General features: G+C 35.9%; 64 protein-coding genes and 1 other RNA gene (1 of these 65 only partly in view). 55 read left to right on the top strand and 10 right to left on the bottom strand.

Annotated features, from left to right (window positions below; all coding sequences use genetic code 11):
* On the bottom strand, positions 1-453 hold the 5' portion of the coding sequence (locus KM149_RS10155; protein ID WP_050331604.1) for a threonine/serine exporter family protein. 309 nt of this gene lie to the left of the window's left edge; 453 of the gene's 762 nt are visible here — the first part of the coding sequence; the start codon lies at positions 451-453; its stop codon lies beyond the left edge, outside the window.
* A 359-nt stretch (positions 454-812) separates the two neighbouring features.
* Positions 813-1,883 (bottom strand): GGDEF domain-containing protein GdpS, encoded by a 1,071-nt coding sequence (gene gdpS / locus KM149_RS10150; RefSeq protein WP_241415370.1) that lies wholly within the window; start codon positions 1,881-1,883, stop codon positions 813-815.
* Between the two features lie 672 nt (positions 1,884-2,555).
* Here gdpS and KM149_RS10145 point away from each other — a divergent pair.
* A complete protein-coding gene (locus tag KM149_RS10145) occupies positions 2,556-3,605 on the top strand; it encodes a glycosyltransferase family 4 protein (protein ID WP_050331602.1) in 1,050 nt (349 codons plus the stop codon).
* Positions 3,606-3,871: 266 nt separating this feature from the next.
* Here the strand turns inward: KM149_RS10145 and KM149_RS10140 are convergent, their stop codons facing one another.
* Positions 3,872-4,507 (bottom strand): YigZ family protein, encoded by a 636-nt coding sequence (locus KM149_RS10140; protein WP_165545053.1) that lies wholly within the window; start codon positions 4,505-4,507, stop codon positions 3,872-3,874.
* 553 nt (positions 4,508-5,060) lie between these two features.
* Between KM149_RS10140 and fakB1 the strand changes: the two genes are divergently transcribed.
* The 21 genes from fakB1 to KM149_RS10035 all read left to right on the top strand — a co-directional run bounded on the left by fakB1 (position 5,061) and on the right by KM149_RS10035 (position 29,543).
* Positions 5,061-5,945, top strand: coding sequence for a fatty acid kinase binding subunit FakB1 (fakB1, locus tag KM149_RS10135; RefSeq protein WP_103356549.1), 885 nt, complete (start codon positions 5,061-5,063; stop codon positions 5,943-5,945).
* Between the two features lie 248 nt (positions 5,946-6,193).
* The gene (locus KM149_RS10130; RefSeq protein WP_241415369.1) at positions 6,194-7,483 is read left to right on the top strand and encodes a DEAD/DEAH box helicase family protein; all 1,290 of its coding nucleotides are present in this window, start codon (positions 6,194-6,196) and stop codon (positions 7,481-7,483) included.
* A 14-nt stretch (positions 7,484-7,497) separates the two neighbouring features.
* Positions 7,498-8,151, top strand: a complete 654-nt coding sequence (locus KM149_RS10125) for a ComF family protein (protein ID WP_169925599.1) — start codon at positions 7,498-7,500, stop codon at positions 8,149-8,151.
* A 64-nt stretch (positions 8,152-8,215) separates the two neighbouring features.
* Entirely contained in the window at positions 8,216-8,776 is a 561-nt protein-coding gene (hpf, locus tag KM149_RS10120) for a ribosome hibernation-promoting factor, HPF/YfiA family (RefSeq protein WP_016424517.1), read from the top strand.
* A 279-nt stretch (positions 8,777-9,055) separates the two neighbouring features.
* A complete protein-coding gene (secA, locus tag KM149_RS10115) occupies positions 9,056-11,584 on the top strand; it encodes a preprotein translocase subunit SecA (RefSeq protein ID WP_241415368.1) in 2,529 nt (842 codons plus the stop codon).
* A 29-nt stretch (positions 11,585-11,613) separates the two neighbouring features.
* A protein-coding gene (gene prfB / locus KM149_RS10110) for a peptide chain release factor 2 (RefSeq protein ID WP_372448654.1) occupies positions 11,614-12,718 on the top strand; the annotation gives its coding sequence in 2 pieces (ribosomal slippage) (positions 11,614-11,676 and positions 11,678-12,718; 1,104 coding nt in all).
* 298 nt (positions 12,719-13,016) lie between these two features.
* Positions 13,017-13,658, top strand: coding sequence for a YfbR-like 5'-deoxynucleotidase (locus tag KM149_RS10105; RefSeq protein ID WP_016424521.1), 642 nt, complete (start codon positions 13,017-13,019; stop codon positions 13,656-13,658).
* Positions 13,659-13,663: 5 nt separating this feature from the next.
* On the top strand, positions 13,664-13,909 hold the full coding sequence (locus KM149_RS10100; RefSeq protein ID WP_182280484.1) for a CsbA family protein: 246 nt from the start codon (positions 13,664-13,666) through the stop codon (positions 13,907-13,909).
* 226 nt (positions 13,910-14,135) lie between these two features.
* Positions 14,136-16,118, top strand: coding sequence for an excinuclease ABC subunit UvrB (gene uvrB / locus KM149_RS10095; protein ID WP_050331596.1), 1,983 nt, complete (start codon positions 14,136-14,138; stop codon positions 16,116-16,118).
* Between the two features lie 5 nt (positions 16,119-16,123).
* Complete coding sequence (gene uvrA / locus KM149_RS10090; RefSeq protein WP_241415367.1) at positions 16,124-18,967, top strand: excinuclease ABC subunit UvrA; 2,844 nt, start codon at positions 16,124-16,126, stop codon at positions 18,965-18,967.
* 3 nt (positions 18,968-18,970) lie between these two features.
* Positions 18,971-19,345, top strand: a complete 375-nt coding sequence (locus KM149_RS10085; RefSeq protein ID WP_050331594.1) for an SHOCT-like domain-containing protein — start codon at positions 18,971-18,973, stop codon at positions 19,343-19,345.
* A 447-nt stretch (positions 19,346-19,792) separates the two neighbouring features.
* Positions 19,793-20,734, top strand: a complete 942-nt coding sequence (gene hprK, locus KM149_RS10080; RefSeq protein WP_050331593.1) for an HPr(Ser) kinase/phosphatase — start codon at positions 19,793-19,795, stop codon at positions 20,732-20,734.
* Positions 20,734-21,570 carry a prolipoprotein diacylglyceryl transferase gene (gene lgt, locus KM149_RS10075; RefSeq protein WP_241415599.1) on the top strand — a complete coding sequence of 279 codons (837 nt, stop codon included), beginning with the start codon at positions 20,734-20,736 and terminating at the stop codon, positions 21,568-21,570. Before hprK ends, lgt begins: the two co-directional genes overlap by 1 nt.
* A complete protein-coding gene (locus KM149_RS10070; protein ID WP_165545046.1) occupies positions 21,571-22,053 on the top strand; it encodes an acyltransferase in 483 nt (160 codons plus the stop codon).
* A gap of 17 nt (positions 22,054-22,070) precedes the next feature.
* Positions 22,071-23,510 (top strand): tetratricopeptide repeat protein, encoded by a 1,440-nt coding sequence (locus tag KM149_RS10065; protein ID WP_182280487.1) that lies wholly within the window; start codon positions 22,071-22,073, stop codon positions 23,508-23,510.
* A 63-nt stretch (positions 23,511-23,573) separates the two neighbouring features.
* Positions 23,574-24,512, top strand: coding sequence for a thioredoxin-disulfide reductase (gene trxB / locus KM149_RS10060; RefSeq protein ID WP_050345948.1), 939 nt, complete (start codon positions 23,574-23,576; stop codon positions 24,510-24,512).
* Between the two features lie 389 nt (positions 24,513-24,901).
* Positions 24,902-25,810, top strand: coding sequence for an RNase adapter RapZ (rapZ, locus tag KM149_RS10055; RefSeq protein ID WP_016424531.1), 909 nt, complete (start codon positions 24,902-24,904; stop codon positions 25,808-25,810).
* 1 nt (position 25,811) lies between these two features.
* On the top strand, positions 25,812-26,807 hold the full coding sequence (locus KM149_RS10050) for a gluconeogenesis factor YvcK family protein (protein ID WP_050331588.1): 996 nt from the start codon (positions 25,812-25,814) through the stop codon (positions 26,805-26,807).
* Between the two features lie 46 nt (positions 26,808-26,853).
* Entirely contained in the window at positions 26,854-27,798 is a 945-nt protein-coding gene (gene whiA, locus KM149_RS10045) for a DNA-binding protein WhiA (RefSeq protein ID WP_050331587.1), read from the top strand.
* A 513-nt stretch (positions 27,799-28,311) separates the two neighbouring features.
* Positions 28,312-28,893 carry an ATP-dependent Clp endopeptidase proteolytic subunit ClpP gene (clpP, locus tag KM149_RS10040; RefSeq protein WP_016424534.1) on the top strand — a complete coding sequence of 194 codons (582 nt, stop codon included), beginning with the start codon at positions 28,312-28,314 and terminating at the stop codon, positions 28,891-28,893.
* Between the two features lie 161 nt (positions 28,894-29,054).
* Positions 29,055-29,543 carry a GNAT family N-acetyltransferase gene (locus tag KM149_RS10035; protein ID WP_241415366.1) on the top strand — a complete coding sequence of 163 codons (489 nt, stop codon included), beginning with the start codon at positions 29,055-29,057 and terminating at the stop codon, positions 29,541-29,543.
* 149 nt (positions 29,544-29,692) lie between these two features.
* On the opposite strand, the gene KM149_RS10030 is transcribed toward KM149_RS10035, so the two are convergent.
* Positions 29,693-30,595 (bottom strand): TIGR01777 family oxidoreductase, encoded by a 903-nt coding sequence (locus KM149_RS10030; RefSeq protein WP_241415365.1) that lies wholly within the window; start codon positions 30,593-30,595, stop codon positions 29,693-29,695.
* A 664-nt stretch (positions 30,596-31,259) separates the two neighbouring features.
* On the opposite strand from KM149_RS10030, the gene KM149_RS10025 reads away from it, so the two are divergent.
* On the top strand, positions 31,260-31,937 hold the full coding sequence (locus KM149_RS10025) for a prolipoprotein diacylglyceryl transferase (protein WP_182280490.1): 678 nt from the start codon (positions 31,260-31,262) through the stop codon (positions 31,935-31,937).
* 234 nt (positions 31,938-32,171) lie between these two features.
* Here the strand turns inward: KM149_RS10025 and KM149_RS10020 are convergent, their stop codons facing one another.
* Positions 32,172-32,393, bottom strand: a complete 222-nt coding sequence (locus tag KM149_RS10020) for a hypothetical protein (protein ID WP_214972080.1) — start codon at positions 32,391-32,393, stop codon at positions 32,172-32,174.
* A 311-nt stretch (positions 32,394-32,704) separates the two neighbouring features.
* Here KM149_RS10020 and KM149_RS10015 point away from each other — a divergent pair, with 311 nt between their 5' ends.
* From KM149_RS10015 to ssrA, 12 genes are all read left to right on the top strand, one after another.
* Positions 32,705-33,718: a sugar-binding transcriptional regulator gene (locus KM149_RS10015; protein WP_372448659.1), complete on the top strand. Its 1,014-nt coding sequence runs from the start codon at positions 32,705-32,707 to the stop codon at positions 33,716-33,718.
* 77 nt (positions 33,719-33,795) lie between these two features.
* Positions 33,796-34,803 (top strand): type I glyceraldehyde-3-phosphate dehydrogenase, encoded by a 1,008-nt coding sequence (gene gap, locus KM149_RS10010; RefSeq protein ID WP_050331583.1) that lies wholly within the window; start codon positions 33,796-33,798, stop codon positions 34,801-34,803.
* Between the two features lie 132 nt (positions 34,804-34,935).
* Entirely contained in the window at positions 34,936-36,126 is a 1,191-nt protein-coding gene (locus KM149_RS10005) for a phosphoglycerate kinase (protein WP_050345940.1), read from the top strand.
* Positions 36,127-36,180: 54 nt separating this feature from the next.
* A complete protein-coding gene (tpiA, locus tag KM149_RS10000; RefSeq protein WP_241415364.1) occupies positions 36,181-36,942 on the top strand; it encodes a triose-phosphate isomerase in 762 nt (253 codons plus the stop codon).
* Between the two features lie 2 nt (positions 36,943-36,944).
* On the top strand, positions 36,945-38,465 hold the full coding sequence (gene gpmI, locus KM149_RS09995; RefSeq protein ID WP_241415363.1) for a 2,3-bisphosphoglycerate-independent phosphoglycerate mutase: 1,521 nt from the start codon (positions 36,945-36,947) through the stop codon (positions 38,463-38,465).
* A gap of 128 nt (positions 38,466-38,593) precedes the next feature.
* Complete coding sequence (gene eno, locus KM149_RS09990) at positions 38,594-39,898, top strand: surface-displayed alpha-enolase (RefSeq protein WP_060830257.1); 1,305 nt, start codon at positions 38,594-38,596, stop codon at positions 39,896-39,898.
* A gap of 209 nt (positions 39,899-40,107) precedes the next feature.
* Complete coding sequence (locus KM149_RS09985) at positions 40,108-40,575, top strand: hypothetical protein (protein WP_103356539.1); 468 nt, start codon at positions 40,108-40,110, stop codon at positions 40,573-40,575.
* Positions 40,576-40,643: 68 nt separating this feature from the next.
* Entirely contained in the window at positions 40,644-40,877 is a 234-nt protein-coding gene (gene secG / locus KM149_RS09980) for a preprotein translocase subunit SecG (RefSeq protein WP_016424546.1), read from the top strand.
* A 97-nt stretch (positions 40,878-40,974) separates the two neighbouring features.
* A complete protein-coding gene (locus KM149_RS09975) occupies positions 40,975-41,715 on the top strand; it encodes an alpha/beta hydrolase (RefSeq protein ID WP_050331578.1) in 741 nt (246 codons plus the stop codon).
* Between the two features lie 83 nt (positions 41,716-41,798).
* Positions 41,799-44,153 (top strand): ribonuclease R, encoded by a 2,355-nt coding sequence (gene rnr, locus KM149_RS09970; protein WP_241415362.1) that lies wholly within the window; start codon positions 41,799-41,801, stop codon positions 44,151-44,153.
* A gap of 15 nt (positions 44,154-44,168) precedes the next feature.
* The gene (gene smpB, locus KM149_RS09965) at positions 44,169-44,633 is read left to right on the top strand and encodes an SsrA-binding protein SmpB (protein WP_016424549.1); all 465 of its coding nucleotides are present in this window, start codon (positions 44,169-44,171) and stop codon (positions 44,631-44,633) included.
* 73 nt (positions 44,634-44,706) lie between these two features.
* Positions 44,707-45,066: a transfer-messenger RNA gene (gene ssrA, locus KM149_RS09960) on the top strand.
* Between the two features lie 161 nt (positions 45,067-45,227).
* Here the strand turns inward: ssrA and KM149_RS09955 are convergent.
* Genes KM149_RS09955 through KM149_RS09940 form a run of 4 tightly spaced genes read right to left on the bottom strand, consistent with a single transcriptional unit; the run spans position 45,228 to position 48,228 of the window.
* The gene (locus KM149_RS09955; protein ID WP_241415361.1) at positions 45,228-46,283 is read right to left on the bottom strand and encodes a tyrosine-type recombinase/integrase; all 1,056 of its coding nucleotides are present in this window, start codon (positions 46,281-46,283) and stop codon (positions 45,228-45,230) included.
* Between the two features lie 60 nt (positions 46,284-46,343).
* Positions 46,344-47,414, bottom strand: coding sequence for a DUF4352 domain-containing protein (locus KM149_RS09950; RefSeq protein WP_241415360.1), 1,071 nt, complete (start codon positions 47,412-47,414; stop codon positions 46,344-46,346).
* Positions 47,415-47,427: 13 nt separating this feature from the next.
* Positions 47,428-47,892: an ImmA/IrrE family metallo-endopeptidase gene (locus KM149_RS09945; protein WP_241415359.1), complete on the bottom strand. Its 465-nt coding sequence runs from the start codon at positions 47,890-47,892 to the stop codon at positions 47,428-47,430.
* Between the two features lie 12 nt (positions 47,893-47,904).
* On the bottom strand, positions 47,905-48,228 hold the full coding sequence (locus KM149_RS09940; RefSeq protein WP_241415358.1) for a helix-turn-helix domain-containing protein: 324 nt from the start codon (positions 48,226-48,228) through the stop codon (positions 47,905-47,907).
* Positions 48,229-48,391: 163 nt separating this feature from the next.
* On the opposite strand from KM149_RS09940, the gene KM149_RS09935 reads away from it, so the two are divergent.
* From KM149_RS09935 to KM149_RS09885, 11 genes are all read left to right on the top strand, one after another.
* Positions 48,392-48,637, top strand: coding sequence for a helix-turn-helix domain-containing protein (locus tag KM149_RS09935; protein WP_241415357.1), 246 nt, complete (start codon positions 48,392-48,394; stop codon positions 48,635-48,637).
* Between the two features lie 144 nt (positions 48,638-48,781).
* Positions 48,782-49,501 carry a BRO family protein gene (locus tag KM149_RS09930; protein ID WP_241415356.1) on the top strand — a complete coding sequence of 240 codons (720 nt, stop codon included), beginning with the start codon at positions 48,782-48,784 and terminating at the stop codon, positions 49,499-49,501.
* On the top strand, positions 49,498-49,827 hold the full coding sequence (locus tag KM149_RS09925) for a DUF771 domain-containing protein (RefSeq protein WP_214896128.1): 330 nt from the start codon (positions 49,498-49,500) through the stop codon (positions 49,825-49,827). Before KM149_RS09930 ends, KM149_RS09925 begins: the two co-directional genes overlap by 4 nt.
* Positions 49,824-50,012: a hypothetical protein gene (locus KM149_RS09920; RefSeq protein ID WP_241415355.1), complete on the top strand. Its 189-nt coding sequence runs from the start codon at positions 49,824-49,826 to the stop codon at positions 50,010-50,012. Before KM149_RS09925 ends, KM149_RS09920 begins: the two co-directional genes overlap by 4 nt.
* A gap of 69 nt (positions 50,013-50,081) precedes the next feature.
* The gene (locus KM149_RS09915; RefSeq protein ID WP_182364516.1) at positions 50,082-50,342 is read left to right on the top strand and encodes a DUF1108 family protein; all 261 of its coding nucleotides are present in this window, start codon (positions 50,082-50,084) and stop codon (positions 50,340-50,342) included.
* A 12-nt stretch (positions 50,343-50,354) separates the two neighbouring features.
* Entirely contained in the window at positions 50,355-50,564 is a 210-nt protein-coding gene (locus KM149_RS09910; protein WP_241415354.1) for a hypothetical protein, read from the top strand.
* Positions 50,557-51,036, top strand: coding sequence for a siphovirus Gp157 family protein (locus KM149_RS09905; RefSeq protein ID WP_165545017.1), 480 nt, complete (start codon positions 50,557-50,559; stop codon positions 51,034-51,036). The genes KM149_RS09910 and KM149_RS09905 overlap by 8 nt, the downstream gene beginning before the upstream one ends.
* Positions 51,036-51,803 carry an ATP-binding protein gene (locus tag KM149_RS09900; protein ID WP_216342187.1) on the top strand — a complete coding sequence of 256 codons (768 nt, stop codon included), beginning with the start codon at positions 51,036-51,038 and terminating at the stop codon, positions 51,801-51,803. Before KM149_RS09905 ends, KM149_RS09900 begins: the two co-directional genes overlap by 1 nt.
* A 20-nt stretch (positions 51,804-51,823) precedes the next feature.
* Positions 51,824-52,378 (top strand): single-stranded DNA-binding protein, encoded by a 555-nt coding sequence (locus KM149_RS09895; protein WP_241415353.1) that lies wholly within the window; start codon positions 51,824-51,826, stop codon positions 52,376-52,378.
* Positions 52,356-52,553, top strand: a complete 198-nt coding sequence (locus KM149_RS09890; protein ID WP_241415352.1) for a hypothetical protein — start codon at positions 52,356-52,358, stop codon at positions 52,551-52,553. Before KM149_RS09895 ends, KM149_RS09890 begins: the two co-directional genes overlap by 23 nt.
* A gap of 8 nt (positions 52,554-52,561) precedes the next feature.
* Positions 52,562-53,236, top strand: a complete 675-nt coding sequence (locus KM149_RS09885) for a putative HNHc nuclease (protein WP_241415598.1) — start codon at positions 52,562-52,564, stop codon at positions 53,234-53,236.
* Positions 53,237-53,342: 106 nt separating this feature from the next.
* On the opposite strand, the gene KM149_RS09880 is transcribed toward KM149_RS09885, so the two are convergent.
* On the bottom strand, positions 53,343-53,993 hold the full coding sequence (locus KM149_RS09880; protein WP_241415351.1) for a hypothetical protein: 651 nt from the start codon (positions 53,991-53,993) through the stop codon (positions 53,343-53,345).
* A gap of 62 nt (positions 53,994-54,055) precedes the next feature.
* Here KM149_RS09880 and KM149_RS09875 point away from each other — a divergent pair, with 62 nt between their 5' ends.
* The 9 genes from KM149_RS09875 to KM149_RS09835 are packed head-to-tail and all read left to right on the top strand — an operon-like array spanning position 54,056 to position 57,497.
* Entirely contained in the window at positions 54,056-54,769 is a 714-nt protein-coding gene (locus KM149_RS09875) for a helix-turn-helix domain-containing protein (RefSeq protein ID WP_241415350.1), read from the top strand.
* A 19-nt stretch (positions 54,770-54,788) separates the two neighbouring features.
* Entirely contained in the window at positions 54,789-55,550 is a 762-nt protein-coding gene (locus KM149_RS09870) for an ATP-binding protein (RefSeq protein WP_425356280.1), read from the top strand.
* Positions 55,544-55,714 carry a hypothetical protein gene (locus KM149_RS09865; protein ID WP_019166767.1) on the top strand — a complete coding sequence of 57 codons (171 nt, stop codon included), beginning with the start codon at positions 55,544-55,546 and terminating at the stop codon, positions 55,712-55,714. The genes KM149_RS09870 and KM149_RS09865 overlap by 7 nt, the downstream gene beginning before the upstream one ends.
* Entirely contained in the window at positions 55,715-56,128 is a 414-nt protein-coding gene (locus KM149_RS09860) for a RusA family crossover junction endodeoxyribonuclease (protein ID WP_165562146.1), read from the top strand.
* Between the two features lie 4 nt (positions 56,129-56,132).
* Positions 56,133-56,435: a hypothetical protein gene (locus KM149_RS09855; RefSeq protein WP_241415348.1), complete on the top strand. Its 303-nt coding sequence runs from the start codon at positions 56,133-56,135 to the stop codon at positions 56,433-56,435.
* Complete coding sequence (locus KM149_RS09850; protein WP_214973981.1) at positions 56,425-56,586, top strand: hypothetical protein; 162 nt, start codon at positions 56,425-56,427, stop codon at positions 56,584-56,586. The genes KM149_RS09855 and KM149_RS09850 overlap by 11 nt, the downstream gene beginning before the upstream one ends.
* Positions 56,586-57,038, top strand: coding sequence for a DUF3310 domain-containing protein (locus KM149_RS09845; protein ID WP_241415347.1), 453 nt, complete (start codon positions 56,586-56,588; stop codon positions 57,036-57,038). The genes KM149_RS09850 and KM149_RS09845 overlap by 1 nt, the downstream gene beginning before the upstream one ends.
* Positions 57,038-57,274 carry a hypothetical protein gene (locus KM149_RS09840; RefSeq protein WP_241415346.1) on the top strand — a complete coding sequence of 79 codons (237 nt, stop codon included), beginning with the start codon at positions 57,038-57,040 and terminating at the stop codon, positions 57,272-57,274. The genes KM149_RS09845 and KM149_RS09840 overlap by 1 nt, the downstream gene beginning before the upstream one ends.
* A 1-nt stretch (position 57,275) precedes the next feature.
* Positions 57,276-57,497 carry a DUF3269 family protein gene (locus KM149_RS09835; RefSeq protein WP_214971897.1) on the top strand — a complete coding sequence of 74 codons (222 nt, stop codon included), beginning with the start codon at positions 57,276-57,278 and terminating at the stop codon, positions 57,495-57,497.
* The last annotated feature ends 174 nt before the right edge of the window (positions 57,498-57,671 follow it).

Raw genomic sequence — 57,671 nt, 5'->3', positions numbered from 1 at the left:
TGCAATAACTGCATAAATAAAATCATGTGCGACACCGCCAAACATGAATAAGAAAAAGCCACATGCAATGGAAGCGGATATAAATTTAATAATAAACGAATACTGTAACGAAGCATGGTCTAAATGAATTAACTCCGATTTTGCTTCGTCTAATGTTAAAGCATTTCGTGAGATTTTTCGTGAGATATTATTAGCCATTGCAATTTTTTCTAAGTCCGTCGTACGTTCACGCACCCGAACAAGACGTGTATTCGTACGATCATTTAAAGAAAAGATGATGGCTGTAGATGTGACGAAAGCATATGTATCTTCAAGTCCATAACTTGCAGCAATTCGGCCCATTGTATCCTCAACTCGGTACGTTTCAGCACCACTTTCTAGTAGGACTTTACCTGCAAGTAAGACAACGTCAATGACTTTATCTTCATCTATAATCGTTAATGCCTCTGCCATGACTATGCCTCCTTTTTAATAACAATCAATTGTCAGTCTACATTGGAATAAAGGGTCTTGCAATATATAATACCTATGTTTTCAAAAAATCATAAGCAAAAGCTTTACATATGGGGAATAAATAATATTTTTCATAATAGGCCCACTCTCAAAATTATCTCAAAATAATTTCACAATTTCACATTAAAAAAGGAGATTCATTCAATGCGCTATAGCGTTACTTTAGTTTCTGAACTAGGTGTTGTTGTTACAGAATTATTTTCTTTTCTACTTTGAAAAAACGACTAAAAATATAGCACTCAAAAAAGACACTTCGCGTGGATGAACGTGTCATACGCGAAGTGTTTAAAGCATCTTGCTTATTGTAATTTAATAATTGGATTAAACATGACTTTATTACGGCCTTCATTTTTTGCAACGTGGAGCATGTCATCTGCATCTTTAAAAACTTTTCGATGAGATTTATGTGATTCACTATCTAAATAGCCGACACCAATCGATACAGAAAGTTTAATCACCGTTTTATCAGGAAGGTGAAAACTAGACTTTTCAACTGCTTTTCGAATATTTTCGGCGAGTTTCACACATTCATCTAAAGAATAATGACGAAGGACAATCGAAAATTCTTCACCGCCATTACGAAAAATTTTAGTCTTTTTAGGTACGTAATTTTGAAATAAGTGAGACATTTGTTTTAAAACGGCATCTCCAGCACGATGTGTATGTGCATCATTGACATCTTTGAAACCATCAATGTCTATCAGTAATAAAGCTAAACTTTGGTTATTATCATCTGCAATACGTGAGACTTCGTTGAGATGACGGTCAAATTCTTTAACATTTCCTAATCCCGTCAAATAATCCACCGTTTCTTCATTTTCGTAACGTTCGATTAAAGAGAAAAATCTTAATAAATCAACATAGAAAATCGCTGTTACTAAAGTAGCGATAACAGAAAGTGGTATTAAGTAGATGACTTCTTTGATATCATACGATGGCATAAATAATGCAATAACGGTCAAAATAATGATACTTAATACATTCAAAATTTGAATTGCAACGACATGGTTCTGTTTTAAAAATGGGCCGATAGTACTCACAACGCCTGCAATGATAATCAGTGCGATAGCATAAGTTAAAGATGTAGATAATACAAAATAGCCGACAAGTGCAATAATAATGGCTGAAATAAATGTGTAAAAGGAATTTGTATAGCGTCCTAAAAATAGTAAAGGAACAAAAGAAAGTTGAACCATATAATGTTCTATGGGTACGGGATATAATGCTAGTAATAGTCCAACAATTGTCATCAATACGGTGATATAGCTTTTTGAAAATCTAAAATCGTGTGATTCTGCGTATTGAAGACGATGAAATAAATATATACCAGCAATGGTTACTGAAATATTATAAATAATAGCTTCAATCATAATTTATGACTCCTTTTCTTGACCATTAGTTATTGTAAGTGAAATGTTACATTTTGTCATTCGTTTTTATAAGAGAAAATCAGAATTTTAAATGATAAAACGTCGTGTTAGTATTTTTATAATAAGTTAAAAAAATTAAAATATCACAATTGTGTCAAAATGGATAGCGATCATAACGCATAGAGTGATCATGAGAATAACGTAAAAGAATATACAATGATAATGAAAAAGAAAATAATAATTTTCGCTTCTATAAATGTTATTAAAGGCATTTACATGTTAATATATGATAATATAATAAAGTGTTTGAAGCGTTTGAATGGTAGGATATATAACAGGATTGAGCGTGTAAAACCATTTTTAAATAGATTTTAATGCAAATAGTTTTATTTTAAAATAAAACGTATGATTATTTGATTCATGCTAAAAGCGCAATCGCGCATAAGATGACGTATGCGCTTTACAAGCGTGCGCAATTTACCGTTTGAAGTTTATAAAAGATGAATGTTGGTTCTAACTTCTAGATTGTCTTATACAAAGCATTCTAACTTTTATTTATGTTTTAGTACAGTTCATTCTTTACGTTAAACTTTCTAAAGGTAGCTCATTATAAATATGCTGTTGTTTGTCGAATATTAATAAAGAAAATTTTCATTTATTGAAGGTGAACTGATGTATACTTTAATACTCATTGGCGTTTCAATGATAGTCAGTTTGATGATTATACCTGTCGTTATCGCTGTTTCTAAAAAATTGGATATTGTTGATAAGCCTAATTTCCGTAAGATCCACACTAAGCCTATTTCAATGCTGGGAGGATCGGCGATTTTACTCTCATTTTTAATTGGTATATGGCTTGGAGAACCTATTGAAAGGGAAATTAAGCCGTTACTTCTAGGTTCAGTTGTGATTTATTTAGTGGGTTTGATTGATGATTTATATGACCTTAAACCTATTATTAAGTTGATAGGTCAAATATTAGCAGCAACTGTAGTTGTCTCTTATGGGGTGACCATTGATTTTATTTCCTTGCCTATTGGACCAACGATTCATTTTGGATGGCTAGGTATCCCAATTACTATTTTTTGGATTGTCGCCATTACAAATGCCATCAACCTTATTGACGGTTTAGACGGTCTAGCTGCAGGGGTATCTGTCATTGCATTAGCTACGATTGCATTTATTGCCATCTTACAAGGTAATATCTTTATCATCATGATTTGTAGTGTATTAATTGGTTCACTACTCGGTTTCCTCGTATTCAATTTCCACCCGGCAAAAATATTTTTAGGGGATAGTGGGGCGTTATTGATTGGCTTTATTATTGGCTTTGTGTCATTACTTGGTTTTAAAAATATTACATTTATATCCTTGTTTTTCCCGATAGTCATTTTAGCTGTACCGTTCATTGATACTTTATTTGCAATGATTCGTCGTGTGAAAAAAGGACAACATATTATGCAAGCAGATAAATCGCATCTCCATCATAAACTGTTGGACTTAGGTTATACACACCGTCAAACCGTCATACTCATTTATTCCATCGCTTTCATGTTTAGTGTTGTAAGTATTATTTTATACTTATCACAACCATGGGGCGTATTCTTAATGATTATTTTGATTGTGGTTACAATTGAGTTGATTGTCGAGTTTACTGGGTTAATTGACGATGATTATCGACCATTACTTAACTTAATTTCAAAGCGAAAAGAGAGTAGATAATAGTGTAGTCTTTTCAAATCCATTTTTACGACAGAATCTTAAGAATGGATTTAGTATTAAGAAGATGAAGCGCTTTTAATTAATCAAGTATTAAATTTTTAAAACTTAATTCAACGAAGTTCGTTTGTTCATAAACAAGTTAGAACGGGATTGGGAGTAATGCCCACTCCCGTTTTTGTTTGTTTTCATGAAAGGATGTTGAGGATGAATGCATCAATGATTTTACACCAGTCATGGAAGGGTAAATTGATTTTTGAAGTCATTCGTTAATCGATATCGAAAGGCAAACGTTTAACAGGGTCTTCTTTCATGGTGAACTTGCCTTGCGTATGTTGGTTTACAAATTGAATATACGCATCGTAATCTTCTTCTAACACATCGATATGATATGTAACTTGATCCGTATAATTTGTGTCTCTTAATATGAAGTTGGTACTTTGAAGTTCGTGCTCAAATTTACCTGTCAGTTCATATGCAATTGATAGTCGTGTTGGAATCGCAGGCTTTAAAGTAACACGTCCAATATCTTGGATGACATCTCTCACTGCGCCACCATATGCACGAATCAGACCGCCCGTACCTAATTTAATGCCTCCAAAATAACGTGTAACAACAACCGCTGCATTATGAACCTCCAGTTTTTTTAACATTTCTAACATAGGGACACCTGCTGTACCACTAGGTTCACCATCGTCATTTGCTTTTTGAATTAACATGGTATCCCCAATTGTATATGCTGAACAATTGTGTGTGGCTTCACGGTGTTCTTTCTTTTTGGTCTCAATAAATGCTTTTGCTTCTGATTCATCTTGCACAGGTTTGATATGTGCGATAAATCGTGATTTATTAATTACATTTTCTATGATATGTTCATCTTTTATTGTAATGACTGAATCTGTCATAAATGTCACCCTTTATTGTTCAAATTACTTTGTCTATTATACTATATTAACAAGTCTCATATAAGATTAGGCAAATGTTGCAATATTTTTTGTTCTTGATGCCACACCACGAGATGAATTTTCTTATAGGCTATAGTACAGTTATCATGAATAAATCGAGCGTCTTTCACGTATTGTTAAAACGCAATAATTGATTTGCGTTAGGTGATTGCATCCACATACCTATTGGAAACCTATGAAAACTGTTGGTATAATTATAAATTGTTGTATGTTAAAACAATAGCAATATAATAAGAAATCTGATATAAAAGAAAGTATCAAGTACATATTGTAAGGATTTGTGTCTTTCGGTTGAATTAAACTGGAGGTGTAATGGCGCGGGTAGGTTTAGTTTAAATATGCATAGCCATACTTGACAACGTTCGAGTCCGAACTGCACACATTGACAATTATCGCTATTTTTTCGATTAGCGTTTATATCACTTAAATCATATCAAAGTGATTGCAAATAAAATACACGATTGTGTTTTAGCTTTTAGAGGAGGAAATAAAAATGAAGATAGCTGTGATGACTGATTCAACAAGCTATATCCCTCAGCATGTTTTAGAAAAAAATAATATTCGTGTTGTACCATTGAGTATTACATTGGAAAACGGTGAGAATTATAAAGAAAATATTTCAATTTTTGCAGATGAATTTTATGATATATTAGAAAAATCAGCAACAATTCCGACGACAAGTCAACCCGCAATTGGCGAGATGATAAATGCTTATGAAGCATACAAAAATGAGGGCTATACAGATGTAATTACGGTTCATCTTTCAAGCGGTATTAGTGGTGCGTATCAAACAGCATTACAAGCAGCTGATATGGTTGAAGGTATTAACGTTCACCCAGTTGATTCAAAAATTGCATGTTTACCAGAGGGTGCACTTGTTATTCGTGCGTTAGACCTAATTGCTCAAGGTTTAGATGTACAAGAAATATTAGCCGATTTGATTGAAATGAGAGATCATACAGGTGCTTTTTTAGTTGTAGATGATTTGAAAAATTTACATAAAAGTGGCCGAATTACTGGGGCGCAAGCATGGATTGGAAACTTACTCAAAATGAAACCCGTGCTTACATTTGAAGACGGTTTAATTGTTCCTTATGAGAAAGTCCGTACAAAAAAGAAAGCGTTGAAATTAATCGAACAAAAAGCAATTGAATTAGCTGATCAGTTTGAAGCTGCAACAGTAATGGTGATTGGCGGAGATAATAAAGAAGAATCTCACCATGTCTATGAAGATCTGCTAGAACGTTTTCCTGAAAAAAATATTATTTTTTCAGAATTTGGTCCAGTTATTTCATCTCATTTAGGTTTAGGTGGTTTTGGGATTGGTGTAACGAATCGTGATATCCGTTTACCTGAAGCAGATGAAGAAGTTGAATAAACATATTCGAAGCATAAGGCATTTTAAAACCAAACGCATAGTGTTGGTTTTAAGGTGTCTTTATTTTTGTGATGCTTAAAGACGAATTTGCTTATAAAAGATGATAAATTGCCAGTTATTTAAATTCTTCGGCCTGTCATTGATTTTTGAATAGCATGAAGTTACAAAAACAATGTGTAAATATTTTTTAAAGCGAGAAAGTAATTCATTGGACATAGGCGTGTATATAGGTGAAAGGGGCCACTTAAATGTATCTTAACGGACAATTGATTACTGATGTAGCGCTATGTAGGAAAGTAGATATCGAAACACAACAGAAAGGCATTGAACGAACGAAACAAGGATGGTTTTGTGCGAGATGTGCAACAACAGCTTCTGAACATTTTTATCGTTACAAGAGTCCCCACCACGAAAAGACAGTTGTATATTGTCGCCACTGTGTTCAAATGGGGAGGATTGATAATTTAACGACGGTCTATATAATGAAAAGTTTAATGAAGTGTACAACAGGGGAGTACCATCTCACTTTCCAGCTGTCGGAACAGCAACAATTTGCTTCTGATCGTATTGTACAAGCGGTTATGAATTTTGAAAGTTTACTACTTCACGCTGTAACAGGTGCTGGAAAAACAGAAATGATGTTTGAAGCTATTGCACGCGCAAGACGTGCCGGATACAATGTGGCGATTGTATCTCCGCGACTAGATGTTGTGGTTGAACTCAGTTATCGTGTTCAACAATCATTTCAAAGCGAAGCAATCGATGTGCTACATCAAGCGAGTAAACAGCGTTATGATGCGCATTTTGTGATTTCAACAGTACACCAACTCTACCGGTTTAAAAATCATTTCCATGTGATATTTGTAGATGAAGTGGATGCTTTTCCTTTATCGATGGATACCACTTTAATGAATACAATTGAAAATGCCGCAAGAACGCATAAAAGTTTGATTTATATGACAGCTACGCCACCTAAAAAATTAAAAGCACAGTTTGATGATAAACATACGATTACTTTACCTGCTCGCTTTCATCAAAAGCCACTTGTCGTCCCACGTTTTAAATACTTTAAAGTTCGTTTTTCCAAAGTTCAATTTTATCTTCTTAATCAAATGAGACATCAACAAAAACAGCAACGAACCACACTGATTTTCTTTAGTGATATTCAACAAATGCGAAAATTTTTTGAAACGTACCGTCATCAAATAGATCAACTTCACTTTGTGCATAGTGAAGATAGTGCGCGCATAAAGAAAGTTGATGCCCTACGACAAAAAGCGTATTCAATTATGTTAACAACCACGATATTAGAACGTGGTTTTACAATGGCAGACTTAGATGTCTGGGTGGTTGATAGTCACCGATTTTCTGCAACAGCATTAATTCAAATTGCTGGTCGTGTGGGGCGGAAAATGCAAAGCCCAGGAGGTGATGTGTGTTTTTTTCACGAGGGAAGAACAACAGCCATGTATACAGCACGACGAGAAATCAAAATGATGAATCGAATTGCGAGGCAGAAAGGGTGGATTGATGGGTGAGATGCCATTACTGTATGAAAACATATGATGAAGAGGTGGGGATACGATCACTTTTTTCAAAACCAAAAATTGTGTGTATGAGTTGTGACGAAGCGATCCAAGCTTGCCGTTTTAATAAAGAGGGTCGATGTCCTTATTGTTTAGGTGTCTGTGCATCTGGATATTGTCGTAATTGTGATTACCTCAATCTTTCTACGCAATACTTTGAAACGATAAACGCGATTTTTCATTACCAAGGCTTTATTAAAGCGCTGTTTCATCAATATAAATTTTTACAAGATGTAGCCCTAGCAGAGATTTTTGCTTACTATATTAAAATACCAGCACATGATATTGATTTCATTGTTCCTATCCCCTCAAGTCGAGATAATGATATCAAACGTACATTTAACCCTGTAAAGACGATATTAGATTTTCAAAGAATCGCTTATGTTGATTGTTTAAAGATGAATGTACGACCGAAACAATATACTTTAACGCTAAGCGAACGATTTAAGGTTCAGAATCCGATTTATTTTGAACATGATAAGAGTGTGATATGTTTAGAAAACAAGTCTATTCTACTTATTGATGATATTTACACAACAGGTCATACAGCACATTGTGCCGCAGATGTATTATTACAACAAAAAGTCAGAAAATTAAGTATGTTAACGTTTGCGAGATAGCGTAAACATGTTAAAATATAAGTAAGGAATATATTTTAAAAAGAGGTTGAAAGGAGCGAGCACTATGATTAACTTTGAAATTCATGGAGACAACCTCACAATCACAGATGCTATCAGAAATTATATTGAGGAGAAGATTGGTAAATTAGAACGTTATTTCACTAATGTACCCAATGCAACTGCTCATGTTAAAGTTAAAACATACCAAAACTCTAGCACTAAAATTGAAGTGACAATTCCTTTGAAGAATGTTACACTTCGTGCGGAAGAACGTCACGATGATTTATATGCCGGAATCGATTTGATTAATAATAAACTTGAACGTCAAGTCCGTAAATATAAAACACGTGTGAACCGTAAAAATAGAGATCGTGGTTTTGAAGAAGATGTTTTTGTTGATGTTGAAGGTGCAGAACCAGAGGTTGAAAACGAAGCTACAGATTCTGATATCGAAATCATCCGTTCAAAAACATTTAGTTTAAAACCAATGGATTCAGAAGAAGCGGTTTTACAAATGAACTTATTAGGACATGATTTCTTCGTATTCAATGACCGAGAAACAGATGGTACAAGTATTGTATATCGTCGTAAAGATGGAAAATACGGTTTAATTGAAACTGAATAATCAATATGTCGAGTAAGGAAACGTGAATTTCACCATTTAGGCGCAACCTTTGAGCCTAGTATTATAGAGAATGGAGTTCATGACATATTGGATTGATATTTAAGAAATCTATGGTAGACCATTGCCATAGATTTCTTTTTTAGTAAAATACGCGTATGATAGTAGTGTGATAAATAACGACGGCAATGCAACTGAGTATTTGAGTATAAATTTATACTCAAAAATGGTATGATGAGTTGTTGTAAGCGACACAGTATTAACGCTAAAGGAGCGAACAAAATGGGTTTTTTAACTAAACTGGTTGACGGTAATAAAAGAGAAGTCAAACGTTTAAGTAAATTAGCAGACAAAGTCATAGCCTTAGAAGAACAAATGGCGCTATTAACTGATGATGAAATGAAAGCGAAAACGAAAGCTTTTCAAGAAGAAGTACAAAAAGTTGAAGATATTAGAAAACAAAATAATAAGTTAGATGACATTTTACCTGAAGCATTTGCGCTCGTCCGTGAAGCCTCTAAACGTGTATTCAATATGACACCTTACAAAGTTCAAATCATGGGTGGGATTGCTATCCATAATGGTGACATAGCTGAAATGAGAACAGGTGAAGGTAAAACATTGACTGCAACGATGCCAACGTATTTAAATGCGCTCACTGGTCGCGGTGTGCATGTAATTACAGTCAATGAATATTTGTCAAGTGTACAAAGTGAAGAAATGGCTGAGCTGTATAACTTTTTAGGCCTATCTGTAGGCTTAAACTTAAACAGTTTGAGTACTATCGACAAACGTGAAGCGTACAGTAAAGACATTACGTACAGTACAAATAACGAACTTGGTTTCGATTATTTGAGAGATAACATGGTGAACTATAAAGAAGACCGTGTTATGCGTCCGCTCAATTTTGCAATTATTGATGAGGTTGACTCTATTTTAATTGATGAAGCACGTACACCTTTAATTATTTCTGGAGAAGCCGAAAAATCAACATCACTTTATACGCAAGCCAACGTTTTTGCGAAGATGCTTAAATCTGAAGAAGATTATAATTACGATGTACAAACAAAAGCGATTCAATTAACTGAACAAGGGATTGATAAAGCTGAGCGTATGTTCAAAATAGAGAATTTATATGATGTGAAACACGTTGATATTATTCACCACATTAATCTTGCGTTACGTGCGCATTATACAATGCAACGCGATGTTGACTATATGGTAACAGGCGGCGAAATTTTAATTGTAGACCAATTTACAGGTCGTACAATGCCTGGACGCCGTTTTTCAGAAGGATTGCATCAAGCAATCGAAGCAAAAGAAAACGTAAAAATTCAAAATGAGTCCAAAACAATGGCCTCAATTACATTCCAAAACTATTTCAGAATGTATAACAAGTTAGCTGGTATGACAGGGACTGCTAAAACAGAGGAAGAAGAATTCCGCAATATTTACAATATGACAGTAACGCAAATCCCAACCAACCGACCTGTTCAACGTCACGATAAGTCCGATTTAATTTATGTGAGTCAAAAAGGTAAATTCGATGCGGTTGTCGAAGAGGTTATAGAAAAACACCGTAAAGGTCAGCCGGTATTACTAGGGACAGTTGCGGTTGAAACTTCTGAATATATTTCTAACTTACTGAAAAAGCGTGGTATTCGTCATAGTGTGTTAAATGCTAAAAACCACGAAAGAGAAGCCGAAATTGTTGCAGGTGCAGGTCAAAGAGGATCGGTAACAATTGCAACAAACATGGCCGGTCGTGGTACAGATATTAAACTTGGCGAAGGTGTAGAAGAACTTGGAGGTCTTGCTGTTATTGGTACAGAACGACATGAATCTCGCCGTATTGATGACCAATTACGTGGTCGTTCAGGTCGTCAAGGGGACCAAGGGGACAGCCGTTTCTATCTTTCATTACAAGATGATTTAATGGTGCGTTTCGGTTCAGATCGAATGCAAGCTATGATGAACCGATTGGGTATGGATGACTCTACTCCAATTGAATCTAGAATGGTTTCTCGTGCTGTAGAATCTGCGCAAAAACGTGTTGAAGGTAATAACTTTGATGCACGTAAACGTATTTTAGAATATGATGAAGTTTTACGTAAACAACGTGAAATTATGTATGAAGAGCGAAATCGCATTATTGATGAAGTTGAAAGTTCAGAGCTCGTAATTCAAATGATGAAATCAACGTTGCAACGAACATTGAATTATTATGTGAATGAAGACGAAGAAAAAATGGATTATGAACCTATTATTCATTATATCGAAGACGTTTTCTTACATGAGGGCGACTTAAAAGAAAGTGAAATTAAAGGCAAAGACCAAGAAAACATGTTTGAAGTCATCTGGGCTAAAATTGAGGCTGCTTATGAGCGTCAAAAATCTCAATTAGGTGATCGTATGCCAGAATTTGAACGTATGATTCTTCTTCGTTCTATCGATGATCATTGGACATCACATATCGATACGATGGATCAATTAAGACAAGGGATTCACTTACGTTCATATGGTCAACAAAATCCGTTAAGAGATTATCAAAATGAAGGTCACGAGTTATTTGATATCATGATGCAAAGCATTGAAGAAGATGTAAGTAAATATATCCTAAAATCAGTAATTACTGTGGATGATGATGTGGAGCGTGAAAAAACAAAGGAGTTGGAGGGGAAGCACGTCTCAGCTGAGGACGGCAAAGAGAAAGCGAAGCCCCAACCTTTTGTAAAGGACCAAGAAATTGGTCGTAATGAGCAATGTCCATGCGGTAGTGGCAAAAAATATAAAAATTGTCATGGAAAATAAGTTGTCGAACATTTGAAGGAGAGATAAATATGGAATTATCAGAGATTAAGCGTAATATTGATGATTATGCCTCGAAATTAGAACAACTAAGGGGGTCTCTTTGACTTAGAAAATAAAGAGACAAATATTCAAGAGTATGAGGAAATGATGGCTGATCCACATTTTTGGGACAATCAAAACCGTGCTCAAGAAATCATCGATAAAAATAATGCGTTAAAGTCAGTAGTTCAAGACTATTACGAAGTCGCAGAAATGATTGAAAATATGGAAGCAACCGTTGAGCTATTGCAAGACGAATATGATGAAGATATCAAGCAAGATGTAGAAGCTGAAGTCATCGACTTTGAAGAGAAGCTCAATCATTTTGAGTTGCAACTCTTACTTAATGGTGAACATGATGCAAATAACGCAATTATAGAGTTGCACCCCGGTGCAGGTGGAACAGAGTCTCAAGATTGGACCAATATGTTGTTACGCATGTACCAGCGTTTTTGTGAGCAACAAGGATTCAAAACGGAGATTGTAGACTACCAAGCGGGTGATGAGGCGGGTGTCAAAAGCGTTACCATGCTTGTGAAAGGTCATAATGCTTATGGCTATTTGAAAGCTGAAAAAGGTGTTCATCGTTTAGTACGTATTTCGCCTTTCGATTCTTCGGGCCGACGTCATACGTCTTTCGCATCTTGTGATGTAATACCTGAATTCAACAACGAAAAAATTGAAATTGAAATCAATCCTGATGACATTTCCGTAGATACTTTCCGTGCTTCTGGTGCAGGTGGACAACATATTAATAAAACAGAGTCTGCCATTCGTATTACACACCATCCAACTGGCATCGTTGTGAACAACCAAAATGAGCGTTCACAAATTAAAAACAGAGAAGCTGCGATGAAAATGTTAAAAGCAAAGCTATATCAACTTGAACTCGAGCAAAAAGAACAAGAGTTAGCAGCTATTCGTGGTGAACAAAAAGAAATTGGATGGGGAAGCCAAATTCGATCTTATGTATTCCATCCGTATTCCATGGTAAAAGATCATCGAACAAATGAAGAAACAGGCAATGTCAATGCAGTGATGGATGGCGATATTAGTCCATTTATAGAGGCTTATTTAAGACATCTCATGCATTAAGTTGTATCAAAATAAGGAACGAAAGATGAATTCTATGATGTGATATAGAATTCATCTTTCGTTCCTTTTTTATACATGTTTTTCAAATTAAAAACGCTAAAAAACTGATATTGATGGCGTGTCAGCTCGTTTGTATTTTAGGCTTTAAGGCTTCGCGAAAAGAATTATTTTAAATTGTATTCATTTTTGTTAAATATCAGTGAAACCTGTAAAAACAAGTGAAAAATTCAATATAAATGTGTTAATATAATCAACAAATAGCTTGCATGCGCTTAATTGATTTTAGAGGAGGTTGGCTATGGGCGTCCATCAATATTTTAAAAGATTATCAGATTTAGAAAAACTAATTCGTTTACCGGGAAAGTTTAAATATTTTGAGCATAATGTAGCGGCACATTCATTTAAAGTAACAAAAATCGCCCAATACTTAGGCACTGTTGAAGAGTATCACGGGAAAACAGTGGATTGGAAAAGTTTATATGAAAAAGCATTAAATCATGACTTTGCAGAGGTTTTTACAGGTGATATTAAAACACCTGTAAAGTATGCAAGCGGTGAGTTAAAAAAACTTTTTTCACAGGTTGAGGAAGAAATGGTTGATACTTTTATTAAGGAAGAAATTCCAGAAAAGTATCAAGATATATATCGGCGCCGATTACAAGAAGGGAAAGATGATTCATTAGAAGGACAAATTTTGTCAGTAGCTGATAAAATTGACTTATTGTATGAAACGTTTGGAGAAATTCAAAAACGAAACCCTGAACCACTATTTTTCGAAATTTACGAAATGAGTCTCGAAACCATCATGCAATTTGATCATTTGTATTCAGTTCAAGATTTCATAGAACATATTATTCCTGAAATGTTAACAGAAAGATTTATCCCTAAAACTGAATTAAGAGAAACAACAATGCATATCCTTAATAAAAGAAAGATGTGATTGGATTGATCTGGTATATATTAGCCGCTTTTTTTCCATGTGTACTTGTTGTTCTTTTCAGTACGATAACGAGAAGTAAATGGATTGGGACTCTCATTACACTTGTAGTTATAGGGGCTTCCGTCTACAAGGGCTTTTTTCATAATGAATGGATTATTTTTTTAGATGTTGTCTCATTGCTAGTAGGATATCTCATTATGGATTACTTAGAGAAACACCGGACTGAGCATGATGATGACAATGGAATATAACATTTAAAAGTATTTATATTACAATTGTTATATTTAGAATGGTTATAAAAATAAATATTTTTCACCAGGAGTGAATCTGAAAAGCAAGACATTGCAATCAGATACGCTCCTTTTTGACATGTTAAAACATAGCGCAAGCACAATCACGCATTACGAACAAATGTTTGTATTTTTTAATTGTATTCTGTTAAAATATGAGTATTAAGTTGATAGGAGGCGAACAGGGATGGAGCATCATGATTTTAAAATTGCTTCAAAATTTGATCCACAAGGTGATCAACCTAAAGCAATAGAGGCGCTTGTGAAAGGGATTAAGGAAGGAAAGCGCCATCAAACATTGTTAGGGGCTACTGGGACAGGTAAAACCTTTACAATGAGTAATGTGATAAAAGAGGTAGGGAAACCAACATTAATTATTGCTCACAATAAAACGCTCGCAGGACAACTCTACAGTGAATTTAAAGCCTTCTTTCCTGAGAACAGAGTAGAGTATTTTGTGAGTTATTATGATTATTATCAACCTGAGGCGTATGTTCCATCTACTGACACATTTATAGAAAAAGACGCATCTATTAATGACGAAATTGATCAACTGCGTCACTCTGCGACAAGTGCGTTATTTGAAAGAGATGATGTCATTATTATTGCAAGTGTAAGCTGTATTTATGGTTTAGGGAATCCGGATGAATATCGTGACTTAGTAGTAAGTATTCGTGTCGGTATGGAAATGGACCGCAGTGATTTATTGAGAAAGCTTGTTGATGTGCAGTATACACGTAACGATATTGATTTTAAACGGGGAACTTTCAGAGTGCGAGGAGACGTTGTTGAGATATTTCCGGCTTCACGTGATGAATTATGTATTCGGGTTGAATTTTTTGGTGATGAAATTGATCGAATTAGCGAGATTAATTATTTAACTGGGGAAGTCCTTAGAGAACGAGAACATTTTGCGTTGTTCCCTGCATCACACTTCGTAACACGTGAAGAAAAAATGAAAATTGCAATCGAAAGAATTGAAAAAGAACTTGAAACACAACTTGAATATTTAAGAAGTGAAAACAAGCTTTTAGAGGCACAACGTTTAGAACAACGTACTAATTATGATTTAGAAATGATGCGAGAAATGGGATTCACTTCAGGGATTGAAAATTACTCTGTCCACTTAACATTAAGACCTTTAGGTTCGACGCCGTATACGTTGCTAGACTATTTCGGTGACGATTGGCTAGTGATGATTGATGAATCACATGTGACTTTACCACAAATACGGGGTATGTATAATGGTGACCAAGCACGTAAAAAGGTACTGGTTGAGCATGGCTTTCGTCTACCAAGTGCGTTAGACAATAGACCATTAAAATTTGAAGAATTTGAAGAAAAAACGAAGCAACTCGTATATGTTTCGGCAACACCAGGACCTTACGAGATTGAACATACTAACGAAATGGTAGAACAAATTATTCGACCTACAGGCTTATTGGATCCTAAAATTGAAGTACGACCTACGAAAAACCAAATCGACGACCTATTAAGTGAAATTCAGGAACGCACAGAGCGTAATGAACGTGTCTTAATTACGACATTAACGAAAAAAATGAGTGAAGACTTAACCACATATCTTAAAGAAGCAGGTGTTAAAGTTAATTACCTTCACTCAGAAATTAAAACGCTTGAACGTATAGAAATCATTCGAGATTTAAGAATGGGAACATTTGATGTATTAATTGGTATCAACCTGTTGCGTGAAGGTTTAGATATACCGGAAGTTTCTTTAGTTGTGATTTTAGATGCTGATAAAGAGGGCTTTTTACGTTCTGAACGTTCCCTTATTCAAACGATTGGTCGTGCAGCACGAAATGATAAAGGTGAAGTTATCATGTATGCTGATAAAATCACTGACTCTATGCAAGTCGCAATCGATGAAACCGAACGACGTCGTGAAATTCAAATGGCTTACAACGAAGCACACGGCATAGTGCCTCAAACAATTAATAAGCAAATTCATGATGTGATTAGTGCGACTGTGGAATCTGATGAGACAAATGAAGATGCACGTACAGAAGTGCCGAAGAAAATGACGAAAAAAGAGCGTCAAAAAACGATAGAAAATGTCGAAAAAGAAATGAAAGAAGCAGCAAAAGCACTGGATTTCGAAAAAGCAACAGAATTAAGAGATTTATTATTCGAACTAAAATCAGAAGGGTGAAAAGCATGAAAGAACCGGCGATTGTTGTGAAAGGGGCGCGCGCCCACAATTTAAAAAATGTTGATATTGAATTACCTAAACAAAAATTGATAGTGATGACGGGTTTATCTGGATCAGGTAAATCCTCATTGGCTTTTGATACGATTTATGCTGAGGGGCAACGTCGATACGTAGAATCATTAAGTGCATATGCACGTCAATTTTTAGGTCAAATGGACAAGCCCGATGTGGATACAATAGAAGGCTTGTCACCTGCAATATCAATAGACCAAAAAACAACGAGTAAAAATCCACGTTCTACAGTAGCTACGGTAACTGAAATTTATGATTATATTCGTTTGTTATATGCACGTATCGGCAAACCTTATTGTCCAAATCATGGTATTGAGATACAATCACAGACTGTACAACAAATGACGGATAGAATTATGGCGTTAGAAGAACGGACAAAAATCCAATTAATGGCACCTGTCGTTAATCATCGTAAAGGAACGCACGAAAAATTATTGAATGATATTAGTAAAAAGGGATATGTGCGTGTCCGTGTTGATGGCGAGATTATGGACGTGACACAAGTGCCAGAACTTGATAAAAATAAAAACCATACCATTGAAATTGTTGTCGATCGTTTAGTAGTCAAACCAGGTATTGAAACACGTCTGGCTGATTCAATTGAAACCGTATTAGAACTTGCAGATGGCCGTCTTGTTGTCGATGTAATTGATGGAGACCAACTTGAGTTTTCTGAAAAACATGCATGTCCAATATGTGGTTTTTCGATTGGTGAGCTTGAACCAAGAATGTTCAGTTTTAACAGTCCGTTTGGCGCATGTCCGACTTGTGATGGTTTAGGAACTAAATTAACCGTGGATATTGATTTAGTTGTTCCTGACAAAGACAAATCCCTTAATGAAGGGGCGATTGTCCCATGGGAGCCAACGAGTTCAGATTTTTATCCAACGTTATTAAAACGTGTGTGTGAAGTTTATAAAATCAATATGGATAAACCTTATAAAAAATTAACTGATCGACAAAAAAGCATTATTTTGCACGGCTCTGGGGATAAAGAGATAACTTTCTCATTCCAATCTAAAAATGGACAACAGCGTACACGTACGATGCCGTTTGAAGGTGTCATTCCGAATATTGAGCGCCGTTACCATGAATCGCCTTCAGAATATGTCCGTGAAATGATGCAAAAATATATGGCAGAACAACCTTGTGAAACATGTCATGGACAAAGATTAAGTCGAGAAGCACTTTCAGTTTATGTTGCTGGAAAAAATATTGGTGAAGTCGTTGAACAATCTATAAAAGAAGCGCTTGATTACTATGAAAATATCGAATTATCAGATCAAGATGCCCAAATTGCGCGTTTAATTTTAAAAGAGATTACATCTCGTTTATCCTTTTTGAATAACGTAGGTTTGGATTATTTAACGTTGAATCGTGCATCAGGAACATTGTCAGGAGGAGAAGCGCAACGCATACGTTTGGCAACTCAAATCGGTTCACGTCTTTCTGGTGTCCTTTATGTACTTGATGAACCTTCCATTGGTTTGCATCAGCGTGATAACGATCGTCTCATCAATACGCTAAAAGAAATGCGCGATTTAGGAAATACATTAATTGTTGTCGAACATGATGAAGATACGATGATTGAAGCGGACTACCTTGTCGATATCGGACCGGGTGCAGGTGATCATGGGGGCCATGTTGTTTCTAGTGGTACACCTAAACAAGTGATGCGAGATAAAAGATCACTGACAGGTCAATATTTGAGTGGTAAAAAGTTTATTCCTGTTCCTGAACATCGTCGAGAAAAAACCAACCGTAAAATCTCGGTAAAAGGCGCAAGAAGTAACAACCTTAAAGGTGTAGATGTCGATTTTCCACTGTCTGTTATGAATGTGGTAACTGGGGTTTCAGGTTCTGGAAAAAGTTCGCTTGTTAACGAAGTATTGTATAAATCTCTTGCTAAAGCAATCAACAAATCAAAAGTGAGACCTGGGGCACATGATGAAATTACAGGCATTGAAGAGATTGATAAAATTATAGATATTGATCAGTCGCCTATTGGTCGTACGCCAAGATCTAATCCAGCCACATATACAGGTGTTTTTGATGATATACGAGATGTTTTTGCCTCAACAAACGAAGCAAAGGTACGAGGTTATCAAAAAGGACGTTTTAGCTTTAATGTGAAAGGCGGACGTTGTGAAGCATGTAAAGGTGACGGTATTATCAAAATTGAAATGCATTTTTTACCAGATGTTTATGTGCCATGTGAAGTATGTGGAGGGAAACGTTATAATCGCGAAACTTTAGAAGTCACATATAAAGGTAAAAACATTTCTGACGTTTTAGAGATGACAGTTGAAGACGCGGTCCATTTCTTTGAAAATATCCCTAAAATCAAACGTAAATTACAGACGCTTGTGGATGTAGGTTTAGGTTATATTACGTTAGGTCAACCGGCAACAACGCTTTCGGGTGGTGAAGCACAACGTGTGAAACTCGCATCTGAATTGCATAAACGTTCAACTGGACGTTCAATTTATATTTTAGATGAGCCAACAACAGGTTTACATGTTGACGATATTAGTCGATTATTAAAAGTTTTAAATCGACTTGTTGACAATGGTGATACAGTCGTTATTATTGAACATAACCTTGATGTCATTAAAACTGCTGACCATTTAATTGACTTAGGGCCAGAAGGTGGTGAAGGTGGCGGGACAATCCTAGCAACAGGGACACCTGAAGAGATTGCCGCACATCCAACTTCATACACTGGACGTTATTTGAAAGAAATATTGGCACGTGATAAAGCGCGACAGGAGGGCTAGTAAATGAAAGAAGCAAAAATCAAAGTGTTAGAATTACTACAAGATGGAAAGATTTCAGTAGAAGAAGCAGCAATACTTTTAGATGCAATGGCTACAGACACAACGACAGCACAAGCGCAAACGAACCATTCAGATACTCAAAAAAGCGAAGCGAAAGCTGATGATACAAGCGTAGACAGCGATTTTAAATCATCAGTAGAAGACTTTGTCCGCGACACATTTGAAAATGTTAGTGAAACACTACGTCAAGGCGTTGAATATGTAAATCAACAGCGCGAACAAGCAAAGCAAAATAAAGAAGCACACCCTATCGATCCTTTAAAACAATTTGAAAAAACATTAAAAGAAGTGACAGATCGATTAAATAAAGAAAAGTAAATGCCCTTTATTTAAAAGATTATCATTGTGATTTCGTACTTATATTATAGTGTAGAGATTGTTCTTATATGCGTCCCTAAAATTCATGTGATTTTTGAATTTTGGGGACTTTTTTTCTGTCTAGTGGCAGATGTTCCTTCTTAAATAGTAAAAATGTTAAAATGAATAGGGTCATTGAGTAGGGTGAACCGCTTTTAATAGATGAGACACAACGAGTTAAGACGAATGTAAAAGTTTTTTTATAATGAAATACATCTCTTTCTTTCGCATTTCATGTATAATATAGGACATAATTAACAACGATAGGCACAGTCCATCGTATTGAACTGTGTTAAAAAGAATCGTGTTTAACTGAGCGTATGAAATCAGTCTCGCAATAGGACTGTTATTTTACGTCTTTCTATATGATGATTAACGAGAGATAGAGTGAATACTGAGGTGACTGACATGTTAACAACTCAAGATTTGGTAAAGCGATTTAATTTGAAAGTGATAGCTGGTGAAGCAGGTTTAAACCGACCTATTCATAATACAGATATCTCTAGACCTGGTTTAGAGATGGCGGGCTATTTCTCACATTATGCTTCGAATCGAATTCAACTATTAGGTACAACAGAACTTTCGTTTTATAATTTATTGCCAGATGAGGATAGACAAGGGCGGATGAGAAAGCTTTGTCGTCCAGAAACACCAGCAATCATTATCACGAGAGGGCTTGAAGCGCCTGAGGAATTGTTAGAAGCTTCCAAAGCGTTAGATACACCACTCATTTATGTGGACGAAGCCACGACACGTGTCATGGGACGTCTCACTTCTTATCTTGAGCACGAATTAGCAAATTCTACAGCATTACATGGTGTACTGGTAGACGTGTATGGGATTGGTGTATTAATTACTGGAGATTCAGGCATAGGTAAAAGTGAAACAGCTTTAGAACTTGTGAAGCGTGGTCATCGTCTAGTCGCAGACGATAATGTAGAAATTAAAGAAATCAATAAAAACGAATTGATTGGTAAGCCGCCTAAAATTATTGAGCATTTACTAGAAATAAGAGGGCTAGGAATTATTAACGTGATGACGCTTTTTGGCGCAGGTTCTATCTTGACGCAAAAACGCATACGGCTGAATATCAATCTTGAAACGTGGGATCAAAACAAATTATATGATCGCGTTGGATTGAATCACGAGACGCTTAAAATTTTGGATACGGAAATTACTAAAAAAACAGTCCCAGTTCGACCAGGAAGAAACGTGGCTGTCATTATTGAAGTAGCCGCAATGAATTATCGACTCAATATTATGGGCATTAACACAGCAGAAGAATTTAATGAACGTTTAAATGCTGAAATATTAAGAAATAGTACACATCAAAAAGGAGATAAAGAATGATGATTGGTTACATCAACCCTGTAGCAATTGATCTAGGTGGATTGCAAATCAAGTGGTATGGGATTATTATAGCAACTGCAATATTAATTGGTTATTGGTTCGCACAAAAAAGTGCACAAAAAGTGGGCTTTAAAGAAGACGATTTAATTAATATTTTAATTGTCTGCGTCATTGTCGCTATCATTACTGCGCGACTCTATTTTGTTTTATTCCACTTGGATTATTACTTACAAAACCCCGCAGAGATTATCATGATCTGGCGTGGAGGAATTGCCATCCACGGTGGCTTAATTGGTGCGTTTGCCATGGGGATGTATTATTGTTATCGCAAAAATTGGCATCCTTTACAACTCGGTGATATCGTTGCACCTAGTATTATATTGGCGCAAGGGATTGGACGCTGGGGAAATTTCATGAACCATGAGGCTCATGGTGGACCAGTTAGTCGTGCCTTTTTGGAACAATTGCATTTACCACAATTCATAATTGAGAATATGAAAATTGGTGGTATTTATTATCACCCTACTTTTTTATATGAATCCATATGGAATGTGATTGGTTTTATCGTTTTAATTCTTTTGCGTCGACGTCTTCGTGTTGGCGAAACATTTTTTACGTATTTAATTTGGTACTCGATTGGCCGTTTCTATATCGAAGGCTTGCGAACAGATAGCTTGATGTTAACAGAGACGATTCGAATTGCACAGCTTGTCTCTATTATCGCGATTGTGATCGGGATAACACTGTTTATATGGAGACGATTTAAATCCAAAGCACCGTTGTATCAGGAAGTGGGTGTTTTAAATTGGCCTTGGGAAAAGAAAGGGTCACGTTAAATGAAAAGACGCTTAACCGTCATTCCGACCAAAATGCATAATGCGCTTTGGCACATGTATGACTATCGAAGTTTTACAAAATTATTTAAAAATACACTAATTATTGAACTGGCGCGATTTGTACCGAGTTTGAAATTCAAACGCTGGCTCTATCGACATATTTTGAAGATGACAGTCGGTCAATATACGGCGATTGCTTTCAAAGTGACACCTGATATTTTTTATCCTGAAAAAATAAGAATAGGCAAAAATGTCATTATTGGTTATAATACAACACTACTGACACATGAATTTTTGACCGATGCACTAAGAGTAGGAGAGATTGAAATTGGTGACGATACGATGATTGGAGCCAATGTTACAGTTCTTCCCGGTGTTAAAATTGGCGCGCGCGCTAAAATTGGTGCAGGCAGTGTTGTTTCAAAAGATATACCCAATGATGTCATTGCATATGGCAATCCGATTCAAATAAAAGAACAATGAGAGAAAGAGAGGTGGCAATGATGACACAAAAGAATAATATTATACAGTTGTGGTCTGATGTTTCTGTTTATGAACGTTTGGCACAACAGAAAATGCAACAGCAAGATTATGTAAAAGCACAGCGCTATTTAGAAAAAGTGTTAGAATTGTCACCTGATCATTTTGAGGCGAAGCAACAACTTGCAACTTGCTTAATCAAATTAAATGCACCAAGCAAGGCAGAAGCTATTTATTACGAAGAAATCAGTAAAGGCTCTGAACTCGAAGCCTCTTATTATGAACTTAGTCAATTAAATATTGATTTAAATGAACCCAATAAAGCCTATTTATTTGGTTTGAGCTATGCGTTTATTGCGGAAGATGAAGACTACCGCGAAGAACTTGAGAGTATGTTTGAAGTTTCATTTAGTGGCGAAAATGAGCTTGAATTAGAAAGCCAATTGTTTGTAACACAAGTTATTTTTCAATATTTGTTTGGACAAGGGCGCTTGTTAGATGCAAGAGCGTACATATTACGTCAAGATGAAGTGATTCAAGAAAATCGCCTCATTCGAAATTTACTTGCCATGTGCTATCTCTATCTAAACGAGAACACGATTGCAAAAGAAATGTTTGAACGGCTTTTGAAAGAAGACGCTTCAGATGTCCATGCTTTATGTCACTATACTTTATTGTTGTACAATATGAATGAACAAACACTGTTTAATCACTATCTCAAACTACTCAATAAAGTCGTTCCAATTAACGATGAAGAATCTTTTAAATTGGGGATCGTTTTAAGCTATTTAAAGCAATATCAAGCATCGCAATATTTACTCTTACCGCTCCACCGAAGAGGAAAATTTCAAACTTTCCAGCTTTTTCATGCACTTTCATATAATTATTATTACCTGGGTCATATTGAACAAAGTGAATATTTTTGGCAAGCATTGACACAATTTCTTAAAGCGAATCCTGGTTTTCCCCCTTGGGTCGTGGATGAAAGTAGACAGTACTTTAACTGTCATATTGAACCGCTATTGACCAGTGAGGATCAGCATGAACGTCTTTATGGGCTCTTTTTATTGAATCAATTAAATGGTAAAGAGGTTTTAATGACGAAAGATGTATGGGATATACTAGAAACATTAGGAGATTATGAGAAACTCTATCTTTCCTATTTAATACAAAACTTACAGCTCACAAAGTTACACTTTATACACAAAGGAATGGAAAAGCTTTATCATCTACCTAAAACTAAAGGTGATGACGCATTATTTTTAAGTTGGATCAATTATGCAGATAGCTTATCGGTGGAAAGGATAAATGTTGATGAAGTAAATGCATATGTTGCGGCAGTTACCTATTTGTATTTTAATGCTGGCGTACAATCATTACATCGACAAGAGGTCATTGAACTATTTGACGTGTGTCCAGAAACGTTTGAAATTGCGCTCAATTGGTTGTTGAGCATATAAGTTTGAGTCTCGTATTTAAATGTTGTAAAATTCTTATGATGAAATTAAGAGGAGGAACGAATCATGTCAGAACAAGTAAGATATGATGTTGCAATCATCGGTGCAGGCCCAGCAGGTATGACAGCTGCGGTATATGCTTCACGTGCGAATTTAAAAACAGTTATGATTGAACGCGGTGTGCCAGGTGGACAAATGGCGAACACTGAAGAAGTTGAAAATTTCCCAGGTTTTGAAATGATTTCAGGACCGGATTTATCAAATAAAATGTTCGATCACTCTAAAAAGTTTGGTGCCGAATACAAATATGGTGACATTAAAGGTATCGAAGATAAAGGCGATTACAAAGTTATCGATCTTGGCACAAGCGAAATTGAGGCAACTGCTGTGATTATTGCAACAGGTGCGGAATACAAAAAAATTGGTGTACCTGGAGAAGAACAACTCGGTGGCCGTGGTGTAAGTTACTGTGCTGTATGTGACGGTGCCTTCTTTAAAAATAAAAATGTATACGTTGTAGGTGGAGGAGACTCTGCTGTTGAAGAAGGAACGTATCTAACAAAATTTGCAGATAAAGTTACTATTGTTCACCGTAGAGATCAATTAAGAGCACAAAAAATCTTACAAGATCGTGCTTTCAAAAACGAAAAAATTGATTTTATTTGGAATCATACACTTAAATCAGTTAACGAAAAAGATGGTAAAGTAGGTTCATTGACGTTAGTTTCAACAGTTGATGGCACTGAACAAACAGTGGATGCAGATGGCTTATTTGTCTATATCGGCATGAAACCTCTTACACAACCGTTTGAAAATTTAGGCATTACAAATGAAGCGGGCTATATTGTAGCAAATCCAGACATGAGCACAGCTGTTAAAGGGATTTATGTAGCTGGAGATGTTCGTGAAAAAGGATTGCGTCAAATCGTAACAGCAACAAGTGATGGTAGTATCGCAGCAGAAAGTGTTCAAGCGTATATCGAAAGCTTGCATGATGAAGCTTAATCACGATTTTAAGTAATCGTTTTTAAGATTGGAGTTAATCTGTTCGAATGCGCTATATTTTGCCTGTTCATATATTAAATAAACGTATTAATTGCGACACCCTATAAAGGTGGGACAAAGGAATCTAACGTAACAACGAGTTTCCACGTCCCACTCTTTTTATTTATCATTGTTTTTTATGCTCGTGAAAACAGCATACTTTATTATGACAAGATGATTGAAAAATGAGTGCTAGCCGAGTTGTTAAAGTATATTCGGTACAGGTTGCCATTGTTACATCATCGTCAATACATACGGTTATGAAAAGTGTTAAATTTTAGCTTTCTGTCTATGACTTTGAAGGATTTTCATGTACACTAAAAGAGAATCTTAAGGGATGGTGGTCAACAATGCAACATGAAGAAAACAATGAAATCGTTAAAAGTGAATTACTCGTCATTACAGGGCTTTCGGGCGCTGGAAAATCTGTCGTTATTCAAAGTTTAGAAGATTTAGGCTATTTTTGTGTCGATAATCTTCCGCCTATTTTATTGCCTAAGTTTGTAGAATTAATGGAACAAGGGAACCCTTCGTTACAAAAAGTAGCTATTGGCATCGACTTAAGAGGACGAGAATTTTTTAAATACTTAGTGCGTGAAATAGATGCTGTGCAAAGTAGAAAAAATGTAATCGTAGATGTACTGTTTGTAGATGCTGAAACGGAAAAATTAATTTCTCGTTATAAGGAAACACGTCGTAAGCATCCACTTCAAGAGCAGGGCGATTTAACTCTAGTTGCAGCGATTAATGAAGAGCGTAATTTACTTGCCGAAGTGAGAAGTTTGGCCAATTATACTTTAGATACTACAAAGTTAACACCGAAAGCATTAAGAAAAAGAGTTTATGAAAATTTTAATAAAGAGAATAAATCAACGTTTACAATCAATGTGACAAGCTTCGGTTTCAAGCATGGTATTCAAATAGATGCAGATTTGGTTTTTGATGTGCGCTTCTTACCGAACCCTTTTTATGTAGAGGAACTCCGTCCGTTGACAGGTATGGACGAAGAAGTATATAAATACGTGATGAAATGGAAAGAGACGAATACATTTTATGAAAAATTATTGGATCTCTTATTATTCATGATTCCAGGATATAAAAAAGAAGGGAAATCACAACTTGTCATTGCAATTGGTTGTACAGGAGGACAACACCGTTCTGTCGCATTAGCACAACGATTAGCTGAGGAACTTAAGCAGACGTATGATTATAACATATATGTTCATCATCGTGATGCACATATAGAAAGTGGCGAATAAAATGAAACAACTCAAATTAGTGCTGATTGGTGGAGGGACAGGCTTATCTGTTTTGGCAAGGGGTCTCAAATCCTTCCCAATAGATATTACAGCGATTGTAACAGTCGCAGATGACGGTGGAAGTACAGGGAAAATTAGAAGTGAGATGGATATACCAGCACCGGGTGATGTAAGGAACGTGCTGGTTGCCTTAAGCGATGTCGAGCCGTTGTTAGAACAGCTGTTCCAATATCGATTCGAAAAAGATATCATTAGCGGCCATTCTGTTGGTAACTTATTGATTGCCGCATTAACAAATATTACGAATGATTTTGGACATGCGGTAAAAGAGCTCAGTAAAATCTTGAATATCAAAGGTCGCGTTATACCGTCTACAAATTCCAGCGTGGCGCTTAACGCAGAGATGGAAGATGGAGAAATTGTAACAGGGGAATCTAATATTCCTCAAAAACATAAAAAAATTAAACGTGTCTTTTTAGAGCCGGCTGATGTGAAACCGATGGATGAAGCTGTTGCAGCACTAAGAGAAGCGGACTTAATCGTTTTAGGGCCTGGTTCTCTTTATACGAGTGTGATTTCTAACCTTTGTGTCAATGGTATTTCCAAAGCCATTGTCGAAAGTGATGCTAAAAAATTATATGTTTCAAACATAATGACCCAACCTGGAGAGACCGATGAATATACAGTCACAGATCATATTCGTGCAATTCATCAACAATTGGGTGCGAATGTTATTGATTTTGTAATTGCGAATCAATTGCCATTCTCACAAGAAATACTTCAAAAGTATGAAGATAAAGGCGCTAAGCCTGTATATTGTGATGAAGAGCTATTAAAGGAACAAGGTGTTCAACTTGTAACAGGGGAGCATCTCGCTGAAATTACAGAGCACGAATATGTGAGACATCGAACAGAAATATTGGCAGAGATGATTTATGAAATTGCATTACAAGAAATTAGTACAATTCAATTTGACCCTGATCAATTCAAATCATAACTTTAGCCATATTGATTCTTGATAAATAGAAAGGAAACGATTCATTATGAGCTTTGCATCAGAAATGAAAAATGAGCTGACAAGGATTGAAGTTGATAAAGATAACGCTAAGGCAGAGCTCAGTGCTTTAATTCGTATGAACGGGGCCTTAAGCCTATCACATCAACAGTTTGTCATTAATATTCAAACTGAAAATGCCACAACTGCAAGACGTATCTATACACTAATAAAACTTGTTTTTCAGGTTGAAGTCGAAATATTAGTACGTAAAAAGATGAAATTAAAGAAAAATAACATTTATATATGCCGAATAAAAATGAAAGCAAAAGAGATTTTAGACGAGTTAGGAATACTTAAAAATGGAATGTTTAGCCATGATATCGATGCAACTATGGTTAAAGATAATGAAATGAGAAGAAGTTATTTACGTGGTGCATTTCTCGCAGGAGGTTCAGTAAATAACCCAGAAACTTCATCATACCATCTAGAAATATTTTCTCTATATGAGGGTCACTCTGAAGGGCTCACGCAATTGATGAATACTTACGAGCTCAATGCGAAAAGTTTGGAGCGTAAAAAAGGTTGGATCACTTATCTTAAAGAAGCGGAACGTATAGCAGAATTTTTAAGTTTAATCGGTGGTTATCAAGCATTGCTTAAATTTGAAGACGTAAGAATAGTCAGAGACATGCGTAACTCTGTAAATCGACTGGTGAATTGTGAGACAGCGAATTTAAATAAAACGGTCAGTGCGGCGATGAAGCAGGTTGAAAGTATTCAACTGATAGATGAAGAAATCGGGATAGATAATTTGCCTGATCGACTGAGAGAAGTGGCAAAATTAAGAATTGAACATCAAGATGTTTCATTGAAAGAATTAGGTGAAATGGTAAGTACTGGAACTATTTCGAAATCAGGCATCAATCATCGTTTAAGAAAATTAAACGAAATGGCGGATAAAATCAGAAGCGGAGAACGATTTGAAGTGTAAAAAGTAGGTGTTTAGCCGGTGAGGACAGCCTGTTTTTTATATCATATTTCAATGCTATTTGATAGTGCATTTTGTAAAGTATGCGCTATATCGGCTTAGACATCCATTCTTAAAATAGCGCTCAGAGTTTTTTACTAAAAAATAATCTGATCGCTTTCTTTTTATGAGAAAAATTCGTAAGATATGACATCGTTTTAAATACCTGAAGTTCAATATGATATGGGATATAGTTAACGAGTATAGCAAAAAGAACCCCGTCGTTATGGGATTCTTGATTTTAAAAAGTAAGATAGCCCCCTCGAGAGGAATCGAACCTCTATTGTAAGAACCGGAATCTTAAGTGTTATCCATTACACTACGAGGGGTAAATTGAAACGTACACTCATCATTTTACCTTCATGCATTGTAGGGGTCAACTCCTAAAATAGTGAAAGTTAAAAGCGTAATTTTTGACCATGTTTGACTTTTAGGTTAGAATAAAATCAAATCAAAGAAATTAGGAGGAAATAATCTATGAATTTAATTCCTACAGTAATTGAAACGACAAATCGCGGGGAACGTGCATATGACATTTATTCACGTTTATTAAAAGACCGTATTATTATGTTAGGGTCTGCTATTGACGATAATGTAGCAAACTCAATCGTATCACAGCTTTTATTTTTACAAGCACAAGATGCAGAAAAAGATATTTACCTCTATATCAACTCTCCTGGTGGTAGTGTAACAGCTGGATTTGCGATTTATGACACAATCCAGCACATTAAACCAGATGTACAAACAATTTGTATTGGTATGGCTGCTTCAATGGGTTCATTCCTACTTGCAGCAGGAGCTAAAGGTAAGCGATATGCATTACCTAATGCTGAAGTGATGATTCACCAACCACTTGGTGGTGCTCAAGGTCAAGCAACTGAAATCGAAATTGCTGCTAACCATATTTTAAAAACACGTGCAAAATTAAATAAGATCTTAGCTGAACGTACAGGTCAAGATATTGAAAAAATCGAGAAAGACACAGATCGTGACAACTTCTTAACTGCTGAAGAAGCTAAAGCTTATGGCTTAATTGATGAAGTAATGCAACCAGAATAGAAAAGAAGTTTCTGTCATTTATAAGATGATGAACCTATCTCATCTTACTATGTAATGAGTGGAGCAATGAAATCTGAAAGCGTATTTTAGATTTATGCTCCACTCTTTTTTATGATAAAACAAACGGACTTTATTTAAATGAGGGGAAAGGGGTAACAGACGTGATAAGACAGGCACAAGTGAATGATCTGACTCAAATTCAAGAAATATATAATCATGCGATTAAGTATACGACCGCTGTCTATACTTATGAAACAGTAACATTAGAAGAACGTGAAAAATGGTTTCATACGAAGCAACAATTACAACAACCTGTCTTTGTATACGAAGGGAATGGGGAGGTGTTGGGATTTGCTACATATGGTCAATTTAGAAATTGGCCCGCTTACCAATTTACGATTGAACATTCTTTATATGTCAGTCCTAATGCGAGAAGACAAGGCATTGCTTCCCAATTATTAGAGAACATAATTCAAGATGCCCGCGAAAAACAGGTTCAAACGATGGTGGCAGGTATTGATGACCAAAACATACAAAGTAAACTGTTACATGAAAAATTTGGATTTCGACATATGGGAACATTAGAGAAAGTTGGATATAAATTTGATCAGTGGCTTGATCTTGCATTTTATCAGATACAGTTAAAATAAAGTATCTTTATGTGGCATGATTTAATTGGCGATATCATTAAAAATCAGAATTGATATGTATGGTGTTTCAACTTGTCAATTCTGATTTATCATATATCTCGAAATGATATCATCGAAGCACTTTTAGCATTCGACACTGGTCGGTTCACTTAATGGTTATAGATGTCTTTAAGTGCAAGTGAAAGCGTTGGATAATTAAATGTAAAGTGGAGATGATTGAGTTTTTGAGGGACGATAAATTGTGTATCAAGTACCAATGTTGACATTTTCCCTAGAATTAATCGCATAAGCGTAGCTGACACCCATGTGTAGTGAGGGCGATGCAACGTTTTTCCAAGTATTTTCCCAAACTGTTGTTGTGTTTCTGGCCCAGGTGCAGCAAGATTGTATACTCCAGAAGCCGTCTTATGATCAATCAAGAATAGAATTGCGCGTTTTAAATCTTCAAGATGAATCCATGAATACCATTGATGACCACTACCGATACGTCCTCCTACAAAGAAGCGATACGGTTTTTCTATCATAGGTAGAGCACCACCCTTTTGAGAGAGGATGAGGCCAAATCGACCTAAGATCACACGAGTACCTAGTGATTCAAATAGTGAAGCCTGCTTTTCCCATTGATAAACGATTTCGGATAAAAGATCATGTGGTGTCGTACGAAAGTCTTCCGTATACGTCGCAGTTTGAGAAGGTGGATAATATCCCATCGCACTTGCGTTGAAAAGCACACTCGGCTTTTGCTTGCGTGTTTTAAATAAGTCATATAATGCGCGCGTAGACTGTATTCGACTTGTCATCATAAGTTGTTGATGCGACTTTGTCCATCTTTTATTTAACGTCGCGCCTGCTAAATTAATAACGATATCAATGTCGGGGACTTTTTGTTCCCAACCCGTTTGATTCCAATTAATATATTGAATATGTGAAGATTTTGAACTTCGATCGCTACGTGTCAGAATATAAATCATTGAATCAGGTCGTTGTGAAATGTCTTCAACTAGCGCTGTTCCAACCATACCTGTGCCACCAGTTATTAAATAATTCGTCACTTAAACCACTCCTTTTGATTCGTTCATATTATTGTCATAGAACAGACATTAACTTTTCACTTTAAATGCATTAAAGTGTGTTTATTAATTCACAAAGTGCGTTATAATAGAAATACCTTCGATAATTAATACATCTCTTAATTAAATTCAGTATACCCCATAATATATACGACGAAGGTAATTTTTGACTCCCTTTAGTTGAGGCCTGAATGATGCAGCATTCAGACCTCTTTTTATTATCTTCGTTTAGGTTCAGATGATTAATGGTGTAATAGTTAATCATTTCCTCATTATGATTATTTTTAAACTTCAACTTGAATGGTATCAGCAGATTGCGCATGAAAGGTTTTTAGATTCAATAACAATTTGGACTTAATATGCTTTAATTCGTTTCAATAGTAATAAATCATAGTTTTGGGTAGTACTGTTTCATAAAAGATGAGTGATATGGATTATGGTTTTGATATTGGTGATTTCGATAATTGGTGCCTTGTCGTTTTGAGTGATATGATTTATATTGAATGTTATTAATTTAAAAGTCACATAGTCGTTAACTTTCTAATATTGTATAATTGTAATATCACAATACAGACAAGACGTAAGTTTAAAAATAAATATAGCTTAAACTAAATAGATTGAGATCTTAATAAAGAGAGGGAAAAACATGTCAGCACCAAAAAGAAGTGGACAAGGACCAAAATATGCTGAAAACGGGAAAAAGAAAAAACGAGGTTTAGCGATTATCAGTATTATTGTTGTATTGTTATTGCTAGCTGGATTAGTGTTTGCAATCTTCTCATTCGTCGATCAATCACACCGAAGTAGTGAGCGATTAAAAGAGAAGTCTATTGAGGAACAAAAAGAAAAGCGAGATGCTGAAATTAAAAAAGAAAAAGAAAAAAAAGCGCAAGAAAAGAGAGAAAAAGAAAAAAGTATTGAAAAAGAACAAGCTGAGCAAGAAAGATCTTTAGAAGCAGCGCGTCAACAATCCATTGAAGCGGAACGTCAAGCACAGTTACAAAACCAACGTAATCAGCAGCAAAAACCTAAATCAACTGAGCCGAAAACGGAAAAACCAAAGAAAGAAGAGCCGAAGACCGAGGAGCCTAAAAAAGAACCGAAGACGAGTGAAAAACCAGATACTTCAGAACCAAAATCGTCGGGCCCGAAGACAAATGAACCATCTTCAAACGAGCCAAAAACGCCGCCATCTTCAGCACAGGAACCTAAAAAGGAACCTTCAACACAGCAACCTAATGGTCATTCTCAACAACAACCTCAACAAACTCAGAACCAAAGCCAAAATCAAAAACCGTCAGAAGATAAAAGTAATCAACATTAAAATGGCTTAATCAATATACATTGATGCCTAGAGTAAACGAAAGACGGAAGATTTTGTACCGTATCGTGTTGTGCAGTTATTGTATGAATAAAATAAAGAAAAGCATAGTCAACTTAACGCACAAAGCGTGTGGCTATGCTTTTTGTTTTGCAACTTTATCATTTCTATTTGCTTTATATGGATATTGGTTAGAAGTACCAAAAGCGTAGTTCGTCTCATTTCTTCTTTTTCATATTAAAAAAGGAAATTGAGTAATAATGTTAAAAGTATTGATAAAAAAATGGAAAATAAGCAACCTGGTAAGCAGCCTACAGGTGTACACCCATAGTAGCGCGTATAGGTATAATTTCCACCTTCATATCTATTTTTGTTTGAAGCGTGTTGTATATCTTCGGGGCGACGATAGCGAGGATCTGAAGGATCGATGACCTCAGGCTGTTCGGAATCTCTTGTCATAGTATCACCTCTTTATGTAAATATATGAAATAACTTATCGTGTTGCAATAAAATTGATAAGGATGTTTAAGAATGGTGAAATGTGTTATAAATGGAATGAAAGTCATAGGAAATTGTTGTTGGTCGTTATTTGTCCAACGTTTTATGAAATTGGGATGGTTTATGACTTGCATTTTATATAGTTCAGTAGTATGATGGATTTGTAAACAACAAGATATATTTTTTTACAGTGCTTGGGACTATAAATGTCAAAGCGTGGCTCAAAGTTGACCATCTAATTGACTATTAAGGGGGCATTCACCTTGGAACGTATGATTCAAGTGCAACAAAAAATTGTGCCTGACTTGATAGACAAAATGTATCGAAGGTTCTCTATTTTAGCAACGATTCAGAAATATCAACCTGTAGGACGACGAACTTTGAGTGAGATGTTGAATTTGACAGAACGTGTCTTACGTTCAGAAACAGACTTGCTTAAACATCAAGAGTTAATTTCTGTCAAGCCAACAGGTATGACGTTAACGGTAGAAGGTAAGGATGTAGTCACACAGTTGAATGCTTATTTCAATCATTATTCTGATTATCATCGCCTTGCTCAAACGATTAAGGGTCAATTCGATATCAATGAAGTTCATGTCATTCCGGGGAACAGCGATACAGATTCTGCTGTAAAAGTAGAACTTGGTCGAATTGCTGGGCAACTGCTTGAAAAACAATTGTACGATCGTGCAATTGTTTCAGTGACGGGTGGTTCAACAATGGCATCAGTTAGTGATGCGATGTCTAAACTTCCCTTTCATGTTTTGTTCGTTCCAGCACGCGGTGGCTTAGGTCAGAATGTTGTTTTTCAAGCCAACACAATTTGTTCTAGAATGGCACAGAGAACTGGGGGCGACTACACAACACTATACGTCCCTGAGCAAGTGAGTGAGTTGACTTATCAAAATTTGATGCAAGAGCCTTCTGTTATCCAGACATTGGATAAAATTAGAGAATCTCAATTCACTATTCACGGTATCGGTGATGCGCTGAAAATGGCGAGACGAAGACAATCGCCATTAGAAGTCATCGAAAAGCTTCAACATCATCATGCTGTCGGTGAATCGTTAGGATATTATTTTGATCAACAAGGTAACATCATTCACAAGGTTAAAACGATTGGGATTCAGTTAGAAGAAGCCCAATCAAAAGCACACATTTTTGCTGTAGCGGGTGGCGCATCGAAAGGCCTTGCAATTAAGGCATACCTTAAAATCGCTTCTCCTAATACCGTTTTAATCACGGATGAAGCTGCGGCTAAAGTTATTACGAGTGAAACAATTTAGCAATAATAAAAAGTGCGTGATTTATTTAATTTTGAATTGATCCACTTTTTAAATATCATTTAAAGGAGGCCATTAACATGGCAGTAAAAGTAGCAATTAACGGATTTGGTAGAATAGGTCGTTTAGCATTTAGAAGAATTCAAGATGTAGAAAACATTGAGGTAGTAGCTGTAAACGATTTAACAGACGACGATATGCTTGCACATTTATTGAAATATGACACAATGCAAGGTCGTTTTACTGAAGAAGTAGAAGTAATTGATGGTGGTTTCCGTGTGAATGGTAAAGAAGTGAAATCATTCTCTGAACCAGAACCTGCTAAATTACCTTGGGGTGACCTTGGTGTAGACGTAGTATTAGAATGTACTGGTTTCTTCACAGATAAAGAAAAAGCTGAAGCACACATTCAAGCAGGCGCTAAAAAAGTATTAATCTCAGCACCAGCTAAAGGTGATCTTAAAACAATCGTATATAACGTTAACCACGAAACATTAGACGGTTCTGAAACAGTTGTTTCAGGTGCATCATGTACAACAAACTCATTAGCACCTGTTGCAAAAACTTTACACGACGAATTCGGTATTGTTGAAGGTTTAATGACTACAATTCACGCATATACTGGTGACCAAAATACACAAGACGCACCTCACAGAAAAGGTGACAAACGTCGTGCACGTGCTGCTGCTGAAAATATCATCCCTAACTCTACAGGTGCAGCGAAAGCAATCGGTTTAGTTATTCCAGAAATCGCTGGTAAATTAGATGGTGGTGCACAACGTGTTCCAGTTGCAACTGGTTCATTAACAGAATTAACAGTTGTTTTAGATAAAGAAGTAACAGTTGAAGAAGTAAACAAAGTAATGAAAGCAGCAACTAACGAATCATTCGGTTACACTGAAGACGAAATCGTTTCTTCAGACGTTGTAGGTATGACTTACGGTGCATTATTCGATGCAACTCAAACTCGTGTAATGACTGTTGGTGACCGTCAATTAGTTAAAGTTGCTTCTTGGTATGACAACGAAATGTCATATACTGCTCAACTTGTTCGTACTTTAGAACATTTAGCAAGCCACGCTAAATAAAATAGATTAAAATAGGATTGTAAGTACGGCTATATGTGCTTCGAACTATTTTGTAGCTTGTAGTAAGCGGAGGAGCACAAACGCTTCTCCGCTTATTTTAAAATTCATGACTTTTTATGAGGAGGATTCTCGATGGCAAAAAAGGATGTAACAGATGTTGAGTTAAAAGGTAAAGTTGTACTTGTGCGTGCAGATTTCAATGTTCCAATGAAAGACGGCGAAATTACCAACGATAACCGTATTGTTCAGGCATTACCGACATTAAAATATATCATTGAACAAGGTGGGAAAATTGTTGTTTTCTCACATTTAGGTAAAGTCAAAGAAGAAAGTGATAAAGAGAAACTCTCATTAGCGCCGGTTGCGAAACGTTTATCAGAAAAACTAAACAAAGAGGTTCAATTTATTCCAGAAACACGTGGAGAAAAATTAGAATCTGCCATTAAAGCCTTAAACGAAGGCGAAGTTTTAATGTTTGAAAACACACGCTTTGAAGATGTAGATGGTAAAAAAGAATCTAAAAATGATCCTGAACTTGGTAAATATTGGGCATCTTTAGGTGACATTTTCGTAAACGACGCTTTCGGTACAGCACACCGTGAGCATGCTTCTAACGTAGGAATCTCAACACACCTTGAGGCTGTTGCAGGTTTCTTAATGGAAAAAGAAATCAAATTCATTGGTGGCGTTGTTGAAAATCCTGAAAAACCTGTTGTTGCAATATTAGGTGGCGCTAAAGTATCTGATAAAATCGGCGTCATTGAAAACTTATTAAAAATAGCAGATAAAGTGTTAATCGGTGGCGGAATGGCCTACACTTTCTTAAAAGCACAAGGTAAAGAAATCGGTCTTTCATTACTTGAAGCAGACAAAATTGATTTTGCCAAAGATTTATTAGACCGTGCAGGTGACCAAATTGTATTACCAATTGACGGTAAAGTGGCAAAAGAATTTTCTAACGATGCACAAATTACAACTGTATCTATCGATGAAATCCCTACTGATCAAGAAGCAATGGACATTGGACCAAAAACTGTTGAGTTATTCAAAAAACAACTTGCAGGTGCACATACAGTTGTATGGAACGGCCCAATGGGTGTTTTTGAATTTAGCAACTTTGCTAAAGGTACAATTGGTGTATGTGAAGCTATTGCAGAACTTAAAGATGCAACAACAATAATTGGTGGTGGCGATTCAGCTGCTGCAGCAATGCAACTTGGTTTTGAAGAAGACTTTACACACATTTCAACTGGTGGCGGTGCGTCATTAGAATATTTAGAAGGTAAAGAACTACCAGGTATTAAAGCAATTGCGAATAAATAATTTTAAAGCGTGAATATAGAAAGCAAACTAAGAATTAAGAGGGAGTGTTCTGAAGTGAGAAAACCTATTATCGCTGGAAACTGGAAGATGAATAAAACGGTGCAGGAAGCTAAAAATTTTGTAAAAGAACTACCAGCATTACCAGATACAAATGAAGTTGAGTCAGTGATTTGTGCACCAACAATTCAATTAGATGCATTAATTTCTTTAACAAAAGAAAATGTTGCACCGGGTCTTAAAATTGGTGCACAAAATACTTATTTTGAAGAAAATGGTGCTTTCACAGGTGAAACTTCTCCTGTTGCTTTAGAAGATCTAGGCGTGAGCTATGTCGTTATTGGTCACTCTGAACGACGTGAGTTATTCCATGAAACAGATGAAGATGTAAATAAAAAAGTACATGCTGTATTTAATCACAACATGACACCTATTATTTGTGTAGGTGAAACAGACGAAGAACGTGAAAACGGCAAAGCAAATGAAGTTGTAGAAGCACAAGTAGAAAAAGCTTTAAAAGGTTTATCAGATGAGCAAATTAAAGATGTAGTCATTGCATATGAACCAATTTGGGCAATTGGTACAGGTAAATCGTCTACTGCTAAAGATGCGAATGAAATGTGTGCAGCTGTTCGTCAAACAATTGCAAAATTAACAAGTGATGAAGTTGCACAATCAGCACGTATTCAATATGGCGGTAGTGTAAAACCAAATAACATTAAAGAATATATGTCTGAATCAGATATCGACGGTGCACTTGTAGGTGGCGCATCATTGAAAGTTGATGACTATGTTCAATTGTTAGAAGGTGCGAAATAATTATGGCCAAAAAGCCAACAGCTCTTATTATTTTAGACGGATTTGCAAATCGTGAAGAAATCCATGGTAATGCAGTAAAATTAGCAAATAAGCCTAATTTTGACCGCTATTTTGAAAAATATCCGACAACGCAAATTGAAGCGAGTGGTTTGGATGTAGGTCTTCCAGATGGCCAAATGGGTAATTCAGAAGTTGGACATATGAATATCGGTGCTGGACGCATTGTGTACCAAAGTTTAACACGTATTAACAAATCTATTGAAGAAGGCGATTTTTTCGACAATGGTGTTTTAAACGGTGCAATTGATCATGCGTTGAATCATCAATCAGCATTACATGTTTTTGGTCTACTTTCTGATGGTGGTGTGCACAGTCATTACGAACATCTTTATGCGATTTTAGAACTTGCTAAAAGAAAAGGTTTAACAAAAGTTTACGTGCATGCATTTTTAGATGGTCGTGACGTTGATCAAAAATCTGCACTTAAATATATTGATGAAACTGAAGATAAATTCAAAGAACTTGGTGTTGGTCAATTTGCTTCTGTTTCTGGACGTTATTACGCAATGGACCGTGATAAACGTTGGGAACGTGAACAAAAAGCATATGATGCGATTCGTGGATTTGATTATGTCGTTAAATATCCTTCAGCACACGAAGGGGTTCAAGCAAACTATGATAACGATTTGACAGATGAATTTATCGAACCTTTTGCTGTAGAAAATCAAAATAACGGTGTAAATGACGGTGATGCAGTAATTTTCTATAACTTCAGACCTGACCGCGCTGGACAGCTTTCAGAAATCTTTACAAATAAAGCTTTTGATGGTTTTGAGGTTGAACAAGTTAAAGATTTATATTTTGCTACATTTACAGGCTACAATGATCAAGTTGATGCACATATTGTATTTGAAAAGGTTGATTTGAAAAATACAATCGGTGAAGTTGCTCAAGATAATGGTTTAGTGCAATTAAGAATTGCAGAAACTGAAAAATACCCTCACGTGACTTACTTTATGAACGGGGGTCAAAACGAGGAATTCAAAGGTGAGCGTCGTCGTTTAATCAATTCACCTAAAGTTGCAACTTATGATTTAAAACCTGAAATGAGCGCTTATGAAGTTCGCGATGCATTGTTAGAAGAATTAGATAAAGGTGATTTAGACCTTATTATCTTAAACTTTGCGAACCCAGATATGGTTGGTCACAGTGGTAAATTGGAACCGACTATTAAAGCAATCGAAGCTGTAGACGAATGTCTCGGCGAAGTCGTTGATAAAATCATCGACATGGGTGGTCATGCATTAATCACTGCTGACCATGGTAACTCTGATGAAGTGTTAACAGATGATGATCAACCGATGACAACACACACAACAAACCCCGTTCCAGTAATCTTGACTAAAGAAGGTCATACTTTGCGTTCAACAGGGCGCTTAGGTGACTTAGCGCCAACATTACTTGATATCATGGGCTTAGAACAACCAGAAGATATGACTGGTGAATCATTAATCGAACACTAAATCATTTTGAAAAATAAGTATTACTCGTTATAATAACAATGAACAGCCAACCTGTTTTGGATAAAATAATGTCTGTTTAAAATATTAAGAACAGATCATAAAATTGATTGAAAAAGGAGATTAACATTATGCCAATTATTACTGATGTATACGCTCGCGAAGTACTAGACTCACGCGGTAACCCTACAGTTGAGGTTGAAGTTTTAACAGAAAGTGGTGCGTTTGGTCGCGCACTCGTACCTTCAGGTGCATCAACTGGTGAACATGAAGCTGTAGAATTACGTGATGGAGATAAAGCACGTTATTTAGGTAAAGGTGTAGAAAAAGCCGTTGAAAACGTAAACGAAATTATTGCACCAGAATTAATCGAAGGTGAGTTTTCAGTACTAGAACAAGTTTCAATCGATAAAATGATGATTCAATTAGATGGCACTGCTAATAAAGGTAAATTAGGTGCAAACGCAATTTTAGGTGTTTCAATTGCTGTCGCACGTGCAGCTGCAGACTTCTTAGGTCAACCATTGTACAAATATTTAGGTGGATTCAATTCAACTGTATTACCTACACCAATGATGAACATTGTAAACGGTGGTTCTCATTCAGATGCACCAATTGCATTCCAAGAGTTCATGATTTTACCAGTAGGTGCTGAAACATTCAAAGAAGCATTACGATGGGGCGCAGAAGTGTTCCACGCGTTAGCTAAAATCTTAAAATCACGCGGTTTAGTGACTGCAGTAGGTGATGAAGGTGGATTCGCACCTAAATTCGAAGGTACTGAAGATGGCGTAGAAACAATCATCGAAGCTATTAAAGCGGCTGGTTTAGAACCAGGTAAAGATGTTTACCTTGGATTCGACTGTGCTTCTTCTGAATTCTACGAAAATGGTGTTTACGATTACACTAAATTCGAAGGCGAAAATGGTGCAAAACGTACAGCTGAAGAACAAGTTGACTACTTAGAACAACTTGTTGATAAATATCCAATCCTTTCTATTGAAGATGGTATGGATGAAAACGACTGGGAAGGTTGGAAGTTATTAACAGAACGTATCGGCGATCGCGTTCAATTAGTTGGAGATGACTTGTTCGTAACAAATACTGAAATTTTATCAAAAGGTATTGAACAAAACATCGGTAACTCAATCTTGATCAAAGTTAACCAAATCGGTACATTAACTGAAACATTCGAAGCAATCGAAATGGCTCAAAAAGCTGGTTATACAGCTGTTGTATCACACCGTTCAGGTGAAACTGAAGACACTACAATTGCTGACATTGCAGTAGCTACAAATGCAGGTCAAATCAAAACAGGTTCATTATCACGTACAGATCGTATCGCAAAATACAATCAATTATTACGTATTGAAGATGAATTATATGAAGCAGCTAAATATGAAGGTTTAAAATCATTCTATAACTTAAACAAATAATATTAAGTTAAATAGATGAATTAAATGATATTTGAGAGGTTGAGGAACACTAACGTGTTGCTTAACCTCTCGTTTTTTCATTCAAAACTTTAATAAGTGGACTGCTTAAATCGATATCGTTGTGTTCGTCTTATTTCGACCAAGACTTAGATTTTCAATGTGTTTTGAAACTGATATAATAATATTAAAAGTATAAGAAGGAGTCTTTTATGTCACAACTACAAAACTCTGAAATGCGTGCACAACATACCGGCAAATTATTAGGTTATATTTCATTTTTATTTGCGGTCTGCTTAGTGATTCATCAGGTCGTTATTGTTGATGGTCAAGTGATTACGTATATGTTGGAACATTCGGGTAATAAGGCAACAGAAAATAGCATCAATGCAATTAATAACAGCTTACGCTATATAGGCATTTTATATGTTTTAGCCTATGCAGCGGGTGTCGTTGCACTTAAAAATCAACATCCTTATTTATGGTGGTTTATGCTTGCAGTCTTTATTTCTCAATTATTTAACGCGCTACTCAATCCACCCATCCTTTATGCAGCGATTTTTCATGTAAAAGGATTTTTCGCATTAGTCCCTTATCTCGTCGTGAATTTAGGTTCTTTAGTTCTCGCGATAATGATGATTACCGTAAGTGTGAAGCGTAAATCGACATTTAATCGTTAAACTATATTGTGAATATACGGTAAATATGGTAAAATAGCTTCCGTATATGATGAATGGAGGACAGTCTGATGCATACCTTTTTTGTAGTATTACTCATTATTGACTGTATCGCACTCATCACGGTTGTTTTATTACAAGAAGGTAAGAGTAACGGCTTATCAGGCGCAATCAGCGGTGGTGCTGAACAGTTATTCGGTAAGCAAAAACAACGTGGTGTAGATTTATTTTTGCATAGATTGACAATTGTACTATCGATTATTTTCTTTGTATTAATGTTAGGTATCAGTTACTTTAATATGTAGAGTCCGGCCGTTGAAAAGTCGGGCTTTTTTGTTTGTATGTACGATTTTTTATCGATAGAATGAATCATATGAGTGTTTGAAAGGACGAGATTGTATTATGAAAATTCAACTACCTAAGCCTTTCTTTTTTGAAGAAGGAAAACGCGCTGTGTTACTATTACACGGTTTTACAGGTAATAGTTCAGACGTACGCCAGTTAGGCCGCTTTTTACAAAAGAAAGGCTATACTTCCTATGCGCCTCATTATGAGGGACATGCAGCGCCACCAGAAGAAATTTTAAAATCAAGCCCGCATGTGTGGTATAAAGATGCACTGGATGGTTATGATTACTTAGTAGAACAAGGCTACGATGAAATTGCTGTAGCAGGTTTATCATTAGGTGGGGTATTTGCGCTGAAATTAAGCTTAAATCGCAGTGTGAAGGGTATTGTAACCATGTGTACGCCGATGTACATTAAAACAGAAGGTGCAATGTATGAAGGTGTTTTAGAATATGCTAGAAACTTTAAAAAGTATGAGGGAAAAGATGAAGAGACGATAGAAAAAGAAATGGCAGCATTTCATCCGACGAGTACTTTAAAAGAACTCCAAGGTACATTGCAAGAAGTCAGAGATGCTGTAGATGAAGTGATGGATCCGTTACTCGTGATTCAATCAGAAAACGATGAAATGATTAATCCGGATTCTGCTAATATCATATACAATGAAGCTATTTCTGATGATAAGCATTTATCATGGTATCAAAATTCAGGCCATGTCATTACAATTGATAAAGAAAAAGAAGCTGTGTTTGAAGAAATTTATTCATTTTTAGAAACATTAGATTGGTCAGAATAGTGCATATTAAAACAGTCAATTTTAAATACGTAACAAGTTAGAAAGTCATTTAAATCAGATTTTAAATAGAAAGGAGGAGCAAGATGAATTTAAAAGAAGAGATTAAGGCAATTATCCAAAGCGCTGATTATGAACCTATGTCAGTGTCTGACTTCCAAGATGCATTAGGATTAAATAGTGCAGATTCATTTCGTGACCTCATAAAAATATTGGTTGAGTTAGAACAATCAGGAATGGTTACACGGACAAAACAAGACCGTTATCAAAAACGCGGACCTAAACCAGGCATTGTCAGAGGAACATTAAGCCAAAATAAGAAAGGATTTGCGTTTCTAAGACCTGAAGAAGAGGACATGGAAGATATCTTTATACCGCCTACAAAAATCAATAGAGCAATGGATGGCGATACAGTTATCGTAGAAGTAAAAAAATCTCGCGGCGACTTCCGTAAAGGAAAATTTGAAGGTGAAGTGAAGGCGATAGAATCACATTCGATTAAACAAGTGGTCGGTACATTCTCAGAAGCCCGTCATTTTGGTTTCGTCGTCCCTGACGATAAAAGAATTATGCAAGACATCTTTATTCCTAAAGGGCAGGATTTAGGTGCGATTGATGGCCATAAAGTTCTTGTACAAATTACAAAGTATTCTGATGGAACTAATAATCCTGAAGGCCAAGTATCAGCGATTTTAGGCCATAAAAATGATCCAGGCGTAGATATTTTGTCCATCATTTATCAACATGGAATCGAGATAGAATTCCCAAATGATGTGCTGAAAGAGGCAGAACGCATTCCTGAAACAATCCAACCGTCAGAACTTGAAGGACGACAAGATTTGCGTCAAGATTTAACCATTACTATTGATGGCGCAGACGCGAAAGATTTAGATGATGCGATTGCAGTCAAAAAATTAGATCATGGAAATATTGAATTAACAGTAAGTATTGCTGACGTGAGTTATTACGTCAAAGAAGGTTCTGCGCTCGATCGAGAAGCTTATGATCGTTCGACAAGTGTGTATTTAGTGGATCGTGTTATACCGATGATTCCACACCGATTAAGTAACGGAATTTGTTCGTTAAATCCAAATGTTGATCGTTTGGCGATGAGTTGCCGTATGGTCATTAATCCCGAAGGTAAAGTCATCAAACACGAAATATTTGATAGTGTGATCCATTCTAATGCAAGAATGACATATGAAGCTGTGAATCGTATCATTACTGATAGAGATCCAGAAGCACGCCAAAAATATCGTGAGCTTGTATCAATGTTAGATTTAGCTAAAAATTTATCTCAAACATTAATCGATATGCGTAAAAAACGTGGCGAAATAGATTTTGATATCAAAGAGGCTAAAGTTTTAGTCAATGAAGAAGGTATTCCAAAAGAAGTGGTTACACGTGAGCGTGGTGAAGGCGAGCGACTGATTGAATCATTTATGTTGATTGCCAATGAAACGATAGCAGAACATTTTAGTAAGATGGAAGTTCCATTTATTTACCGTGTTCATGAACAACCAAAATCAGAGCGATTACGCCAATTTTTTGACTTTATTACGAATTTTGGCATCATGATTCAAGGAACAGGAGAAGATATTCATCCAAGTACTTTACAAAGTATTAGTGAAGAAATTGCTGGAAGACCAGAAGATATGGTCATATCCACAATGATGCTTCGCTCAATGCAACAAGCGCATTATGACGCAGAAAATTTAGGTCATTTTGGTTTAGCAGCTGATTATTATACACACTTTACATCACCTATACGACGTTATCCAGACTTAATCGTACACCGATTGATTAGAAAATATCTTATTGAAAAGTCGATGGATGGAAAAGCGAAACACGAATGGGAAGAAAAGTTACCTCAAATTGCTGAGCATACATCACAACGTGAACGCCGTGCGGTCGATGCTGAACGTGATACGGATGAACTTAAAAAAGCAGAGTACATGATTCAACATATTGGTGATGAATTTGAAGGTGTCATTAGTTCAGTAGCAAACTTTGGTATGTTTATTGAACTCCCTAACACAATTGAAGGGATGATCAATGTTCAAAATATGACTGATGACTATTATCATTTTGATGAGCGACAAATGGCGCTTATCGGTGAAAGAAAAGCGACTGTCTATCGAATTGGTGATGTTGTAAAAGTCAAAGTAGTTCATGTAGATGTGGAAGAACGACAAATTGATTTTCAAATTGTAGGCATGCCTATTGATTTTGGTCGACAAAAAGATAAAAAAGCACGCGGTAAAACGATACAAGCAAAAACAAAAGGTAATCAGTTTGAAAAGAAAAAAACTAAAAAGAAAAAGCAGAAGCAGCGTAAAGGAAAAAACGCACGCCGTCGTGAAAAATCTGGAAATACACAGCATCAGCCTTTTTATAAAGGGAAAAGTGTGAAGAAAAAAGCACGTAAAAAGAAAAAATAATTTGAGGTGAAACCAATGCCAAAAAAATCAGGTAAAGGCACATTAGCAGAAAATCGTAAGGCACGTCATGATTATAACATCGAAGACACGATTGAAGCGGGCATTGTGTTGCAAGGGACTGAAATTAAGTCGATACGTCGTGGAAGTGCGAATTTAAAGGACAGCTATGCACAAGTTAAACGCGGTGAAATCTTTCTTCACAATATGCATATCGCACCTTATGAAGAAGGTAATCGTTTCAACCATGACCCAAGACGTATACGCAAATTATTGTTGCACAAGCGTGAAATTACTAAACTCGGTGAACGTACACGTGAAATCGGATATTCGATTATTCCGCTCAAGCTCTATTTAAAGCACGGAAATTGTAAAGTATTACTTGGTATTGCAAGAGGTAAGAAAAAATACGATAAACGCCAAACTTTAAAAGAAAAAGCTGTGAAGCGTGATATGGATCGTGCGATGAAACAAAAATATTAAAGCATTGCTAAGATTGTAAAATTTTGATATGATATAATGTGCTTTCGTATAAAGAAAGCACATTTAAAAATACGGGGACGTTTATGGATTCGACAGGGGTCCCCAGAGCTCATGAAGCGTGTCGGAGGGTTGTCTCCGTCATCAACACATCAGTTTATAATAACTGGCAAAACTAACAATAATTTAGCAGTAGCTGCGTAATTGCACTCTGCATCACCTAACCGCATCGCCTATGTGCTGTTAACGTGATTCAACTTTAGTAGGATACGCTCGTCACTGCCGTTTGAAGTCTGACGAGAAGAGATCAATCAAACTAGCATCATGTTGGCTGTCTATCGCCTTGCATGATGTGAAATTCATGGATAGACTACACACGTAGAAACATTTGTATCAGGACCTTTGGACGCGGGTTCAAATCCCGCCGTCTCCATTTTTCAGAGAATATTTGTAATTATTTGCTTTTAAAATTTCTTTGCAAACGTTGATATATCAATGTTTGCATTATTTTTTAGCTATTTTTAGTTAATATTCGTTTGTTGATATTTTGGTCATTTTATGGTCAAAAAAATATAGGTTGACCAAAGATGTTGACCATCAATAGTTTTCCATGAATTTTACTAGTTTCGCATCTTCTTCTGTTTTTTGTTCTTCGATTAAATGGCTGTATGTTCTCAATGTAACATCAATATCAGCGTGACCTAACCTTTTGCTGATATATTGCAATGATAAACCTTCACTTAATAAAACTGATGCATGAGTGTGTCTTAACGCGTGTAATGTGTATCTTCCAAATTTATGCGTAGATAAAATCCTTTGCATTGCATCAGATACAGATTTGTTTGTTATTAGGTTTGCACCAGTGTTAAAAATATAACCGTTCATAGATACTGGCTTTGTTTTTATTATTCCTTGGATATGTTTTTTAGACTCTTCTGTTATTATTATAATGCGATCAGCATTTTCTGTTTTAGTGCCTGGAATTCTAATTTGATTATTTGGTTTCTTTAAATCCTCATACCTTAGAGTTTGTACCTCTCCAAAACGAGCGCCAGTGATTGCTAATATATACAAAGCTAAGTATGATAGCTCGGTTCTCTCTTTCGATTCATCAATTATAGTGTCATAAGCTTTTTTAGACATGAACTTTACATCTTCCGGTTTCCCCTTTTTTATACCTTTTGGATTTGCTTTGTAAGTGGGGTTTCTTGAAATAATACCTGATTCAAAAGCATCTTCGAAAGCGCCCTTTAAACAACTGTGTAATTTACTTACTGTATCTGTTGTTCTACCGTTTTTAGCATTATTCAAATATTTACCTTCTCCATACTCTTTAAGGAATTCCCTATAATCAATTTGTGTCACTTCACCTATTGCAATATTACCGAATTTTTCTTCGAATGCTTTCAAGCTTGTTAAATAACGATTATATGCATTAGAGGTTATATTTCCTTCTTTATTAACTTCTAACCACTTTTTAAAATACTTACTAAATGAATCATCACTTTTAGTGATACCGTTGTTTAGTTCGTTTAACTTTTGTGCTTCCATGTCTTTCGCTTTGCGTTTAGTGCTAAAACCACTTTTTCTGTAACGTTTACCTTTAAATCTAAAGTCATATTTCCAACTGTTACCGTTTTTACTTACTACCATTTTGTAGTTCCTCCTCAAAAATAGTAAAAAATAATAAGGGTAGACGCGCTACCCAAAATTTTATTCAGTTTCTGAATTAATTACTTTCTCTTGTCGTTTAGCCCAGCTATCATAAGATTCGCCTTTTCCAACCCAACCGGGGCCTCCAACATGAGCGTTTGGATTATCCCAAATTTTTGAACTTTCCTTTTTTGCTAATTCATAATCCCCAATGCCATATCCCATTTGCGATTCGTCATGGGTTGTGGGTTTTGTACGATTCCATTCATCGATTTCTGCCTGCGACATTTCCCCATCATCTTTTTGAGTATTAACATTTATTGTCTTTGCGTTAGGTTTTGATTCCGCTTTATTGTCAGCTTTATGTTTTGGTGGATCATTATCATCTGATGACGTTACACTATCTGTAGATACATTTTGTTGTAGATCATTGTTGTTATTTTCTGTTGAAGCAACTAAAGTGTCATCTTTCTTTTTAGAAGTTTTAGTATCTCCTTTAAGGTTAAAAATTACATTTTTACTACTGAAAAATCTTGAATTGATAATTAATTTTTTATTATCGCTATTGGCAATATTTTCAGAAACATCAAATACAACCTTACCTTGTGTAGTACTTTCTGGATTAAGTTGTTCTAAAAAGAAGGAATCTGTTATAGAACCATCTTCACTTTGATTAGCAGAAATAGAACCTTTTGAATCGGCGTTAGCTGTTTTATCGCCAGACTTCAATTTGAACATGTTAGTATCGATAGTCAACGAATCTTTACCATTATTTTTGATTGTTACATCCGCAATAACATACATATCTTTTGCTGTTTCTGGCAATGCTGATGGTCCTACTTGTTTAGCTGTTTCAACAGAATTAACAGTAACTTCTAAATCGCCATTTTTTGCTGTATCGCCAATTTTGTATTCTTTTGACGCATTTTTGGTTGAGTTATTACTATCGCCGTTGCCACCAGTAAAAATTGCTGCGCAAGCAGAAAATAGTATAGCGAGGATTATAAAGATGACTAAACAACCACCGCAACCCCATAGCCATTTCTTTTTACCTTTTTTATTTTGTTGCTTCTGAAATTCTTGGAATTCAGCCCATTGTCGTTGTCTTTCTTGTTCGTTCATATCAGACATTGATAATGCCCCCTTATAAAATATTTTTTATTTCAAAAACTCTAAGTGGTTCGAATTCAATTAAGTAATCACCACATAATGTTTTTAAACCATATTTACGTTTATAATGTTCAATACAATCTAGTACAAAACCTTCTGTAACCTCAAAAAAATTAGCAAGTTCATATAAATTATGTATACCTTGCTTATACGCTTCTATTATTTTGTTTATAGGTATCAACATTTCTATACCATAACGTCTTGCGTAATTTTCGAATTTACGGTTATTGAAGTAACTTTGATTTGTGATGTTACCGTACGTTAGTTTGTGGTGAGATAACTCTTCTGCTAAGACTTCGGTCTTTTTGCTTTCAGGTAGATTTCTTTTCATCAGGATCATATCACCCAACCATAAGCCTGGGAGGTTGTCTGGCATAATATCGGTTTCAACAACCTCCACTGAATCGTATTCAATTAAAAGATCTTCGTATTTTCCCAAATGAATCACCCTTTATTTGCGTTTGCTTCTAATATAATTAGCATAATCTAACACTTTTTGCCATTCTTCCTCTGTAAGGTCTCCTTCTAAGTGAGCAGCTAAATGTGTTACAGTTTTTTCGATTTTTTTATCTTTTAATAACAAACTTTCCGGAGTGACATTCAAATAATTAGCGATTTCAGCTATATCTTCCATCGGTATCTTTCTACTTCCATTTTCATAACGTGAAAGTGTAGATTTATTAACACCTATTTTTTTGGCAAAATCTGTTAAATTTATATTTCTTTCTTGGCGAAGTTTTTTTATCAATTTACCTATTTCAGCTGATGTTCTCATCGTAATATTTACCTCCGTTTCGTCTATATCAATAGTTTACCATTTTTCCATATAGGAAACAACTGGTAATTTAAAAGATTTTAAAATATTTTTTGGTATTTTTGTTGACATACAGGAAACGAAGGTTTAGTATAAAGTTAACTTCAAAAAAGGAGGCGACAACATGTATGAGTTCGATGTAAAAAGAATGAAGGCAGAACGCATAGCTAAAGGCATCTCTCTAACTGATATGGCTTTTAAACTAGAAATGACTCCAGGAACATACTCAAAAAAAGAAAATGGTCACATTAGAATAACTGTTGACGATTTAGCAAAAGTTATTGATGCTTTAGAACTTCCTCAAGACAAATGCGGTATTTTTTTTACTTACAATGTTTCCAAAAAGGAAACTAAAGACGATTTAATTTAAATCCGAATATCTCAGCGCCTGCATTGAGTACATGCGAGCGAGAGTGAGCGACGATACGAGCCACACCATAATACATTAGGTCATTGCCAAAACCGTGTACTGAATGTAGGTGCTGAGACACCAAACCTTAAAGGAGGGAATTTAATGCAAGAATTACAAACATTCAGTAACGATATGTTTTCAATCTTAATCAAACAAGATGAGGAAAATAATTTATTCGATTTAGAGACTGTCGCAAAAAGTTTGGGATTCACTCAGATTAAAAACGGCAAGCAATATATTCGTTGGGAAACTATCAATAAATATTTAGGGAAATATCTTTCCCAAGAAGTTGGGAAAGGTGATTTTATTCCGGAACCGATGGTCTATAAATTAGCTTTTAAAGCAGGCAATTCAACAGCGGAAAAATTTCAAGATTGGTTAGCTATGGAAGTTTTACCTGCAATTAGAAAAACAGGAACTTACCAAGTACCAAGTGATCCAATGCAAGCGTTGGAATTAATGTTTAAAGCTACAAAACAAACAAAAGAAGAAATCGAAAGTGTAAAAGCAGATGTTATTGACTTAAAAGATAATCAAAAACTCGATGCGGGTGAATATGGTTTAGTCACTAAAACTATACATCAACGTGTTGCTTACATCAGACAGATACACGGATTACCCAATATCAAAGAGGTTAACAAGCCACTTTACAAAAATATTAACAATGACGTTAATACAATGGCCGGAATTAAAACGAGAACACAATTAAGACAAAAACATTTTAACGATGTCATGGACATCATTACAAATTGGTTTCCATCACAATCGACGATGTACGTCATAAGACAACTAGAAATGGACTTTGAGGAGGAGCGAACATGACACAAACATTTCAAGTTACAGTTCCTATTCCAGATGACTACATTATCATATCGAAAGTTGAATATAAGGAACTTATCGACAGTAGACCCGTCAATATGACCTTGCAAGAAGTGGCGGACATGTTCCCTTGTAGCAAGCAGTGGTTTACAGAAAATGTTTTATCAAACGACTATTTTCGGCGGAAGATAGCAAAGTTTTCAACTTTCCCGAATGATGACGGTAAGGGACATTACAAGTTTGATCGTCGAGAGATGACCAAGTTTTTGAAAGAGTACAATACGCAGATTCACGAACACGTCAGATTTGAAAGGAGTAAAAGAGGATGAAACATTTAATCGCTTTGTTCATGACCGCAGCAGTCGCATTCATTCTAGGTACAGTACTTGCTTTTGCAGACGTGTACTTTACCACAATCTTATTCGTGGTAACTGTGGCTGAAATCGTCACATACTACGGTACAACGTATGTGATTGAAGCATTAAAAAAGACTGACAGCAACGGCAATTGCTAATCAGTCGAGGATAGTAATTTTACGAAAGTTAACTATCCTCAATATACAACTTATTGGGAGGATTTTCAAATGTATTTTTCAAACGAAGAAGAACATACTGGAATTTTCGAGGTAGACGGATTCAAATTTAGAAAAGCAGTCACAAGAGAAGATGACAGAATCGTTGTTGAAGTCATGGATATGCAATGGCAAACAATAAAACTTGTTACTGTCTATGATTTATCAGAAGTCGAGTATATGGAAGAAGTTTTATCTGCAGCTATTTACGATTTTATCGAGTACCAAACAGATGAGCTAGACAAAGTTATGGCTCATTTTACAAAAGGATAGGAGGAACAAACTATGGAATTAGTGACAATACATTATACCGAATTTAAAAGATTAGTAGCACAAGAGAGTAGATTGAAAGATAGAGTGGCGGAATTGGAGGAAGAAGTTTCCGCTTTAAAAGCAGACGTCAACGAGTTAATTGACGAAAACGAACATTTAGAAAAGCAAGTCAAATTGTTATCTGTTTTAGAAGATGACGAGGAGGAGTTACTCGATGAGTAATTTATATGAATTGTCAGGAGCATTCAAAGAGTTGTCGAGTCAAGAAGAATTAGATCCAACATTACTGAAAGATACACTCGATTCTATTAAAGAAGAAATGAATGTAAAAGTGGATAACATCATTAATTGGAGACGTGATGTATTAGGCGATGTTGATGTTATTGATAAAGAGATTAAAAGGTTGCAGGACTTAAAAAAACAAAAGACAAATCTATGTGATCGTCTTAAAGAATATTTGAAAGACATGTTAGATGTTCAAGAAGTAGAAAACTATCGCACAGCTACCAATCACATTTACAAGCGCAAAAACGGAGCAACTAAAAAAGTTATCGATGAAAGTTTAATTCCACAAGATTATTGGGTTTCACAAGCACCTAAGCTCAACTCAAAACAACTTACAGACGATTTGAAAGCAGGCAAAGATATACCAGGAGCAGAATTACAGGTAACAGAAAGCTTGGTGATTAAATAATGAGCGAGGAACAAGACATTTTGACGCAGTTAGGCGTTAAAGATATTAGCCAACAGAACGCCAATAAGTTTTACAAATTTGCTGTTTATGGAAAGTTTGGGACTGGTAAGACGACGTTTTTAACTAAAGACAACAATGCGCTTGTATTAGACATTAATGAGGACGGTACAACAGTTACAGAAGATGGCGCTGTTGTACAAATCAAGAATTACAAGCATTTTGCAATGGTAGTTAAGATGTTACCAAAGATTTTAGAACAACTTAGATCTAACGGAAAGCAGATTGATGTGGTGGTTATAGAGACCATTCAAAAACTACGTGACATCACAATTGATGACATTATGGCAGGTAAAACAAGAAAGCCGACATTTAATGACTGGGGAGCAACAGCTACACGTATTGTACACATGTATAGATACATTTCAAAATTACAGGAACACTACCAATTCCATTTAGCAATCAGTGGTCATGAGGGCATCAACAAAGAAAAAGATGAAGAAGGAAGTACCATCAATCCCACTATCACGATTGAAGCACAGGACCAAATCAGAAAAGCAGTAGTCAGCCAATCTGATGTACTAGGAAGAATGACCATTGAAGAATATGACCAAGACGGACAAAAGGCATTTAACTACGTATTTAACGCAGAACCATCGCCGGTTTTTGAAACAAAAATAAGACACTCACAAAGTGTGCAAATTAACGATAAAAAGTTTATCAACCCAAGTATTGATGACGTAGTACAAGCAATCCGAAACGGAAACTAAATAAAGGACGGTAACTAATTATGAAAATTACAGGTAGAGCAAATCATATTACAGAAACGAATCAAGAAGCATTTATGAAAGGCGGAGAGTTCTTAGGCGCTGGAGAATTTACAGTGAAAGTTAAGGATATTGAAGCAAATGATGCAGAGGGGCGTTATTTCACTGTCGTTTTTGAAAACAACGAGGGTAAGCAGTTCAAACACAATCAATTCGTGCCACCATTTCAACAAGATTACCAAGAGAAACAATACATTGAGTTGCTAACTCGTTTAGGTATTAAGTTAAACTTACCAGATTTAACATTTGATACAGATCAACTAATCAACAAACCTGGAACTATCGTATTGAAAAATAAATTTAACGAAGATCAAGGTAAATATTTTGTACGTCTGTCCTTTGTCAAAGCATGGAAAAAAGGCGATGAAATTATTAATAAACCTAAACCTAAAACAGACGAGATGAAACAAAAAGAAAAGCAAACTAACGGTAGACAAACTCCTATGAGTCAAGAGAGTAATCCATTTGCAAATGCCAATGGGCCAATTGATATTGATGATGAAATATTACCCTTTTAAAAAACCTACCGAAAAACAACTTAAATACGCAAAGCATTTACAAACGTTTGTTCAAGACGACAAAGATTTAACTGAAATGAACAAAGAAGAAGTAATTAACTATATCGATTCAATCAAAAATGAAGCTAAAGATGTAATTAGTGAGTTGATGTCTCACACAGATGTGGTTTGGTAGGTGGAAAGATGCAACGTATTACAAGATACCAGGCAGATAACGACGGTACATATTCCGTCGTTGCTACTGGTGTAAAACTTGAGCAAAGTCATATTGAACTTTTAGAAAATGGTTATTCGATAAACGCAGATGTAGAGGTACACGACAATAAAAGAATTTCGAGCGATCAACGTAAAAAGATATTTGCGCTATGTAGAGACATAGAACTGCATTGGGGCGAACCGGTGGAGTCAACGAGACGAATATTTCAATCTGAATTAGAGATTATGAAAGGTTATGAACATATAAGTCTAAGTAATTGCAGCATGAAAGTAGCAAGTGAATTGATAGAGCTAATTGTAGCGTTTATGTTCCATCATCAAATACCAATGCAGGTTGAAACAAGTAAATTGTTGAAAGAAGATAAAGCGTTGTTGTATTGGGCTACTGTTAACAGAAACTGCGCAATATGTGGTAAGCCTCACAGTGATTTAGCTCATTATCATGCAGTCGGTAGAGGGCGTAATAGACGGAAGATAGAACACACCAGTAATAAAGTACTTGCGTTATGCCATAGACATCATACAGAACAGCACAACATAGGTATGGATAGCTTTAACGATAGATACCATTTACACGACAGCTGGGTCGATGTCGATGAGAGATTAAATAAAATGTTGAAAGGAGGAAAAGCGAATGAATAAATTACAAGTCATAAAAATAGCACTCCTAATCGTCATCTTGGCGGAGGAGATCAGGAATGCTAGAAATTATAAAAGAGCTACAGGAAAACCTTTTTCGAGAATTTAATTATTCATCATCTTTTTTGTAATCGAATGTTAAGTAAAAACAAATTAAAGAAATAGGTAACACGAATATTGAAACAGGAATATTAACAGGTTCATTATACATTGCTCCAGAGAATAAACTCCACGAAATATTTGGGGTGAAGACTAATGAAGTTGCATTAATCATTTTTTTAGTTGGAGGTGCATACTTTTGCAATTTTGTATCGTCGACGTCATCTTCTTTTCTGTTTTCTCTTTTATTGTTTATTGGATAGGGAGAATTGAAGGAGTCACTAACGCTACGAAAGTTAACAGTATTGATAAAAGAATAGCGAAGTATATTGTTAACTCGCGTAATTTCCTTTATAGGAAAATTCGATTGGGTCTTAAATGCTTGAAGTGTATTTTCAGAAAATAAATTATTTCTAAAATTCATCGAGATGTCGATAGTAGGCACTTTGATTTTTACTAAATTTGATGTATCAATATTTATCAAATTAATATGACCCATATTTATTAGCGTATTTTTGTAAATATTATTGAATTTTGTCATCTGATTAATAGTTTTTCTTAATTCTTTAGAAGGTTTTGTCGCTTCAAACACGGCGTTTCTTAAGTTGAAAATAGTGTTGTTTAATACTGGTCTGACATCTTTAAATGGATCGATATACATTTTATCACCTCCAATCTGATGCAAAAGCATTCAGAAAAATTATACCAGAAAGGAGAATGTAAATGACTGATCAGCCAAGTTACTACTCAATTATTACAGCAAACGTAAGATATGATAACCGCCTTACTGATAGCGAAAAGTTGTTATTCGCAGAAATCACGTCGTTAAGCAATAAGTATGGGTACTGCACAGCAAGCAATGGTTACTTTGCGAAGTTGTATAACGTAGTAAAAGAAACGATTTCGCGCAGAATATCCAACCTTAACAAATATGGTTATTTGAATATTGAAATTATCAAAGAAGGTAATGAAGTTAAGCTAAGAAAGATGTACCCCTTGACACAATCGTCAATACCTATTGACGCAAAAATCAATACCCCTATTGATAATTCTGTCAATACCCCTATTGACGCAAATGTCAAAGAGAATAATACAAGTAATAATATTACAAGAATAAATACTACAAGTATAAATAACAATAGCGCAACTGACGTTACGCTAGCGCATTTTGAGGAGTGGTGGGCGCTTTACGATAAGAAATTGGATAAGAAAAAAGCGTTCAGCTTATTTAAGAGTGCGCACAAAAAACACGGGTTCGAAACTATTATGAATGGGACTAGAGAATATTTAAAAACCATCACTAACAAACAGTACCAGAAATATCCCAAAACATTTTTAAGTCAAGAAAGCTATTTAAATGACTTTACGATAGAAAAACAAGACAGCGGTTTGGATCAACTTGAGAGAATGAAGTATGACGAAAGCTACTGGGATTAGGAGTGATTAAATGCAATCAATGAGTAGTCTAGCACGTAACATCAAACCTAATCATAATATCGTCGAAGAAAAGCATAACCTTAAATGCGAAAACTGCGGTAACACTTACGACTATTACAAGTTTAGCAATGGGCAAGAATTTAGACATGGTTGTGACTGCGCGATGATTGAGGCTGGTAAAGAGGCTGAAAAGAAGCGTAAGCAACGAGCAATTAACAATATATTTAACCAATCTAATGTTAACTACTCTTTAAAAGATGCGACAGTCAATAACTACAAACCACAAAACGATAATCAAGCGCAGGCAAAACAAACTGCAATTGAGTATGTACAAACATTCTCTACTGAACAACCTAAATCACTAATCTTACAAGGCTCGTACGGTACAGGTAAATCACACCTAGCCTATGCGATAGCCAAAGCAATTAAAAATCAAGGCTATTCAGTCGCATTTATGCATATACCGATGTTGATGGATCGTATCAAAGCAACCTACAACAAAAATGCAGTTGAGACGACAGATGAGCTTGTAAGTCTTTTGAGTAGCATTGATTTGCTTGTACTTGATGATATGGGCGTCGAGAACACGGAACACACACTAAATAAGTTATTTAGCATAGTGGATAACCGTGTAGGTAAAAATAATATATTCACAACCAACTTTAGCAATAAAGAATTGAATCAAAATATGAACTGGCAGCGCATCAATTCGAGAATGAAACATAACGCCAGAACAGTAAAAGTAATCGGGGACGATTACAGGGAGCGTGACGCATGGTAATTACAAAAGAGTTTTTGAAACAAAATCTTGAGTGTTCAGATGTTTATGCTCAGAAAATGCTTGAGTGGGCGCAAGGCGACGATAAAAAGTTATATGACCTATTTATCCAAAAGAGAGTTGAACGCAACACACGGCAGGATATGACGATATTAGAGGTGGATTAAGTGGCGGAAACTAGAATAGAGATTTTTTACCAGGAGGGCGACAGAAACTTAGGTAATCCAAAAGGGTCATCACGCCCTAGATTTACACGAGGCGGGCATACTTACATGCCTGCACCTTATGTAAAACATAAAAAGTTTGTGGCTGATCAGTTGCCAACTTTGATGATTGATAAGCCAATACGGCTCACGATTGAGTTTTACTTTAAACCTAGTAAGTCGTGGCCAAAACACAAAAAGGAATCGCACATGGGACAACCGCACAGCATTAAGCCAGATATAGACAATTTACTTAAAACAATATTAGATGCTGGCAATGGCAAAGTATGGACGGACGATGTGCTGATATCGGAAATCAGAACATTCAAAAAATGGGATAGCGTAGCACGTACAGTACTTGTCATAGAGGAGGAGTAAAACGGTGGAAAAATTAGATCTTTTTACAAAAGAACAAGAACAAAGGATGAAATTGAATAGCATACCTAGAGAGATAGCGAGAAGTCGTGTAAGAAGGATGGGATGGACTGCTGAAAAAGCTGTCACTACTCCTGTTCAAAAAAGAGTTAATGATTTACCGAAACCGCTCACTCATCCGAAAGTAGCATATATGCGTTTTATGAAGGAACGAAAAGACAAGTCGCATTTAGTTAAGTACCCGCAGTCAGTTGAGCCGAGTGAGTACTATAAATACCTAGAAAGTAAGGTGTTGCGGGATGAAATTTAGAAACGCTGATAAAAGAATCATCTTAACTGATGAGCAAGTTAAAGCTATGCAAGACAACGGACTCAAACGTAGCGATGTATACAACAGAATATTCGGATTAAATTGGGCTGTTAATAAAGCGGTCAGTAAACCAGTAAGGGGGCGTAATTAATGAACGAGATTTTGAGTAAAGGCGACAGAGTGAGAGTTGTTACAGGTTGCCACAAGAGCAACGATGGAGATAAATGGATTAATGAACCTATATGGGAGACAGGCACTGTAAAAGGCTATTGGGCGCCAGGAATTACAATAATCAATTTGGATAGTGGTGGTACAAAGTGGCTGAAAGACAGTGAAGAGTGGGAAAAATTACCGGTCAATCGAAAAATCGCAACACACAAAGAAGATATGGTTAACCAACCTGAACATTACACTTACGGCGACATAGAGGTTATCGACTATATCGAACAGGTCATTAAAGATTATCCGCCACACTTAGCGTTTGCGATTGGTAATGCGATTATGTGTATCGACCGTGCAGGGCACAAGAATAACAAAGAGGACTTAGCAGAGGCGCGTTGGTACTTAGAACGGGCGTATGACAAGTGGGAGGTTGTTCGCTGATGGGGGCTGCAATGTATGAATATGTGATTTACAAAGGCGATGATGTTGTGTGCGGTGGGACAAGGAAAGAAATATTAGAAAAGTTGGGTATGTCACCCATGACATTCGATAGAATTGTAAACCCCTCGACAGAAGTGGAAGAGGCTAAAGTGTTCCGGAGAAAGGGGCACAGTCAACGCATGGTAGGCGTCAAAGTAAGTGTTGCAGAAATTAAACAGGAACTGGGGTTGGCGTGAGATGAGTATTTTCGACAAATATAACTTATTCGACCAAGACGGTCGCAAAGTGATCAGTGTTGTACCTATTAAGGACAGATACAACGTTGCAGGCGTGGCGACCGGTATCTTTGCCGGTCAAATGTGGGATATGAGCGAGACTGAATTAATGCGGTTTAAAGCGACGCATAACTTGTTCCTAGAGCAAGAGCTAGGTACGCAAAAGACGATATTTGATTTTTAAGGAGGGATAGGAATGAATGCTTTAGTAAATTTGGGCGAGAGAATAATTCAACTCGAAAAAGAACGTGACTCACTCATCACAGACGTAGCCAATTTACGTAACCAACGTGACAAGTTGCAGCACCAATTAGATGATGTGGTTGATTTATTCAATACACACCTACACCACAAGAAA

Source organism: Staphylococcus coagulans (genome assembly GCF_022557135.1).
Lineage (GTDB): Bacteria > Bacillota > Bacilli > Staphylococcales > Staphylococcaceae > Staphylococcus > Staphylococcus coagulans.
This window is presented reverse-complemented; position numbering and strand designations above follow the sequence as displayed.

Bases quoted from the DNA above. Each gene is read 5' to 3' on its own strand.
- gdpS (WP_241415370.1), bottom strand. From the start codon at position 1,883: ATGATTGAAGCTATTATTTATAATATTTCAGTAACCATTGCTGGTATA.
- KM149_RS10145 (WP_050331602.1), top strand. From the start codon at position 2,556: ATGTATACTTTAATACTCATTGGCGTTTCAATGATAGTCAGTTTGATG.
- KM149_RS10140 (WP_165545053.1), bottom strand. From the start codon at position 4,507: ATGACAGATTCAGTCATTACAATAAAAGATGAACATATCATAGAAAAT.
- fakB1 (WP_103356549.1), top strand. From the start codon at position 5,061: ATGAAGATAGCTGTGATGACTGATTCAACAAGCTATATCCCTCAGCAT.
- KM149_RS10130 (WP_241415369.1), top strand. From the start codon at position 6,194: ATGTATCTTAACGGACAATTGATTACTGATGTAGCGCTATGTAGGAAA.
- KM149_RS10125 (WP_169925599.1), top strand. From the start codon at position 7,498: ATGAAAACATATGATGAAGAGGTGGGGATACGATCACTTTTTTCAAAA.
- hpf (WP_016424517.1), top strand. From the start codon at position 8,216: ATGATTAACTTTGAAATTCATGGAGACAACCTCACAATCACAGATGCT.
- secA (WP_241415368.1), top strand. From the start codon at position 9,056: ATGGGTTTTTTAACTAAACTGGTTGACGGTAATAAAAGAGAAGTCAAA.
- KM149_RS10105 (WP_016424521.1), top strand. From the start codon at position 13,017: ATGGGCGTCCATCAATATTTTAAAAGATTATCAGATTTAGAAAAACTA.
- uvrB (WP_050331596.1), top strand. From the start codon at position 14,136: ATGGAGCATCATGATTTTAAAATTGCTTCAAAATTTGATCCACAAGGT.
- uvrA (WP_241415367.1), top strand. From the start codon at position 16,124: ATGAAAGAACCGGCGATTGTTGTGAAAGGGGCGCGCGCCCACAATTTA.
- KM149_RS10085 (WP_050331594.1), top strand. From the start codon at position 18,971: ATGAAAGAAGCAAAAATCAAAGTGTTAGAATTACTACAAGATGGAAAG.
- hprK (WP_050331593.1), top strand. From the start codon at position 19,793: ATGTTAACAACTCAAGATTTGGTAAAGCGATTTAATTTGAAAGTGATA.
- lgt (WP_241415599.1), top strand. From the start codon at position 20,734: ATGATTGGTTACATCAACCCTGTAGCAATTGATCTAGGTGGATTGCAA.
- KM149_RS10070 (WP_165545046.1), top strand. From the start codon at position 21,571: ATGAAAAGACGCTTAACCGTCATTCCGACCAAAATGCATAATGCGCTT.
- KM149_RS10065 (WP_182280487.1), top strand. From the start codon at position 22,071: ATGATGACACAAAAGAATAATATTATACAGTTGTGGTCTGATGTTTCT.
- trxB (WP_050345948.1), top strand. From the start codon at position 23,574: ATGTCAGAACAAGTAAGATATGATGTTGCAATCATCGGTGCAGGCCCA.
- rapZ (WP_016424531.1), top strand. From the start codon at position 24,902: ATGCAACATGAAGAAAACAATGAAATCGTTAAAAGTGAATTACTCGTC.
- KM149_RS10050 (WP_050331588.1), top strand. From the start codon at position 25,812: ATGAAACAACTCAAATTAGTGCTGATTGGTGGAGGGACAGGCTTATCT.
- whiA (WP_050331587.1), top strand. From the start codon at position 26,854: ATGAGCTTTGCATCAGAAATGAAAAATGAGCTGACAAGGATTGAAGTT.
- clpP (WP_016424534.1), top strand. From the start codon at position 28,312: ATGAATTTAATTCCTACAGTAATTGAAACGACAAATCGCGGGGAACGT.
- KM149_RS10025 (WP_182280490.1), top strand. From the start codon at position 31,260: ATGTCAGCACCAAAAAGAAGTGGACAAGGACCAAAATATGCTGAAAAC.
- KM149_RS10020 (WP_214972080.1), bottom strand. From the start codon at position 32,393: ATGACAAGAGATTCCGAACAGCCTGAGGTCATCGATCCTTCAGATCCT.
- KM149_RS10015 (WP_372448659.1), top strand. From the start codon at position 32,705: ATGATTCAAGTGCAACAAAAAATTGTGCCTGACTTGATAGACAAAATG.
- gap (WP_050331583.1), top strand. From the start codon at position 33,796: ATGGCAGTAAAAGTAGCAATTAACGGATTTGGTAGAATAGGTCGTTTA.
- KM149_RS10005 (WP_050345940.1), top strand. From the start codon at position 34,936: ATGGCAAAAAAGGATGTAACAGATGTTGAGTTAAAAGGTAAAGTTGTA.
- gpmI (WP_241415363.1), top strand. From the start codon at position 36,945: ATGGCCAAAAAGCCAACAGCTCTTATTATTTTAGACGGATTTGCAAAT.
- eno (WP_060830257.1), top strand. From the start codon at position 38,594: ATGCCAATTATTACTGATGTATACGCTCGCGAAGTACTAGACTCACGC.
- KM149_RS09985 (WP_103356539.1), top strand. From the start codon at position 40,108: ATGTCACAACTACAAAACTCTGAAATGCGTGCACAACATACCGGCAAA.
- secG (WP_016424546.1), top strand. From the start codon at position 40,644: ATGCATACCTTTTTTGTAGTATTACTCATTATTGACTGTATCGCACTC.
- KM149_RS09975 (WP_050331578.1), top strand. From the start codon at position 40,975: ATGAAAATTCAACTACCTAAGCCTTTCTTTTTTGAAGAAGGAAAACGC.
- rnr (WP_241415362.1), top strand. From the start codon at position 41,799: ATGAATTTAAAAGAAGAGATTAAGGCAATTATCCAAAGCGCTGATTAT.
- smpB (WP_016424549.1), top strand. From the start codon at position 44,169: ATGCCAAAAAAATCAGGTAAAGGCACATTAGCAGAAAATCGTAAGGCA.
- KM149_RS09955 (WP_241415361.1), bottom strand. From the start codon at position 46,283: ATGGTAGTAAGTAAAAACGGTAACAGTTGGAAATATGACTTTAGATTT.
- KM149_RS09950 (WP_241415360.1), bottom strand. From the start codon at position 47,414: ATGTCTGATATGAACGAACAAGAAAGACAACGACAATGGGCTGAATTC.
- KM149_RS09940 (WP_241415358.1), bottom strand. From the start codon at position 48,228: ATGAGAACATCAGCTGAAATAGGTAAATTGATAAAAAAACTTCGCCAA.
- KM149_RS09935 (WP_241415357.1), top strand. From the start codon at position 48,392: ATGTATGAGTTCGATGTAAAAAGAATGAAGGCAGAACGCATAGCTAAA.
- KM149_RS09930 (WP_241415356.1), top strand. From the start codon at position 48,782: ATGCAAGAATTACAAACATTCAGTAACGATATGTTTTCAATCTTAATC.
- KM149_RS09925 (WP_214896128.1), top strand. From the start codon at position 49,498: ATGACACAAACATTTCAAGTTACAGTTCCTATTCCAGATGACTACATT.
- KM149_RS09920 (WP_241415355.1), top strand. From the start codon at position 49,824: ATGAAACATTTAATCGCTTTGTTCATGACCGCAGCAGTCGCATTCATT.
- KM149_RS09915 (WP_182364516.1), top strand. From the start codon at position 50,082: ATGTATTTTTCAAACGAAGAAGAACATACTGGAATTTTCGAGGTAGAC.
- KM149_RS09910 (WP_241415354.1), top strand. From the start codon at position 50,355: ATGGAATTAGTGACAATACATTATACCGAATTTAAAAGATTAGTAGCA.
- KM149_RS09905 (WP_165545017.1), top strand. From the start codon at position 50,557: ATGAGTAATTTATATGAATTGTCAGGAGCATTCAAAGAGTTGTCGAGT.
- KM149_RS09900 (WP_216342187.1), top strand. From the start codon at position 51,036: ATGAGCGAGGAACAAGACATTTTGACGCAGTTAGGCGTTAAAGATATT.
- KM149_RS09895 (WP_241415353.1), top strand. From the start codon at position 51,824: ATGAAAATTACAGGTAGAGCAAATCATATTACAGAAACGAATCAAGAA.
- KM149_RS09890 (WP_241415352.1), top strand. From the start codon at position 52,356: ATGATGAAATATTACCCTTTTAAAAAACCTACCGAAAAACAACTTAAA.
- KM149_RS09885 (WP_241415598.1), top strand. From the start codon at position 52,562: ATGCAACGTATTACAAGATACCAGGCAGATAACGACGGTACATATTCC.
- KM149_RS09880 (WP_241415351.1), bottom strand. From the start codon at position 53,993: ATGTATATCGATCCATTTAAAGATGTCAGACCAGTATTAAACAACACT.
- KM149_RS09875 (WP_241415350.1), top strand. From the start codon at position 54,056: ATGACTGATCAGCCAAGTTACTACTCAATTATTACAGCAAACGTAAGA.
- KM149_RS09870 (WP_425356280.1), top strand. From the start codon at position 54,789: ATGAGTAGTCTAGCACGTAACATCAAACCTAATCATAATATCGTCGAA.
- KM149_RS09865 (WP_019166767.1), top strand. From the start codon at position 55,544: ATGGTAATTACAAAAGAGTTTTTGAAACAAAATCTTGAGTGTTCAGAT.
- KM149_RS09850 (WP_214973981.1), top strand. From the start codon at position 56,425: ATGAAATTTAGAAACGCTGATAAAAGAATCATCTTAACTGATGAGCAA.
- KM149_RS09845 (WP_241415347.1), top strand. From the start codon at position 56,586: ATGAACGAGATTTTGAGTAAAGGCGACAGAGTGAGAGTTGTTACAGGT.
- KM149_RS09840 (WP_241415346.1), top strand. From the start codon at position 57,038: ATGGGGGCTGCAATGTATGAATATGTGATTTACAAAGGCGATGATGTT.
- KM149_RS09835 (WP_214971897.1), top strand. From the start codon at position 57,276: ATGAGTATTTTCGACAAATATAACTTATTCGACCAAGACGGTCGCAAA.